This window comes from Plasticicumulans acidivorans, assembly GCF_003182095.1.
Taxonomy (GTDB): Bacteria; Pseudomonadota; Gammaproteobacteria; order Competibacterales; family Competibacteraceae; genus Plasticicumulans; species Plasticicumulans acidivorans.
The window spans coordinates 1-57671 of sequence record NZ_QGTJ01000007.1 but is presented as its reverse complement, the minus strand read 5'-3'; the positions used below and the strand labels follow the sequence as shown (position 1 = coordinate 57671).

At 57.2% G+C, this 57671-nt stretch carries 44 protein-coding genes and 12 tRNA genes (1 of these 56 running past the window's edge); 14 read left to right on the top strand and 42 right to left on the bottom strand.

Annotated features, from left to right (window positions below; all coding sequences use genetic code 11):
- The 9 genes from prsK to C7443_RS12580 form a co-directional block, all read right to left on the bottom strand.
- Window positions 1-1579, bottom strand: the 5' portion of a protein-coding gene (prsK, locus tag C7443_RS12620; protein ID WP_211346193.1) for an XrtA/PEP-CTERM system histidine kinase PrsK. It extends 590 nt beyond the left edge of the window; the window shows 1579 of its 2169 coding nt (coding positions 1-1579); its start codon is at window positions 1577-1579; its stop codon lies off the left edge, out of view.
- A 28-nt stretch (window positions 1580-1607) separates the two neighbouring features.
- A complete protein-coding gene (locus C7443_RS12615) occupies window positions 1608-3002 on the bottom strand; it encodes a TIGR03013 family XrtA/PEP-CTERM system glycosyltransferase (RefSeq protein WP_110018973.1) in 1395 nt (464 codons plus the stop codon).
- A 208-nt stretch (window positions 3003-3210) separates the two neighbouring features.
- Window positions 3211-3951 (bottom strand): DNA polymerase III subunit epsilon, encoded by a 741-nt coding sequence (gene dnaQ / locus C7443_RS12610; RefSeq protein ID WP_110018972.1) that lies wholly within the window; start codon window positions 3949-3951, stop codon window positions 3211-3213.
- 18 nt (window positions 3952-3969) lie between these two features.
- A complete protein-coding gene (rnhA, locus tag C7443_RS12605) occupies window positions 3970-4431 on the bottom strand; it encodes a ribonuclease HI (RefSeq protein ID WP_211346194.1) in 462 nt (153 codons plus the stop codon).
- On the bottom strand, window positions 4431-5084 hold the full coding sequence (locus tag C7443_RS20620; protein ID WP_110018970.1) for a methyltransferase domain-containing protein: 654 nt from the start codon (window positions 5082-5084) through the stop codon (window positions 4431-4433). The genes rnhA and C7443_RS20620 overlap by 1 nt, the downstream gene beginning before the upstream one ends.
- A 1376-nt stretch (window positions 5085-6460) precedes the next feature.
- Window positions 6461-8122: an ABC transporter ATP-binding protein gene (locus C7443_RS12595; RefSeq protein ID WP_110018969.1), complete on the bottom strand. Its 1662-nt coding sequence runs from the start codon at window positions 8120-8122 to the stop codon at window positions 6461-6463.
- Entirely contained in the window at window positions 8106-9134 is a 1029-nt protein-coding gene (locus tag C7443_RS12590; RefSeq protein WP_110018968.1) for an ABC transporter permease, read from the bottom strand. The genes C7443_RS12595 and C7443_RS12590 overlap by 17 nt, the downstream gene beginning before the upstream one ends.
- The gene (yejB, locus tag C7443_RS12585; protein ID WP_110018967.1) at window positions 9135-10184 is read right to left on the bottom strand and encodes a microcin C ABC transporter permease YejB; all 1050 of its coding nucleotides are present in this window, start codon (window positions 10182-10184) and stop codon (window positions 9135-9137) included.
- A 2-nt stretch (window positions 10185-10186) separates the two neighbouring features.
- The gene (locus C7443_RS12580) at window positions 10187-12079 is read right to left on the bottom strand and encodes an extracellular solute-binding protein (protein WP_246004649.1); all 1893 of its coding nucleotides are present in this window, start codon (window positions 12077-12079) and stop codon (window positions 10187-10189) included.
- A 2-nt stretch (window positions 12080-12081) separates the two neighbouring features.
- On the opposite strand from C7443_RS12580, the gene C7443_RS12575 reads away from it, so the two are divergent.
- Entirely contained in the window at window positions 12082-12864 is a 783-nt protein-coding gene (locus C7443_RS12575; protein ID WP_110018965.1) for an enoyl-ACP reductase FabI, read from the top strand.
- Window positions 12865-12973: 109 nt separating this feature from the next.
- Here the strand turns inward: C7443_RS12575 and C7443_RS12570 are convergent, their stop codons facing one another.
- From C7443_RS12570 to C7443_RS12450, 25 genes are all read right to left on the bottom strand, one after another.
- Window positions 12974-14884: a SurA N-terminal domain-containing protein gene (locus C7443_RS12570; protein WP_110018964.1), complete on the bottom strand. Its 1911-nt coding sequence runs from the start codon at window positions 14882-14884 to the stop codon at window positions 12974-12976.
- A 302-nt stretch (window positions 14885-15186) separates the two neighbouring features.
- Window positions 15187-15263, bottom strand: a tRNA-Asp gene (locus C7443_RS12565).
- 42 nt (window positions 15264-15305) lie between these two features.
- A tRNA-Asp gene (locus tag C7443_RS12560) sits at window positions 15306-15382 on the bottom strand.
- Window positions 15383-15424: 42 nt separating this feature from the next.
- Window positions 15425-15501: transfer RNA gene (locus C7443_RS12555), tRNA-Asp, on the bottom strand.
- 42 nt (window positions 15502-15543) lie between these two features.
- Window positions 15544-15620: transfer RNA gene (locus C7443_RS12550), tRNA-Asp, on the bottom strand.
- A 4-nt stretch (window positions 15621-15624) separates the two neighbouring features.
- Window positions 15625-15700, bottom strand: a tRNA-Val gene (locus C7443_RS12545).
- An 11-nt stretch (window positions 15701-15711) separates the two neighbouring features.
- Window positions 15712-15984 carry an HU family DNA-binding protein gene (locus tag C7443_RS12540; protein ID WP_110019172.1) on the bottom strand — a complete coding sequence of 91 codons (273 nt, stop codon included), beginning with the start codon at window positions 15982-15984 and terminating at the stop codon, window positions 15712-15714.
- Window positions 15985-16120: 136 nt separating this feature from the next.
- On the bottom strand, window positions 16121-18577 hold the full coding sequence (gene lon / locus C7443_RS12535) for an endopeptidase La (protein ID WP_110018963.1): 2457 nt from the start codon (window positions 18575-18577) through the stop codon (window positions 16121-16123).
- Window positions 18578-18716: 139 nt separating this feature from the next.
- Entirely contained in the window at window positions 18717-20000 is a 1284-nt protein-coding gene (gene clpX / locus C7443_RS12530; RefSeq protein ID WP_110018962.1) for an ATP-dependent Clp protease ATP-binding subunit ClpX, read from the bottom strand.
- A 217-nt stretch (window positions 20001-20217) separates the two neighbouring features.
- Window positions 20218-20841 carry an ATP-dependent Clp endopeptidase proteolytic subunit ClpP gene (gene clpP / locus C7443_RS12525; protein ID WP_110018961.1) on the bottom strand — a complete coding sequence of 208 codons (624 nt, stop codon included), beginning with the start codon at window positions 20839-20841 and terminating at the stop codon, window positions 20218-20220.
- A gap of 30 nt (window positions 20842-20871) precedes the next feature.
- Window positions 20872-22185 (bottom strand): trigger factor, encoded by a 1314-nt coding sequence (gene tig, locus C7443_RS12520; RefSeq protein ID WP_110018960.1) that lies wholly within the window; start codon window positions 22183-22185, stop codon window positions 20872-20874.
- Window positions 22186-22276: 91 nt separating this feature from the next.
- Window positions 22277-22360, bottom strand: a tRNA-Leu gene (locus tag C7443_RS12515).
- A gap of 329 nt (window positions 22361-22689) precedes the next feature.
- Window positions 22690-22765, bottom strand: a tRNA-Lys gene (locus tag C7443_RS12510).
- Between the two features lie 14 nt (window positions 22766-22779).
- Window positions 22780-22855, bottom strand: a tRNA-His gene (locus C7443_RS12505).
- Window positions 22856-22888: 33 nt separating this feature from the next.
- Window positions 22889-22965 (bottom strand) — tRNA-Arg (locus C7443_RS12500).
- Between the two features lie 27 nt (window positions 22966-22992).
- Window positions 22993-23069, bottom strand: a tRNA-Pro gene (locus C7443_RS12495).
- Between the two features lie 189 nt (window positions 23070-23258).
- Window positions 23259-23741, bottom strand: a complete 483-nt coding sequence (locus tag C7443_RS12490) for an FKBP-type peptidyl-prolyl cis-trans isomerase (protein WP_110019171.1) — start codon at window positions 23739-23741, stop codon at window positions 23259-23261.
- A gap of 159 nt (window positions 23742-23900) precedes the next feature.
- A tRNA-Val gene (locus C7443_RS12485) sits at window positions 23901-23975 on the bottom strand.
- 58 nt (window positions 23976-24033) lie between these two features.
- On the bottom strand, window positions 24034-24810 hold the full coding sequence (locus C7443_RS12480; RefSeq protein ID WP_110018959.1) for a S1C family serine protease: 777 nt from the start codon (window positions 24808-24810) through the stop codon (window positions 24034-24036).
- An 81-nt stretch (window positions 24811-24891) separates the two neighbouring features.
- A complete protein-coding gene (gene greA, locus C7443_RS12475) occupies window positions 24892-25371 on the bottom strand; it encodes a transcription elongation factor GreA (RefSeq protein WP_110018958.1) in 480 nt (159 codons plus the stop codon).
- Complete coding sequence (gene carB / locus C7443_RS12470; RefSeq protein ID WP_110018957.1) at window positions 25368-28595, bottom strand: carbamoyl-phosphate synthase large subunit; 3228 nt, start codon at window positions 28593-28595, stop codon at window positions 25368-25370. Before carB ends, greA begins: the two co-directional genes overlap by 4 nt.
- Before the next feature lie 54 nt (window positions 28596-28649).
- Entirely contained in the window at window positions 28650-29783 is a 1134-nt protein-coding gene (carA, locus tag C7443_RS12465) for a glutamine-hydrolyzing carbamoyl-phosphate synthase small subunit (protein WP_425467088.1), read from the bottom strand.
- Window positions 29784-29949: 166 nt separating this feature from the next.
- Window positions 29950-30753, bottom strand: coding sequence for a 4-hydroxy-tetrahydrodipicolinate reductase (gene dapB / locus C7443_RS12460; protein WP_110018956.1), 804 nt, complete (start codon window positions 30751-30753; stop codon window positions 29950-29952).
- 129 nt (window positions 30754-30882) lie between these two features.
- A tRNA-Gly gene (locus tag C7443_RS12455) sits at window positions 30883-30956 on the bottom strand.
- A gap of 64 nt (window positions 30957-31020) precedes the next feature.
- Complete coding sequence (locus C7443_RS12450) at window positions 31021-31383, bottom strand: H-NS histone family protein (protein ID WP_110018955.1); 363 nt, start codon at window positions 31381-31383, stop codon at window positions 31021-31023.
- 393 nt (window positions 31384-31776) lie between these two features.
- On the opposite strand from C7443_RS12450, the gene thiS reads away from it, so the two are divergent.
- The 6 genes from thiS (at window position 31777) to C7443_RS12425 (ending at window position 38100) form a co-directional block, all read left to right on the top strand.
- Window positions 31777-31977 carry a sulfur carrier protein ThiS gene (gene thiS / locus C7443_RS20410; protein WP_246004648.1) on the top strand — a complete coding sequence of 67 codons (201 nt, stop codon included), beginning with the start codon at window positions 31777-31779 and terminating at the stop codon, window positions 31975-31977.
- A gap of 48 nt (window positions 31978-32025) precedes the next feature.
- Entirely contained in the window at window positions 32026-32823 is a 798-nt protein-coding gene (locus C7443_RS12445) for a thiazole synthase (RefSeq protein ID WP_246004647.1), read from the top strand.
- A 96-nt stretch (window positions 32824-32919) separates the two neighbouring features.
- Entirely contained in the window at window positions 32920-33609 is a 690-nt protein-coding gene (trmB, locus tag C7443_RS12440) for a tRNA (guanosine(46)-N7)-methyltransferase TrmB (RefSeq protein WP_110018954.1), read from the top strand.
- Between the two features lie 48 nt (window positions 33610-33657).
- A complete protein-coding gene (locus C7443_RS12435; protein ID WP_110018953.1) occupies window positions 33658-34695 on the top strand; it encodes an NADP(H)-dependent aldo-keto reductase in 1038 nt (345 codons plus the stop codon).
- 49 nt (window positions 34696-34744) lie between these two features.
- Window positions 34745-35878 (top strand): FIST signal transduction protein, encoded by a 1134-nt coding sequence (locus C7443_RS12430; protein WP_110018952.1) that lies wholly within the window; start codon window positions 34745-34747, stop codon window positions 35876-35878.
- On the top strand, window positions 35875-38100 hold the full coding sequence (locus C7443_RS12425) for a putative bifunctional diguanylate cyclase/phosphodiesterase (RefSeq protein WP_110018951.1): 2226 nt from the start codon (window positions 35875-35877) through the stop codon (window positions 38098-38100). Before C7443_RS12430 ends, C7443_RS12425 begins: the two co-directional genes overlap by 4 nt.
- Before the next feature lie 24 nt (window positions 38101-38124).
- Here C7443_RS12425 and C7443_RS12420 read toward each other — a convergent pair whose 3' ends face one another.
- From C7443_RS12420 to radA, 3 genes are all read right to left on the bottom strand, one after another.
- A complete protein-coding gene (locus tag C7443_RS12420) occupies window positions 38125-40497 on the bottom strand; it encodes a Lon protease family protein (RefSeq protein ID WP_170123605.1) in 2373 nt (790 codons plus the stop codon).
- An 82-nt stretch (window positions 40498-40579) separates the two neighbouring features.
- Window positions 40580-42478: a potassium transporter Kup gene (locus C7443_RS12415; protein WP_110018949.1), complete on the bottom strand. Its 1899-nt coding sequence runs from the start codon at window positions 42476-42478 to the stop codon at window positions 40580-40582.
- A 62-nt stretch (window positions 42479-42540) separates the two neighbouring features.
- A complete protein-coding gene (gene radA, locus C7443_RS12410) occupies window positions 42541-43926 on the bottom strand; it encodes a DNA repair protein RadA (RefSeq protein ID WP_110018948.1) in 1386 nt (461 codons plus the stop codon).
- 202 nt (window positions 43927-44128) lie between these two features.
- On the opposite strand from radA, the gene C7443_RS12405 reads away from it, so the two are divergent.
- Both C7443_RS12405 and C7443_RS12400 read left to right on the top strand, forming a co-directional pair.
- Window positions 44129-46384 carry an EAL domain-containing protein gene (locus C7443_RS12405; protein WP_110018947.1) on the top strand — a complete coding sequence of 752 codons (2256 nt, stop codon included), beginning with the start codon at window positions 44129-44131 and terminating at the stop codon, window positions 46382-46384.
- Window positions 46365-48296 carry a sensor histidine kinase gene (locus C7443_RS12400; RefSeq protein WP_110018946.1) on the top strand — a complete coding sequence of 644 codons (1932 nt, stop codon included), beginning with the start codon at window positions 46365-46367 and terminating at the stop codon, window positions 48294-48296. The genes C7443_RS12405 and C7443_RS12400 overlap by 20 nt, the downstream gene beginning before the upstream one ends.
- An 83-nt stretch (window positions 48297-48379) precedes the next feature.
- Here the strand turns inward: C7443_RS12400 and ilvD are convergent, their stop codons facing one another.
- Window positions 48380-50233 carry a dihydroxy-acid dehydratase gene (ilvD, locus tag C7443_RS12395; protein WP_110018945.1) on the bottom strand — a complete coding sequence of 618 codons (1854 nt, stop codon included), beginning with the start codon at window positions 50231-50233 and terminating at the stop codon, window positions 48380-48382.
- Window positions 50234-50420: 187 nt separating this feature from the next.
- Between ilvD and C7443_RS12390 the strand changes: the two genes are divergently transcribed.
- Entirely contained in the window at window positions 50421-51014 is a 594-nt protein-coding gene (locus C7443_RS12390) for a c-type cytochrome (RefSeq protein ID WP_110018944.1), read from the top strand.
- 4 nt (window positions 51015-51018) lie between these two features.
- Here C7443_RS12390 and C7443_RS12385 read toward each other — a convergent pair whose 3' ends face one another.
- The 3 genes from C7443_RS12385 to hemP form a co-directional block, all read right to left on the bottom strand.
- Window positions 51019-51927 (bottom strand): DUF72 domain-containing protein, encoded by a 909-nt coding sequence (locus C7443_RS12385; protein WP_110018943.1) that lies wholly within the window; start codon window positions 51925-51927, stop codon window positions 51019-51021.
- Window positions 51924-52685 (bottom strand): hypothetical protein, encoded by a 762-nt coding sequence (locus C7443_RS12380; protein WP_110018942.1) that lies wholly within the window; start codon window positions 52683-52685, stop codon window positions 51924-51926. The genes C7443_RS12385 and C7443_RS12380 overlap by 4 nt, the downstream gene beginning before the upstream one ends.
- A 76-nt stretch (window positions 52686-52761) precedes the next feature.
- On the bottom strand, window positions 52762-52935 hold the full coding sequence (gene hemP, locus C7443_RS12375) for a hemin uptake protein HemP (protein ID WP_110018941.1): 174 nt from the start codon (window positions 52933-52935) through the stop codon (window positions 52762-52764).
- 169 nt (window positions 52936-53104) lie between these two features.
- Here hemP and C7443_RS20140 point away from each other — a divergent pair, with 169 nt between their 5' ends.
- The 3 genes from C7443_RS20140 to C7443_RS12365 are packed head-to-tail and all read left to right on the top strand — an operon-like array spanning window position 53105 to window position 55738.
- Entirely contained in the window at window positions 53105-53248 is a 144-nt protein-coding gene (locus tag C7443_RS20140; protein WP_170123604.1) for a hypothetical protein, read from the top strand.
- Between the two features lies 1 nt (window position 53249).
- On the top strand, window positions 53250-54269 hold the full coding sequence (locus C7443_RS12370; RefSeq protein WP_170123603.1) for a ChuX/HutX family heme-like substrate-binding protein: 1020 nt from the start codon (window positions 53250-53252) through the stop codon (window positions 54267-54269).
- 59 nt (window positions 54270-54328) lie between these two features.
- Window positions 54329-55738 carry an FAD-binding oxidoreductase gene (locus C7443_RS12365; protein ID WP_110018939.1) on the top strand — a complete coding sequence of 470 codons (1410 nt, stop codon included), beginning with the start codon at window positions 54329-54331 and terminating at the stop codon, window positions 55736-55738.
- A 7-nt stretch (window positions 55739-55745) separates the two neighbouring features.
- Here the strand turns inward: C7443_RS12365 and C7443_RS12360 are convergent, their stop codons facing one another.
- Window positions 55746-56228 (bottom strand): hypothetical protein, encoded by a 483-nt coding sequence (locus C7443_RS12360; RefSeq protein ID WP_110018938.1) that lies wholly within the window; start codon window positions 56226-56228, stop codon window positions 55746-55748.
- A 211-nt stretch (window positions 56229-56439) separates the two neighbouring features.
- Between C7443_RS12360 and C7443_RS12355 the strand changes: the two genes are divergently transcribed.
- Window positions 56440-57671 (top strand): cache domain-containing protein (locus C7443_RS12355; protein WP_146213299.1); only part of this gene is annotated, 1232 nt, incomplete at its 3' end.

Here is a 57671-nt window from a genome sequence, read left to right as displayed (position 1 = left end):
TTTTAAAAGCATCATCGACAAAAGCGGGGTTATTACGATGCTTTTCAGCATTTTTAACAACGAGTGACAATTGCGCTGCGACATTTTTCAAATCGTGAACAATAAAAGCAGATAAACGGTTAAATGCGTCGAATTGCTTGGTGTTCATCAAGGCTTCTGTTGCATCCAGCAGCGCAACAAACCCCGCAACTTGTCGACCGGCTGTTTTAAGTAAATCACGATCTTCCCAATTGATAGCTCGAGAAATACTTGGCTTCGTCAAAATAACGAATCCCTGCAATTGCTCAATTTGCATCAGCGGCACAATAAGCCATACACGCTGAAGCCCCGTCAGCCAACTAGGCAAATCCAGTCCTTCATAAAGGTCCGGCTCAGCTAAATATTCACCTATTTCTATAACCCATTGCCGCGCCGAAAGAAACTGACACAGACTACTATCTGTCGCTATACTGCGTTGCTCGGAATCACGTGCATTCCTAGTTGCAGATAAAACAAACATCCCTGACTCATCTCTCTGCCACAACCAGCCTCCAGAGCTGTCGACCAACTCTGCAATGGCTCGTATTGCCCTCTCGCGAACAGGCTCTCCTACACCTTCTGCCGATAACGTTTCTGTAAATTTTAACCATTCATCACGATAATCGTATTTATAGTGATAAAAATGTTTACTAAGAAACACGCGTGCATACGCACGAAGCTGTCCAGAAAACATCAAAATAATTAATAAAATTAACGCACTAACGATAAAAACAGATTGAATCGCAGTTCCCCAAGTCCCCCCAAAAGATCTAATATAATACCCTACACCAGCCATAATTATAAGATATAACCCAGCCCCTAATACTGAGGCTGTATGCAAAGCCATTCTCTGAGATACGAACAAGCCAATAGACCATTCAGAGTTACGTTTCACCGACATGAATAAAAGCGGCAATGCTAACGAATCAACGAACCCTCTGGATGCCCACATTTGCAAATCGAGACGCCTAAACAATAAAGCATCAGCATAAACAAAAAAATCATATGAAAATAAAACACCAACACCAAAATAAAGAAATTTTATTCCCCACCGATGCTCTGTTTTAGTATTGCGAAATAGTTGTTCAATTATCCCCAACCCCGCAAGAGCCAACATCAAATGAGCAAAAATATGCACATCAGGCCATAGTGATTTCGAAAAATATGGGGTACCATTCGAAAAAAACTCGAATAAATACAAGCAAATACCAAATATAATAAGCATGGCACGCAAACGACCGAACCACACCTCACCTAACTTTACATCACGAACAATAAGCGGGCTCAATAACCCCAATAAAAACAAAACCCAAAATATAGTACGAATTATCTCCAACCCAGGAAACAAAACCACAAAAATAGCATTAGAATATTCAGCCAAAAAAAATATAGCCAACGCCCAAATCGATGTGGCCATAGTCGCAGCAATAAAAATACCAGATATCCGCCAGGTTCTCCATTTATATAGCAGTACTAAACTAAAAGTAGCATAGAGAAAGGCACATGTTCCGTAGCTGGCATTTATAAGCTGATAAAGATACTGATCTCCGCTCCACAGCATTCCCATCTGCTCCGTCTGTCATCCCAATTTAACGAGCACCTTTACCCCAAAGAATCACGTGGGCTGTTTGCAATAACACCATTAAGTCCAAGAACACGCTGTAATTTTTAATATAATAAAGGTCGTATTGCAGCTTTTCTTTAGCATCTTCTTCTGATGCGCCATAAGGATAACAAATCTGTGCCCAACCAGTAATTCCCGGATTAACTCTGTGCCGCACTGAATAATATGGGATTATACGCTCTAACTCCTCTACAAACTGCGGCCGCTCTGGACGAGGTCCTACAAAACTCATTTCCCCTCGTAACACATTAAAAAGCTGCGGCAACTCGTCTATACGAGTTTTACGAATAAATGCACCAACCTTAGTGACACGTGAATCATTCTTTGCCGCCCATTGAGCAACGCCATTACGCTCCGCATCGACGCGCATACTCCTGAATTTAATGACTCTGAATACCCTATCATTGCGCCCAACACGTTCTTGACAATAGAATACAGGCGCCTTTCCTCCCGCTTCGATACAAATAGCTAAAGCTGCCAGTAACATTATTGGCCATGTCAAAAGTAATAACAAACAGCTAGCACCAACGTCGAACAACCGCTTACTAACAGACGTCAAAGCCGCTTGATGAAATCCGTCCGAAAAAATCATTGAACTTGGGTGCAACGCATCCAAGCGGATTTTTCCAGTTTCTCTCTCGAAAAAATTGGATAAATCACTAATAAGCACACCACTCATCTTGCAATCGAGAATTGCATCTATAGGGAATCCTCTACGTCTATCATCCATAGCCACAACGATTTCATCCACTTGATGTGAATCTACAATATCGCGTAAAGGCACACCTGTTTTAATTAATGATAACGGATCAATTTGAATATCATCAATTTCATTCAACTGCACATATCCAACAATTGCAAAGCCATTCCCTGCCCACCCAGACTCCAGCTCTTCAATCTGCCTTGCGCGCTTCCCGCACCCTAGAACTAAAACTCGCCGCCGCAAAGACTCATGATCTGACCATCTAAAAAAACCGAACCGCGCAAATGCAACAAGAGCAAAAGCGGTAGCAAACCCAATACCAAACTCACCGCGCCCGAGATATAAATCTGGTGCAATATAATAAAGAAGAGTGATAACAAACAGCCCAAGGAGGAATCCCACCGCGACACGGAGCATCATGTCCGCTTTGCCATCCCAGAAGTTTCTCTCGTAAAGCCCCATAGCCGTCATAATCGAAACCATTACAATCGCAAACACGGCGGCTTTAAGCAACAGTCCTTCTGTCGTAAAAGCCCACCCTTCCAATGCAGAGCGAATAAACTTACCAAAGGGAATTGCTGCTAAAAAAATAAGACATTCAATCAGCGCAAGCGTTAGTAACGGCAGCGGCACATAGTGCCTGAACAGGCGAATCATCCTTACTACCCCGATTTTAAAAGATATATCTGTTACTGTAATACCAGAATGGCACCACAACCACTTTACTTTTCCAGCCTAACCAGCGATAAATTCAGCCATGCGTTGATTTATAAATTGAGCTAAGTAGAGAATACATCAATCGACTATGCCTCCCGATCAGTAAGCTGCAAAACATCGTGGAAAATGCTTACCCCAGAGTTGTCAGCTAGCCCTCAACTGCCCTCCTTCCCCTCCAAAAACAGCTGTTTGAGCGAACAGAGCGTTCGACCATGTCGAGCATCGCTTCATGTGCGATCAAGCTCCCCTCATCAGCGGCCACTACGCGGAGGGCGGGACGGTCAGCAGGAAGTACAAATTCAGTCATTTCCACCTGCACGACTTGCGCGGTAACCTCTGATACTTGCTCGACTTCGAGAGTCATAGCAACTTGGCCACCGGTCATTGCAAGATAAACATCAGCCAAAATGCGGGCGTCCAACAAAGCCCCGTGCAGATTTCGCTTAGAATTATCAACTCCATAGCGCCTGCATAGTGCATCCAAAGTATTCCGCTGCCCTGGATGCTTATCACGCGCAAGCTGAAGCGTATCTAACACATTCCAGCTATCGGCGATGTTCCTTTCTGAGAATGGAAGTCTGGAAAACTCATGGTTTATAAAGCCAATATCAAACGCAGCATTATGAATAATAAGCTGAGCGTCATCGATAAAATGTAAAAAACCCTGAGCAATATCGGCAAATACAGGCTTATCTGCCAAAAATGCGTTCGTAAGACCATGCACTTCGACAGCCCCCGCATCCACTCCTCGCTGCGGATTAATGTAACAATGAAAAGTGCGCCCCGTTGGCCGCCGACCATCGATTTCGACACAACCGATCTCAATAATACGATGCCCAAGCGCTGGATCTAAACCTGTAGTTTCTGTATCAAGTACAACCTGGCGCATATCAGTCCTCTCCTTTATTTAAATTAAGACATGAAGTTTTTTCGAAATACCGATACTAATCGCTGCCCTAGCGGCTCGATCAACACGCTCATTGTAAGGATCCCCTGCGTGTCCTTTGACCCAGTGCCAGGTAATTCGATGCTGCGCCGCCAATGATTCAAGACGAAGCCACAACTCAACGTTTTTTACAGGTTGTTTTGTTGATGTTTTCCAACCATTACGCCGCCAGCCAGTAATCCATTTTGTTATACCGTCAAGTACATATCGGCTATCCGTGTATAAATCAACCGAGCAAGGGCGCTTCAGCGCCTCCAGTGCAGAAATGACAGCTATCAGCTCCATAACATTATTGGTGGTATGGGCAGCCCAACCAGAAAGTTCTTTTTCACGATCATTCCACCTCATTAACGCAGCCCATCCGCCTGGCCCAGGATTGCCCGAACATGCACCATCTGTATGAATCTCTACGCCCCCCTCGATCACACCTCAGCCCCCCGCATTTTCATATATTCCTGCCCCTCCCCGACGATACCCCCATATCCAATACGTGGCGCTCCTACTACACCAACCGCAGCCAATCGACGTGAACGCCACCGTGGACGCACCGGGGTAAAAGTAGAAAGGCGCTTTTTGGCTACGAGTAGGTATCCTTTCGCTCCGAGCGCTACAGGCCAACACGCTAACTGGCGCCACCACTCCGATTTTCTTCCGTGAAAGAACACTCGCTCTACATCAAGCCCTGCGCGCTTAATATCCATCGAGGCAGCCGCCGCTCCGTGCAACCTCAGACCCGACGACAGGTTGCCCGATCTCCCCCCTAGCAGCCGCCACAAGCCGCCTTCGGCAAGGGGATTGAAACCCAGTAAGAGCAGACACCCTTCTGGGATCAAGCAACGTTCAATCTCATGAAACAAAGGGGGCACATAATCGAGACATTCATGCATATGGACTACGACAAATACGTCGACACTGTCTGGACCAAATGGCATTGCACACGGATCAGCTACCAGACTAGAGTCCTGCCCACAGCCTTCAACAGGGTGAAGCAGGCAACGATGGCTTATACGACTAGCCGCCAACCAGTCGCCACTGACTATCGGGCAGCTAATGCAGACAGCATGATACCCAAACATTGTCGACAGCACATGATCGAGGATTTCGTGCTCAGAAAGCGCAAAGCGACGTCCAAAATCATCCGCGTACCAGCGCGCGAGCAAGGAAACTTCGCTGACACGTAAGGAGCTTTTTTGCAAAATAGCGCACCCATATTTCACAATAGAAATTGTGACAATTTTAATAAAAATTATTGAAGAAAATTAACTGTTTAAATTTTTTTACTTCGACGTCAGCCCAACGGCTCTTCATTAAATAAACCTATCAAATAGGTCATAAATTCTGCTTCAATAGCTTTGCCACTATTTATAAAAATGCTTTTTTACTAAACCTTCGCGCGAAATAAAACATAAAAATCATTGTTTATAGAGAGCAATACATTCATGACCTGGATCACCTAAAAGCTATATTTACTAGTGCAGTTTGCTTCGCCGGATGTACATAACCGCTTATTATCTTAACGGCTGATGGTAGCAATCACATTTGTTCTGATAATAATCAAAAATTATGACGCCATTCGGCATGGAAAAAATTGAGAATGTAGCATAATTTGAAAGTAGTTACCGACCCTACGCCATACCACCTAAAAAACAGCAGGACTATGATGGCAGCTAATGCCAAATATCGCACCCACCCCGATCTGACACTGGAAGAGCGAGCTGATGCTCAGATCTCGACCGAGGCTGCACTTGATTATATCAAAAGCCTCAATCGAGACTTCGATGGCAACTAGCTACCAACGTTAGCTGCTTATAATGTCGGAGCCGTACGATTCAAAATGCAGCTCAACGCAATCTCGATGCCGGCCGCCCCATAAAATTTTGTAAGCTGAACTTGCCGTAACGAACTCCAGAATATATAAATATATGCTTCGCATTTTTACGCCACCACATATTATTGCAGAAGCTGAATGATTCAAGCGACCTAAACATAGACTAACAATACTGAAACCCATCGGACAAATATCTAATAAAATCAATTATTTATTAGTCAAATAATTTTCGCGCATAATTCAAAACACTCAACACAAAAACCTATTTTTATTAAATGCCAAATAAATTTTTCGCCAAATTCATCAACGCCAAACGAGAAATTATCGCTTAATTTTGCAATACTTCACTTACACACTCTTGTGTGTGCTGCACTCATTTTGCCATCGCGAACCCTATGTCAAATCAGCTTCTTTTCTGTAGTATAGAAAAAATACATCAGTTATAAAAAATTCAACTAAAGATAAAGCTCAGCAATCATCAAAAATCAGCTATTCTACACATATCAGTAAGCCCTTAAAAAAGGCATCCGCGAAGTTTAATTCGAGAACCGAATTTTTACTAAAAAGGCACACCAAACAAGCCTTATTAATTTTTAATCAATAAACAAACCGCACGGCGGTTGCTTATTTCGACACTGAATTTTCATACCTACAATGCTGGCCTAAATCGATGTTTAAAGAAGCTCGCAGTAACTCACGGGTATAAGGATGCTTGGGCGAGGTAAAAAGCATCTCCGTCTCTCCTTCTTCTACGACCTCACCATGACGCATCACCATCACGCGGTGTGCTACTGATCTGACCACCGCTAGATCATGACTAACAAACAAATAGCTAATACCTCGGCGCCGTTGAAGCTGCCAAAGCAACTCTAGAACTTGACGCTGTACTGTCGCATCGAGTGCGCTAGTAGGCTCATCCAGCAAAATCAAATCAGGCTCAACGACTAAAGCACGAGCAATCGCAATACGCTGACGCTGCCCACCGGAGAATTCATGCGGATATCGCCAAAGCACGTCATCATCCAATCCTACCTCGCACAGCGCTGCAACGATACGTTCGCGCCTTGCTTTAGCATCCAAGTGCGGGTGATGAATAACGACCCCTTCCCCTATAATGTCCTCCACGCACATACGCGGTGACAAGGATGCAAATGGGTCTTGAAATACTACTTGAAAATGACGGCGCAATGGCCTTAACGCCCTTCGACTCAAACTGCTCCATTCATGACCGTTGACACTTACACTCCCACTAGCCGTAATCAATTGTAGCAATGCCAACCCTAAAGTAGTTTTGCCTGAACCAGATTCACCAACAATTCCTAATGTTTCACCAGAAAAAACTTTAAAACTAACATCACGAACAGCCCAAAAAAAATTCTTTTTTTTACGCTTCCACCACCTGCCGTTTTGCTGAAAACGCACCGAGACATTTTTCACCTCCAATCTAGGAGCCCCCCTCTCCTCCCATCGAAGATAACTCTGCTCACTAACAAAGCGCTGCGGCATACTTGAAATTAGGGCTCGTGTGTACGAAGCTTTTGGATTATGAAAAACATCTTCGACATAGCCTTTCTCAACAAGTCTTCCCCGCTGCATAACACAGACACGCTCAGCGAAACACCGCACAAGGTTTAAGTTATGGCTGATAAAAAGAATCGCCATATCCGACTTGTGTTGTAATTGCATCAGCAAATTTAGAATCTGCACCTGCAAGCTAACATCCAAAGCCGTCGTCGGCTCGTCCGCTATCAAGAGACGAGGCTGACACGCTAAAACCATTGCAATCATCGCCCGCTGGCGCTGCCCACCTGATAGCATATGTGGGAACGCATGTGCTTGGCGAACTGGCTCTGTTAAGCCTGTGCGTACCAGCCAATCCACGGCCTGTGACCACGAATCGGCAGCGTTCAACCCGAAATGCAGCTGTATCCCTTCGGCTATCTGACTTCCTATCGACTTTAGAGGATTCAGCGCATTCATCGGCTCCTGAAAAATCATCCCAATATCCCGACCGCGCCGTCGCCGCATCTGGGACTCTTGGATCGCCAGTAAATCTTCACCAGCAAACCGTATCCGCCCTGACACTTTGACCAACCTCGTGTCTAGCAGACGCAGACATGCTAGTGCTGTAACCGATTTACCTGAACCACTTTCTCCAACCAATGCAACGCGTTCCCCAGGATTAATAGAAAAATTCACATCATCGACAACCGGAACAGCATTACCGAAACGAACCTGCAAATGCTCAACATCAAGTAAAGCCCCGCACTCAGCCACGACGTGCATCCACCGCTTCACGTAAAGCTTCGCCAATAAATATTAAAAGCATTAAAGTTCCTACAAGCACCATAAATGTTGATGCAGACAGCCACCACGCAGTTAAATTCTCCTTACCTTGAGCCAACAACTCTCCGAGACTCGGTGTCTGAGGAGAGACACCTAGCCCTAAGAAATCTAAACTTGTGAGTGCGACAATCGCGCCACTAATTCGAAAGGGAAGGAATGTAAGGACAGGTGTCATCGAATTCGGCAATAAGTGTCTAAACATAACACCCGCATCACTAACGCCCAAAGCTCGCGCAGAACGCACATAGTCAAGGCTACGTCCGCGAAGAAACTCAGCGCGAACATAATCAGAAAGCCCCATCCAACCAAAAGCCGCCAACAATGCCAGTAACAAAAAAATGCTCGGCTGAAACAAAGAAGCAAAAATAATCAAAAGATACAGCTCGGGTAACGACGACCAAATTTCGATTATCCGCTGACAAGTAAGATCGACACGCCCTCCAATATAGCCTTGCACAGCCCCCATAAAAACACCAAGTACTGTACCGATGAATGTCAAAGCAAACGCAAAAAGCACCGAAAGGCGAAACCCATAAATCAAACGAGCGAGAACATCTCTCCCTCGGTCGTCAGTCCCTAGCAAATGCTTTTCCGAAGGGGGAGCCGGATTTGGACGATCATCATCAAACACTATAGTATCAAAGCGGTATGGATTAGGCGGCTCTAGCATCCAATTCCCATTGCCTGTCAAGCGCGAGCGCAAGTACGGATCGTGATAATCAGCTTCGCTAATAAAATCCCCGCCAAACGCCGTCTCCGGATAAGCCTGAACGATTGGGAAATATAATTTCCCTTCGTAAAGAACGACTATCGGACGGTCGTTTGATAAAACTTCAGCTCCCAAACTAAGTGTGAATACTAAAGAAAAAAAACCAAGACTCCAGTAGCCCAATCTATTTGATCGGAATCGAATCCACGCACGCCGCGCTGGAGAAATACTGTATGACCTCATCTATGATACCGTTTCAAAACCAATACGCGGATCAACTAACACGTAAGAAAGATCCGATAATAGTTTGGCAAACAGACCAAGCAATGTGTATAAATACAAAGTACCAAGCACTACCGGATAATCTCTCCGCAACACTGACTCATAAGACAATAAGCCAAGTCCATCAAGCGAAAAAGTAGTCTCAATTAATAAACTTCCAGTAAAAAACATACCAATAAAAGCTGCAGGAAACCCTGTCACCAAAGGGATCATCGCATTCCGAAGTACATGCTTCAAAAGCACCGTCCGACCATCTAGCCCTTTAGCCCGCGCGGTCAAAACATATTGTTTACGGATTTCCTCGATAAAACTATTTTTTGTCAGAAAGGTTATCACAGCGAATCCACTGACAGAGGACGCCACTACCGGCAATACCAAATGCCACAGGTAGTCGATTACCTGCCCATTCCATGACAAACTCCCCCAATCGTCAGAGGTCAGGCCACGCATTGGGAAAACGTTCAAAAAACTGCCACCACCGAACAAAACAAGCAACAACAAACCAAGCACAAACCCAGGAATTGCATACCCGATTAACAAAACAATGCTGCTAATAGCATCGAAGCGTGAGCCATCGCGCACTGCTTTGCAAATACCTAAAGGGATGGATACTGTATAAATAAGAAGAAAGCTCCACCCCCCTAAACTGATTGAAACTGGCAGCTTGGAGACAAGCAAGCTAAATACTGAGCGATGGTGAAAAAAGCTTTCCCCGAAATCAAATCGCGCATATTTCCACAACATATCAAAAAAACGCTCAGCAGCAGGCTTATCAAAACCATACAGGGTACGTATTTCAGCGAGTCGTTGTGCATCCAGCCCAGTCGCTCCCCGGTATGCAAACTTCCCAAAGCTTCCTGCCTCACCTGCCATACCTTTATGAGCAAGCTCATTGATCAGCTGTTCTACCGGTCCTCCTGGCACGAACTGAATAATGATAAAGCTAACCAATAGCACTCCTACCAATGTAGGAATCATCAGCAATAATCTTTTAAATAAATAAGCAGTCACTACTATTTAGCCCACCACGTGCTCAACGCCCACTCTACCGGCTGATAGTACAAGGGAAGTTTATCTGGATAGTCAAAACGGTCCCTCCAAGCAACACGAAATACCGGAGAATACCAATTCGGAATAACGTACTCTCCTGCTAATAACACTCTATCAAGCGCATGCGCTGCGGAAACAAGTTGTTGCCGGCTTTGTGCATAAACAAGATTTTCAACCAAAGCATCAACTATAGGATTTTTCAAACCAATTAGATTATTCGAGCCAGGCAAATCTGCTGTTGAAGAGTGCCAATACGTTATCTGCTCGTTTCCAGGAGACTGGGACTGACTAAAAACATGCACCAACATGTCAAAATCAAAATGATCTACGCGTTGCTGATACAGAGAAGCATCAACCGTCCGGTAACTCATATGGATGCCAAGACGCTCTAGATTCTTTGCAAATGGAGCCATTACACGCTCAAAAGTTCGGCTAGCCAGCAGCATTTCAAACTCTAGCTGCGTGCCTTCTTTCATCAGCACACCATCCTGCATGGTCCAGCCTGCATCCATTAAAAGGGTTTGAGCCTCACGCAAATGGGTGCGCAATGCAGCAGCATCTATATTAACTGGTGCTTCCCAGCGCCCAGTGAGTACGAATTCTGGCAGACTGTCACGAAAATACGTCAACATCTCCCGTTCCTCCCCGCGAGGAGCTTCTGAGTCTGCAGCTAGCTCACTGTTAGCAAAATAACTATTAGTTCGACGATAAAGTCCAAAAAATAAATTTTGATTAGACCATTCGTAGTCAAAAGCCAACGCGATAGCCTTTCGCACCCGAAGATCTTGAAAGAGCGGCTTTCGAAGATTAAAGACAAATGCTTGCATACCTGCATCATTATGATGCTCGAGCTCACGTTTGCGGAGCTCTCCGCTATCAAATTTTGGACCCGTAAAATCGCGCACCCATTGCTTAGCAATATTGACCTGTATGTAATCAAACTCTCCCGCTTTAAATGCTTCAAGCGCCACATCTGGATCTCGATAGTATTCAAAACGAATATTATCGAAATTATACTGCCCTCGCCTAACAGGTAAATCCTGTGCCCAGTATTGTTTATTACGTCGAAAATTTATACTACGCCCAAGACTATATGCATCCACAATATATGGACCGCTGCATAAAGGTGGTTCTAAGATAAGCTCATCAAAATTTCGGCCTAAAATCCAATTTTTAGAAAACACTGGCATTTGACCAATAATCAAATGTAGCTCAGGATTAACACGCGCAAATCTAAAGCGAACGCGCTGTGCATCAATTACCTCCGCCGCCACAATATCGGCCCAATAAACTCGATACTGGGGATGAGCCCGAGTGCTCATAAGTGCATCGAAAGTCGCTTTGACGTCTGCAGCTGTCACATGAGTTCCGTCATTAAAGCGCGCTTCAGGACGAATAGTAAATACCGCAGACAAACGATCTGCCTCCACTGCAATATCGGAAGCCAGCAGACCATACGCACTAAACGGTTCATCGCGACTCTGCTCCGTCAGGGTATCACACGTCAATTCAGTCACCCCATCTGCAACCGTTCCTTTAAGAAGGAATGGATTCAGGCGGTCAAAGCTTCCAATGGCTGGCAACACGAATGTTCCGCCCTTTGGGGCCTGCGGATTGACATATTCGAAATGTGTGTAATCCGTTGGGTACTTAGGCGTATAGCCAAGGGCTACCGCTGACGCAGCAACGGCAGCGGAACCGTGGGTTAACTCAAGAGAAAGTGTCAAGAGAATCAGATATAGGCGGCCTGTAGTCATCTGCGATCCTTTGTAGGTCGGCGCCAGCAGGTTATGCTTAGTTGCGTCCGGTCGCAGTTGCAAATAGCCGGAACAATAGCAAGAGATGATAGGAGTCAACTATGGGTTTTCTCGCCGGCAAGCGTGCACTGATCGTCGGTCTCGCCAGTAATCGTTCGATCGCGTGGGGGATTGCACAGGCCATGCACCGTGAAGGGGCAGAACTCGCGTTCACGTACCAAAACGACAAATTAAAACCGCGCGTAGAAAAATTTGCTGCTGAGCTTGATAGCCAAATTGCTCTGCCTTGCGATGTATCTATTGATTCGGAAATTGATGGCGCGTTCAGAAAATTAAAGGAGATCTGGGGCTGCCTCGACATACTGGTGCACTCTGTCGCTTTTGCGCCCGGAGATGCACTTGAAGGAAATTTCGTAGACGCAATCAGTCGTGACAATTTCCGTATCGCGCATGACATCAGCTCATATAGCTTCGCTGCGTTAGCCAAAGCAGCTCGACCGTTAATGCAAGGTCGGAACGGCGCTCTCATTACAATGACTTATCTTGGAGCAGTACGCAGCGTACCAAATTACAACGTCATGGGGCTCGCAAAAGCAAGCCTCGAAGCAAATGTACGCTACCTCGCCGCCGCACTCGGACCAGAAGGTATTCGTGTCAACGCAATATCAGCAGGTCCAATCCGCACATTAGCGGCATCGGGGATTTCCGGTTTCCGAAAGATGCTTGAAACATTCGAGGCTGCCGCACCTACACGCCGCTGTGTCACCATTGAGGAGGTTGGAAATACAGCAGCATTTATGTGTTCTGACTTAGCGTCAGGAATAACTGGAGAAATAACTTATGTTGATGGCGGGTTCAATAATGTTGCAATGGGCAACATTTAATACAGTTTTTTAAAAACAGTTCTTGATAGTCAAGGCACTCAGCGTAAAATTGCTCCGGGCGGCTGTATTACAATAGCAGCCGCCCAGTCATTAAAAACAACAATTATTATTACAAACGATCAATGTTATTAATAATTTTAGCCGCGCCTCGCAATTCATTAATAAATCCAGTCATCTGTACGTCACTTATTTGCTTAGTAAGCGTATCAGTCCAAGCTTTTCGATCGTTTGCTGATAAATTTTCGGCATTTCCATTGGTCACTTTCAATAGCTTAATCACAACCCAATTCCCATTTGCCAGCTCGATACTTTTAATGGCCACGTTTTTTTCATTAGACACCGGCATTTTAAAAATTGATTCAACAATGCTATTGTCAAGTCCAGTAAAGTTTCTCGCTATCTCATCCAGCCTTTGATGCTCTACAGTTTTACCATAAGCTTCTATGATGGACGTGACATCCTCCCCATCAAAGAGCATTTTTTCTAAATTTCCCGCCTCCTTTTTCAAATAATTTTTCGCCATTTCATTTTTAACGGAACTAATTAACTCCAACCTAGCCTCATCAAATGTTTTAGGGGTTTGTTTTTTATGATTAACCACACGCAACACTAAAACATGACGGTCTCCAATTTGGATTGGCTCGCTATTCTTTCCATTCAAAAGGACATCGTCACTAAAGGCGGCATTTATCACTTTTTGATTAGAGAAAACCCCTCCATTATTGCCATTAATTGAAAACCAATCTGAATGCTCGATCGGAACACCTATTTTCGTTGCCACGGCATCAAGATCATCAGGATTTTCAAACACCAAGGTAGCCAACCGATCTGTTACATCAAAGAATTGCGTCTCCGCTTTTTGATAAGCAAGCTGTTTTTCCAAAGTGCTTCTTACATTTTCAAAATCAGGTATCACTTTTGGATAAATTTTATCCAACTTAATAAGTTGAAATCCAAAACTAGTATGCACTGGAGCACTGATATCCCCCACCTTAGCCAAGCTAAAAAGCGCTTGATCGAAAGCGGGCTCCATCACGCCTGGTCGTAGCGACTCTAAAGTACCAAACTCAATCGTTTTATCAGCACTGTGCTGTAACTCATCTCCTAATTTATCAAAACTACTTTTCCCTGATTTCAGTCGTTCATATAGCGCGGTAGCTTGCTGTTCCGCTTTCTTTAATTCATTTTCATTTGCGTTCTCTGGCACCCTGACAAGGATGTACGACGCCACTCGTTGCTCAGGAGTTCCTATAATCGATAGCTGTTGTTTATAGGCATCAAGTAGCTCTTGTTCGGAAACACTCTGTTTATCTAATAAAGCATTCAAATCAAGATTTATATAATCAATCTTAACCATTTCAGGATTATTAAAACGCGATTTGTTTTTTTCAAAAAAAACATTCAAATCAGCATCATTTGCATGCTGCAAATTAAACACAGGAGAATGCAGAAAATTAAAAATTTCGACGCTCCTTTTTTGTGCCAACAGTCTAACCGCGCCACCTAAATCCTCTCGCGTGAACAAGGCTGTTGCATCAAAGGCATTAGCAAATTGTTCTACTGGCAATGATTTTTTAAGCATTTCCATAAAATATGATTGCGTATATCCTTGTCTTTGCAAGGCAAGGTCAAATAAATGAACGTCAAAGTTTCCGTTGTCTGAGCGGAATGCATCAATTGATTTTATTCGATTTAACAATTGTTCATCAGTTACAAAAATATTTTCTTTTTTTGAATACTGTCTCAACAACCGTTCATTTATAAGCTGCTCCATCGTTTTTAACTTCAAACTAGCATCGTCAACTTCTTTATTTAAATTCAGTAAAAATGATCTTTGCTGCTGCAAAGAGTTTTGAAAATCCCGCAAAGAAATTTCATCACCATTTACTTGAGCTGCGTATACGCCGCTACCCTGATGTATATAATGATCGATTCCCCACAGCCCAAATGGTATTATCAACATACCAAAAATAATATATGCAAACCAACCTGAAGCATGGTCTCTTATTTTCTGCAACATAAACGACCTCTTTTTATCTTCTCAAAAATTCAGTCAAAAACCATCACTTAAAATCAAGTTGATTTTACAAAAACGCCACTCATAAACACCATAGCTTATGCAAAGAATCATAGATGATACGGTTGAAATTATACGCAAGTCAAAGGCATCATCATTACGCGCAAAGCACAATATAAAAAACGCAAACCTGTAACTCTATTGTATTTTTACATAATCTATCTCAATCCAAAATTTTCATAACGCTAAAATATGAAAAACCCCGGGGTTTATTAAAGCCCGGGGTTAAAAATTAAACCAACATATGGCGGAGCGGACGGGGCTCGAACCCGCGACCCCCGGCGTGACAGGCCGGTATTCTGACCAACTGAACTACCGCTCCATAAACTTCTTGGATTTTACTGCCTTTTTTTCTTTCATTTCTTGGCGGAGCGGACGGGGCTCGAACCCGCGACCCCCGGCGTGACAGGCCGGTATTCTGACCAACTGAACTACCGCTCCATAAACTTCTTGGATTTTACTGCCTTTTTTTCTTTCATTTCTTGGCGGAGCGGACGGGGCTCGAACCCGCGACCCCCGGCGTGACAGGCCGGTATTCTGACCAACTGAACTACCGCTCCATAAACTTCTTGGATTTTACTGCCTTTTTTTCTTTCATTTCTTGGCGGAGCGGACGGGGCTCGAACCCGCGACCCCCGGCGTGACAGGCCGGTATTCTGACCAACTGAACTACCGCTCCAATATGGTGGGTGCTGAGGGGTTCGAACCCCCGACCCTCGCCTTGTAAGGGCGATGCTCTCCCAACTGAGCTAAGCACCCTAAAGGGACCGCTACTTTACAGCATCCTTTAGCCCCTTGCCAGCCTTAAACACGGGATTTTTTGAAGCTTTGATTTCAATACTTTGTCCAGAGCGCGGATCTCTCCCCGTACGCGCAGCGCGCTCTTTTACAGAAAAAGAACCAAACCCAATCAAGGATACAGTTTCGCCAGATACTAAAGCATTAGTAATCGTATCTAGAACCGCTTCCACCACAAGACCTGCTTGTCCCTTCCCCATCTCCGTAGCATCGGCCACGGCATCAATCAACTCAGACTTATTCATCATGCATACCTATCGTCACACGGAGATGCATCGCCGTATCATCAAGCATCAAGCGACGGTGACACTCAGCCGCCTCAACATCGTCTCGAAGTCCACAACAAACATTATCTTCAAATAACAAAAGCATTGGCCGTCTTCAGTGCGCGTGTCTAGAAGTCTCTGTTGAATTCAATGTCTTGCTTCCGTTATCGACCGAGGTCTGAGAGGACATATTACTTCTAATCTTGACAGCAGCCTCTTGAGGTTTTTCTGTCAAAGCAATTTCAAAAACCTCATCAATCCATCTAACTGGCCGTACATTCAACCGCTCAAGCACACTCGAAGGCATTTCCGCAAGATCTTTCCGGTTATCATCCGGTATTATGACGATCGAGATACCACCCCTATGAGCAGCTAAAAGCTTTTCCTTTAACCCGCCAATCGGCAAAACCTCACCTCGAAGAGTTATTTCTCCAGTCATAGCGACAGCACTTCGCACCGGAATGCCTGTCAGCGCTGAGACTAAGGCTGTACACATAGCTATCCCCGCGCTTGGTCCATCTTTAGGAGTAGCCCCTTCTGGAACATGAATATGTATATCACAACGCTCGTAGAAATCGGCATCTAAACCAAGCTCCACGGCCCTACTTCGTACCACGGTCATTGCTGCCTGGATCGACTCCCGCATGACATCACCTAGCTGGCCGGTATGACTGAGCTTCCCTTTCCCTGGCATCAAGGCCACTTCGATTCTAAGCAGCTCTCCACCGACCTCAGTCCATGCAAGCCCTGTTACTTGTCCAATTTGATCACTTTGCTCAGCAGTACTAAAACGGAAACGTTGCACGCCCAAATAATCACCAAGTATATTGGGTGTAATCTCAATTAAGATTGGAGTTTTTTTATCTTCTAAGACAGCTGATTTAACAACCTTTCGACAAATCTTCGAAATTTCTCGCTCTAAATTTCGTACGCCCGCTTCACGGGTATAATAGCAAACAATATCTTTAATTGACGATTCATCAATTTTAATCTCTTCAACCCTCAATCCATTTGCAGCCACTTGTTTTGGAACAAGATACCGCATAGCTATATTAATTTTCTCGTTTTCTGTATAGCCTGGAATACGAATGACTTCCATTCTATCCAATAACGGACTAGGGATATCGAGAGAATTCGCAGTTGCAACAAACATAATGTCAGACAAGTCGAGATCAACTTCTAAATAATGATCTACAAACGCATTATTTTGCTCTGGATCTAAAACCTCCAATAATGCAGAACTCGGATCTCCACGAAAATCCATAGACATTTTGTCTATTTCATCAAGCAAAAAAAGCGGGTTACGAACACCTATTTTACATAAATTTTGTGCAATTTTCCCTGGCATCGAACCAATATAAGTACGTCGGTGCCCACGTATTTCCGCTTCATCACGCACGCCCCCTAAGCTCATACGGACGAACTTACGATTTGTAGCTCGCGCAATAGAGCGCCCTAGTGACGTCTTTCCCACCCCCGGTGGGCCAACAAGACAAAGAATAGGTCCTTTAAGCTTTTTAACACGATGCTGAACAGCGAGATATTCGAGAATACGCTCTTTCACACGATCTAAGCCATAATGATCTGATTCCAACACTTCTTCTGCGTCAAACAAGCTATTTTTAATCTTAGTCTTCTTTTTCCAAGGAAAACCAACCAGCCAATCGATATAATTTCTTACAACAGTTGCTTCAGCGGACATTGGCGACATGCTTTTAAGCTTACTTAGCTCACCCAATGCTTTAGCACGAACATCTTTCGGCATTTTAGCCAATTCTATTCGCTGTCCTAAATCTTCTAATTCGTTCGGTGCATCTTCTAAGTCTCCCAACTCTTTTTGAATTGCCTTTATTTGCTCATTTAGATAATACTCTCGTTGACTTTTCTCCATTTGCTGTTTTACACGAGAGCGAATTCTTTTTTCTACCTGAAGAATATCAATCTCACCTTCAACAAGCCTCAGCAACCGCTCTAAACGATCAGTAACACTTTCCAGCTCTAAAAGTTTTTGTTTCTCCTCAAGCTTGAGCGCCATATGCGCCGCTACAGTATCAGCTAAACGTCCTGGATCTTCTATATTATTTAACGAAGCCAACACTTCGGGAGGGATTTTTTTATTAAGCTTTACATACTGCTCAACCCCAGCCAAAAGCGAGCGCACGAGAACAGCGGCTTCCCCAACTTCACCCGATTGGGAGCATGCTATAGGTGCAACCATAGCAGAAATATAATTTTCCGTGACATCAAACCGTTCAATACGCGCCCGATCAATACCCTCTACTAAGACTTTTACTGTACCGTCAGGAAGCTTCAATAACTGTAAAATTATAGCTAAAGTTCCAACTCGATAGATATCATCAACCGTCGGGTCATCGACATCCGCATTTAGCTGAGCTGTCAATAATATTTTCTTGTCCGACTGTACAGCCGCTTCCAATGCGTTAATCGATTTATCTCGACCAACAAACAATGGAATGACCATATGCGGATACACAACAACATCTCTTAACGGCAAAACAGCCAATTTGCGAATTGGCACTGACAACTCATCAGAAAACGCTTTTTGCTCCATTTTTGTCTCTCAAAAAAAAATTCCTGTACACTTTCACGGAACTGTATACAGGATTTAAAAATATAAAAAGCACCCAAAATCTCGAATCTTTTTCCGAGATGAGACAGCACTAATGAAGCAATTTATCAAAAAACATAAATTAAGAATCTCCTCCACTCACCCGTTTTTGTTTATCAATATTTTCATAGATAATTAATGGCTTACAATCGCCACGCACTACGCTTTCATCGACGACTATTTTACAAACACCCTCTAAACTCGGCAAATCATACATTGTGTCCAATAATATATGCTCAATAATCGTTCGTAGGCCGCGCGCACCAGTTTTACGCTCCATAGCTTTGCGTGCCACGGCACTCAATGCGTCATCGCGAAACTCTAACTCACACCCTTCCATATCAAACAACTTAGAAAACTGTTTCGTAATAGCATTCTTAGGCTCAGTTAAAATACTGACCAATGCTTTTTCATCCAGTTCTTCTAAAGTTGCAATTACCGGCAATCTACCGATAAACTCTGGAATTAAACCATACTTAATCAAATCTTCTGGCTCTACCTCTTTTAAAACTTCCCCTGTATTTTTATCAGGATTAACGCTTTTCACTTCAGCAGAGAATCCAATCCCGCCTTTCTCTGAGCGACTTCTAATAACTTTATCAAGACCCGCAAAAGCACCCCCACAAATAAAAAGAATATTCGATGTATCAACCTGTAAAAACTCCTGCTGTGGATGCTTTCTTCCGCCTTGAGGTGGAACGGATGCAACAGTACCTTCAATAAGCTTTAAAAGCGCCTGCTGCACACCCTCACCAGATACATCTCTAGTAATCGATGGATTATCAGATTTTCTAGAAATCTTATCAATTTCATCAATATACACTATTCCTGTTTGAGCTTTATCTACATCATAATCACATTTTTGCAAAAGCTTTTGAATAATATTTTCTACATCCTCGCCAACATAGCCTGCTTCTGTCAGAGTTGTTGCATCCGCAATAGTAAAAGGCACATTTAATAAACGGGCTAAAGTTTCTGCAAGCAGCGTTTTGCCAGAACCTGTAGGACCAATCAGCAAAATATTAGATTTTGATACTTCTATTTCGTCTTTGCCGCGTCGAAGTTCAAGGCGTTTATAGTGATTATAAACTGCGACAGCAAGTACTTTTTTTGCCCTGTTTTGTCCAATCACGTACTCATCAAGTACATGTTTAATTTCATGAGGCTTTGGTAATTTACTGCCGGCTACAGGAGCTTTATCCTCCATCTCTTCACGAATAATGTCATTGCAGAGCTCTACGCACTCATCACAAATAAACACATTCGGACCCGCAATCAGCTTACGCACCTCATGCTGACTCTTGCCACAGAACGAGCAGTACAAGAGCTTGCCATCTTCGCTCTTGTCGTTTCGGTCTTTGCTCATAGGTGCATCCTCGACACAAAATAACTATCAGCGCCTGCTACTGCGCTCCCACGACCAAAAAACAACAGAATGCAACGCGCCAACGAAACCGGCCTCGTTGGACACCAGATATTCCGGTGCCATTGAGGCCTATTCAACTACGCGAGGACTTGAATATCAAGGCTGTCCCCCAGCCTTTTCTTAACAGAGACCCATCTCTGGAACTTTGTCAACCTCTTCAAGCTCCTCGCTGAGCAAGCACTGCATCAATTAGCCCGTACGCTACAGCGGCATCCCCGCCCATAAAATTATCGCGGTCGGTATCTTGCGCAATACGCTCAAGCGGCTGTCCCGTATGTTTCGAAAGCACTCGATTCAATCGATCACGGATTAAAAGTATCTCTTTCGCGTGAATATCGATATCCGATGCCTGCCCCTGAAACCCCCCGAGAGGCTGGTGAATCATAACTCTAGAATGCGGAAGACAATAACGCTTACCTTTCGCTCCTCCGGCCAGAAGTAACGCCCCCATGCTCGCCGCTTGCCCGATACACATCGTGCTGACTTCTGGTTTAATAAACTGCATTGTGTCATAAATTGCCATCCCGGCAGTTACTGAACCACCGGGGGAATTAATATAAAGATGGATATCCTTATCCGGGTTTTCCGCTTCAAGGAATAAAAGCTGCGCAACAACCAGATTAGCCATGTAATCTTCTACTTGGCCAACCAAAAAGATGACACGCTCTTTAAGCAAGCGCGAATAGATGTCATAAGCGCGCTCACCGCGCGCAGACTGCTCAACAACCATCGGAACCAAGTTCAGAGCCTGAACATCAATAGCACTCTTGCTAGGAGTCATCCCACCCTCTCATTGCTGCCATTCAAGCAGCTACGCAACTGTCCGCACGACGCCACCATTAGCTGGTCGCATTACATCATCAAAAGTACTTGGCAACTCCTTCACCACTACCTTGCCAAGCAGCCATTCAACTACCGATTCCTCCATCGCCAGCGCCCGCACACCTTCAAGGGCTTGCGGATTTTGCAAATACCACTGAATAACTTCCTCAGGGTCAGCGTAGGTTTCCGCTAACATTTGAAGCTGTTTCATAAGCTTCGCTTCGTCAAGCTTGATGCCTTCAGCACTAACGATCCGCGATACAATCAACCCTAACGCCACTCGTCTACGAGCTTCTTCTTCAAACACTGCTGATTGTTCAATTTCGCTGCCCGTTGACTCTGGAAACCCAGCCTGGCGGGCCATACGAACAGTTTCTTCCGAAACCAAAACTTCTGGTAGTTCAAGGGGGTTTGACATAATCAAACCATCCATTATTTGTTTCTTGACAACAGCCCCTATCCCTTTATGCAATTCCCGCACCATATTCTCACGAAGCGCCTGCTTAAGCGATTCAACATCCCCATCGTCGATGCCGAAAGACTTCACAAACTCTGCATCAAGCTCCGGGAGTTTAGGCTCGGCAACAGACTTAACGGACAAGCTGAACTGCACTGTTTTTCCAGAGAGCGTAGCTGAATGATAATCCTCTGGAAAATCAACATCTGCCTGCTTCTGCTCTCCTGCTACAACCCCCTGCAACGCATCTTCAAAGGGCTTAATCATCCCCCCTGCACCAAGCACGACCGGCACTGCAGAACCGGTATTGCCGGGGAAACTTTCACCATCAAGCTTTCCCTCAAAGTCAATAACAACCTTATCTCCCAAGATTGCAGGACGAGCAACATCCAGCCACTGGGTACGTTGCTTACGTAGGGTTTCCAACATACGGTCAATGTCGGCGTCCGTGACCTCGGCAACAGGCCTCTCCACCACAATCGACTCCAGCCCCTGCACATCGAAGTCCGGAACTACTTCAAATGTGGCAGTGTAAATAAAGCTACCATTGTCATCGTCAGCCTTGGGCTCTATCTTGGGCCCTGCAGCAGGCCGAAGATTCGCCTCAGCAACAGCGTCTCGAAAACTCGATTCGACAGCACCGGTAAGAACTTCCTGTCGCACTTGTGCGCCATACATCCTTTGCACGACATTAAAGGGAATCTTGCCAGGCCTAAACCCATCCAATTTCGCATGGCGAGCAAGAGACCGCAAACGCGCGGTCACTTCCTGATCGATCGTGGAGGATGGAATCTGGATTGTAAGGCGACGCTCAAGACCACCCAGCTCTTCAATAGAAACCTGCATCTACACAACCCCTACTTCAGGACCTCAAATACCCTTTCATCACGAGAGGACGACCAAAATCCATCAAGTCAGACTTGGGCAATGAATAATTTGGTGCGAAAGGAGAGACTCGAACTCTCACGGGTTACCCCACTGGAACCTAAATCCAGCGCGTCTACCATTTCGCCACTTTCGCTTAAAATCTCTTAAAACGCGAAAACGCCACTACAGCACATCTAAAAAATATTAATCAATACAACACTAGCAAAAATATATTTTTAAAATTTTTATACTAAGCAAAGTGTCAATATTTTCCCTTACACCAAACTCATGCTGTAAGCTGTAACAAGCAGCTTTCAAATAAAGCACATTGCATTTTAAATGATAGCATAGAACCCACAATAAAAATAGGCACCACACCAGCCACAGAAAACCCTATCTGCGAGAGACTGGTACAAGGTGCCTTTTAGATATATCACTAACCAAATAACTCTTTACAAGAACAAACCTATTCCAATGATATAATGGTGGGCCGTGTAGGACTCGAACCTACAACCAATTGATTAAGAGTCAACTGCTCTACCAATTGAGCTAACGGCCCTATACAAACGGATTTGGGGTGGACGATGGGACTCGAACCCACGACAACCGGAATCACAATCCGGGGCTCTACCAACTGAGCTACGCCCACCATAATGCTGCCTTTCTAAAATACCACCGGGAGTGGTGCGCCCGGCAGGATTCGAACCTGCTACCCTCGGCTTAGAAGGCCGATGCTCTATCCGCATGAGCTACGAGCGCAATAATGCCAACAATATGCTCGCGATATGGTCGGGGTAGAGGGATTTGAACCCCCGACACCCTGCTCCCAAAGCAGGTGCGCTACCAGACTGCGCTATACCCCGCCGCAGATAAACATAACAATTGCGACATAGCTCTCCTCAGAGGGGGATAAATATACACACTGCCTTTGCGCCAGTCAAGAAGCACCTTTGCACACACAAGGCATCAAGGACGAGCGAGCAATGCAACAAGCCATCCCCCTTTTTTCTGCACGACCAAGCCCCCGCCGGATACACAACACCCGCTATCAGTTAGTGGTGATGGCCGGCAGGCCCGTGCACGTGCCCATGAGCAACTTCCTCCTCACTCGCCTCCCGCACGCCAAGAATTTCCACATCAAAATGCAATGTTTTTCCAGCCAACGGGTGGTTTCCATCTAAACGCACACTGTCGTCACCCACATCCACAACAGTAAACGTCAACACACCTTGCGGTCCTTCTCCATGAACCTGCATGCCAACCTGAATATCCTCATTCGGCGGAAACTGGTCCCGCGGCACATCAAACACAGCGCGCTCATTGCGCACACCATAAGCATCTTCTGCAGAGACCGTTACCCTGGACTTGAAGCCAACATCAGCCCCCTCCAAAGCACGCTCCAAGCCGGGAATAATATTTGCGTGGCCATGCAAATAATCGAAAGGACCACGACCTTCGCTGCTGTCAATAACCTCACCAGAATCATCGGTAAGAGTGTAATGCATAGAGACAACCATACCTGAGGTCGCTTTCATTGACTGTGCCCTATTTAAAAGCAGTGAATGGCAGTCCACCATAGCACACTATTTTATCCTCCACCCGACCCTCAACAGCCAAGGACAAACAGGAGAGATATCAAATACACACAAACCACCAATAAAAAAGGCCTAGGCTTTTGCCTAGGCCTTTTTTATTGGTGGGCGATAGTGGGATCGAACCACTGACCCCTTCCGTGTGAAGGAAGTGCTCTCCCGCTGAGCTAATCGCCCTTGTAGGCTGATAATCATATGGCTTTCCAAAAATTCCGTCAAGCACCAAATTCATGCATCAAGGACCGTTAAGACCACGCCCACGCAACAAGGCACGTACGTAATCTATGGGAATCGCATAGCTGATACCGCTTGGTTTTTGGATCACACTTTCCTTAGTTTCTTTGACAAACACAGAATTGATGACACCAATCACTCGCCCGCTTGCAGGATCGTAGACAGGACTACCGCTATTGCCTGGATACGCTGTTGCATCAAGCTGCAGCACCTCGAATGGGTCATTGAGACGCCGAATTGCTTCGGCATCAAGTTGACTGGAATTGGGAGCGGGAATGGCTATCGGGCTAATCGCGGAAACGATACCGCGATGAGTAACGGGATAGAGCCCAAGAACTACGCCTAGCGGGAACCCTGTGAAAGCGATTTCCTGACCTTCACGCGGCAGACCGCTGCCAAGCCGCAGCGCAGGTAATGGACTGGCCTTGATCTGTAGCAGTGCCAAGTCATGCTGCAGATCGACTTTTATCTTTATAGCTTCACGCGTTTGAAAATTATTTCCCCGCCCGGCGAAAACAGCCAAAAACTCTCGATTACCACTGTCAAGTGCTCGCTCAACAACATGCGCATTGGTAACAACGTAGCTCCCATCACCGACGACGAAACCTGTACCAAGAAATGCAGCAGGAGGACGCCGCGTCGCTTGAAACGTACCGACAGCAACAACACTGCCCCGTACGGCTGCAACTGTTTCAGGTAAACCAACCGCGCATGTCGGCTGCAATGCCATCAGAATGAACATAAGACCTGCAAGCAGGACACTGGACGTTCCAAGCATGATCTATCTCCCGAAACAGTAACGGGCAACATCTAGTTGCCCGTCACAGAAACACGGTAAACACGACTTATCACGACTGGCTCAGAGATGCTGTACCTCAACAATATCCCATTCACGCAAGCCACCCGGGGTCTGCACAGCTACCGAATCCCCTTCTTCCTTTCCGATCAGGGCTCGGGCGATCGGCGAGTTCACAGAGATACGCCCCGCGGGCACATCCGACTCATCCTCACCAACAATTTGATAGGAAACTTCCTCTCCGCTGCCCTCATCACACAAAGTAACCGTAACCCCGAAAATGACCTTTCCGGTCTTCGCAATCTTGGTTACATCAATGACGTGCGCGTTTGAAAGCTTGTATTCGATATCCTTAATACGACCTTCTATAAAACCTTGCTGTTCACGCGCTGCCGCATACTCGGCATTCTCTTTGAGATCACCATGCGCGCGGGCCTCAGCAATCGCCGCGATGACATTCGGGCGAGCTACTGACTTGAGTTCCTGAAGTTCATTTCTGAGTTTTTCCGCACCGGCAGCGGTCATCGGCACCTTCTGGGTCATGCCTGGAGCTCCTTGTGCAGATCCTGGAGGCGATTGACGTGGTCGTTATCAATAGCATCGAGTGCCATCACGGTCGCACGGGCCGCAGCGATGGTTGTCGTGTAGCTAACTTTGTTCATCAAAGCACTGCGGCGAATGGAGAACGAATCGGCGATTGCCTTCTTCCCTTCCGTCGTATTGACGATAAAAGAAATCTCGCCATTTTTTATCATATCGACGACATGCGGCCGCCCCTCGCCGACTTTATTAACTATTTCGCATTCGAGTCCAGCCGAGGCAATCCCGCGAGCCGTTCCACGCGTCGCGCAAAGCGCAAAACCATGCCGCACCAGCTCACGACCGATCTCAACGATTTTAGCCTTATCTGCGTCACGCACCGACAAGAAAGCCTTCCCGGACTCCGGCAGACTGTTGCCGGCCCCAAGCTGGGCCTTGCCATAGGCTTCCCCAAACGTACGCCCGACGCCCATCACCTCGCCGGTGGACTTCATCTCCGGCCCCAGCAGGGGGTCAACACCCGGAAACTTGATAAAGGGAAACACAGCCTCTTTCACTGAATAGTATCCAGGGCGGATCTCGCCGGCGATGCCCTGGGCGGGCAGCGTACGCCCAGCCATGCAGCGCGCAGCAATCATCGCCAAAGCACGCCCTGTCGCTTTGGAAACAAATGGAACCGTACGCGAGGCCCGAGGATTGACCTCCAGCACGTAGATATCCTCACCCTGGATAGCGAACTGCGTGTTCATTAGTCCAACCACGCCCAGTTCGCGCGCCATCAACGCTACTTGAGTGCGCAAGCGATCGAGTGTCAGCGGCGACAGAGAATACGGGGGCAGCGAACACGCTGAATCGCCGGAGTGCACACCCGCCTCTTCAATATGTTCCATGATGCCGCCAATAACAACGTTACCCTCGGCATCGCAAACTGCGTCGACATCAACCTCGACCGCGTCATTGAGGAAGCGGTCCAGCAGTACCGGACTATCGTTGCTGACCTGCACGGCCTCACGCATGTAGCGACGCAGATCTTCCTCGTTGTAGACGATTTCCATTGCCCGACCGCCCAGCACGTAAGACGGGCGCACGACCAGCGGATAGTCGATCTCTGCAGCCAGGCGCACGGCGGTTTCCGGATCCCGGGCAGTGCGGTTGGGCGGCTGGCGCAGCGCCAGTTCGTCGATCATTTTCTGGAAACGTTCACGATCCTCGGCACGATCGATCGCATCCGGACTGGTGCCGATGATCGGCACGCCGGCCGCCTCCAGCGGACGAGCCAACTTCAGCGGTGTCTGCCCGCCGTACTGCACAATCACCCCCTTGGGCGATTCGATGCGCACGATTTCCAACACGTCTTCCAATGTCAGCGGTTCGAAATACAGCCGGTCAGACGTATCGTAATCGGTCGAAACGGTCTCCGGGTTGCAGTTGACCATGATCGTCTCGAACCCATCGTCGCGCAGCGCGAACGCAGCGTGGACGCAGCAATAGTCGAATTCGATACCCTGACCAATGCGGTTCGGACCACCGCCAAGGATCATGATCTTATCGCGCCCGCTCGGCTGCGCCTCGCACTCTTCCTCATAGGTCGAGTACAGATAAGCCGTGCTGGTCGCAAACTCCGCGGCGCAGGAATCGACCCGCTTATAGACCGGGTGCACGCCGAACTGCGTACGCAACGCCCGTACCTCGTGCTCCGTCGTACCGGTAATCGCAGCCAAGCGCCGATCCGAGAACCCCTTGCGCTTGAGGGCATGCAGCTTTGCTCTGTCCCGCAAGCCTTCCACACCGTGTGCCGCGACACCCACGGCAATCTCATACAGCTCATGGATCTGATCGAGGAACCACGGATCGATCTTGGTCAGCTCGAAAACATCCTCGACCGTGTACCCCATGCGGTAAGCATCGGCAACGAACCAGATACGCTGCGCGCCCGGCACCCCAAGCTCCTGCTTGAGCCGCGAACGCGCATCCGGATCATTCGGATCAAGAATCGGATTGAAACCATCCGTACCAATCTCAAGGCCGCGCAGAGCTTTATGCAGTGATTCCTGAAAAGTGCGGCCGATCGCCATGATTTCGCCGACGGACTTCATCTGCGTGGTCAGACGGGCATCAGCCTGCGGAAACTTCTCGAAATTGAAGCGCGGCACCTTGGTAACGACGTAGTCGATCGAGGGCTCGAACGAAGCCGGCGTCTTGCCGCCAGTGATTTCGTTGCGCAGCTCGTCGAGCGTGTAACCGACGGCCAGCTTGGCCGCCACCTTGGCGATAGGGAAGCCAGTGGCTTTCGAGGCCAGCGCCGAAGAGCGCGACACGCGCGGATTCATCTCGATGACGACCATGCGGCCATCAGCCGGATTGACGCCGAACTGCACATTCGACCCACCAGTATCGACGCCGATTTTGCGCAGTACGGCCAGCGAGGCATCGCGCATGATCTGGTATTCACGATCGGTCAGCGTCTGTGCCGGGGCAACGGTGATCGAGTCACCGGTGTGCACACCCATCGGGTCGAAGTTCTCGATCGAGCAGACGATGATGCAGTTATCATGGCGATCGCGCACCACCTCCATCTCGTACTCTTTCCAGCCGAGCACGGATTCTTCGAGAAGCACCTCGGTGGTCGGCGACAGATCCAGACCGCGCTCGACGATTTCAATGAACTCCTCACGGTTATAGGCAATACCGCCACCAGAACCGCCCATCGTGAAGGAGGGACGAATGATCGTCGGGAAGCCGATCTGCACCTGCGCAACAACAGCTTCTTCCATCGAATGTGCAATGAAAGCACGCGGCGTTGCCAGACCGATCTCAGTCATCGCATCGCGAAAGCGTTCACGATCCTCAGCCATGTCGATCGAGTCTTCGTTGGCGCCGATCATTTCGACGCCGAACTGCTCAAGCACGCCGTGGCGAGCCAGGTCCAGCGCGCAATTGAGTGCCGTCTGTCCGCCCATCGTCGGCAGGATCGCGTCAGGGCGCTCTTTTTCGATGATGCGCGCCAGCGTCTGCCAATGAATCGGCTCGATGTAGGTCGCATCGGCCATGCCCGGATCGGTCATGATCGTCGCCGGATTCGAGTTGACCAGAATGACTCGATACCCTTCCTCGCGCAGCGCCTTGCAGGCCTGTGCGCCGGAGTAGTCAAACTCACAAGCCTGACCGATGACGATCGGGCCGGCACCGATGATCAGAATGCTCTGTATGTCGATACGTTTCGGCATGACGGATATCCATAGAGGGCGACCGGAGCAAATCCCTCCGGCCGCCGCGCAAATCTACTGATGGCGCTGCGCCAGCAGCCCGACGAATCGATCAAACAGTCCCGCAACATCGTGCGGTCCTGGACTCGCTTCGGGGTGACCCTGAAAACTGAATGCCGGACAGTCGGTGCGCGCAATGCCCTGCAAAGTGCCATCGAACAAAGAACGATGTGTCGCCCGCAGAGTCGTCGGCAGGCTCTGCTCGTCGACGGCAAAGCCGTGATTCTGGCTGGAAATCATCACCTGCCCGGAATTAAGGTCTTGAACAGGATGATTGCCACCATGGTGACCGAACTTCATTTTCAGAGTACGCGCGCCGCTGGCAAGCCCGAGCAACTGATGCCCCAGGCAGATACCGAAGATAGGCAAACCGCTCGCAAGCAGCTCGCGAATCGCCGCAATCGCGTAATCGCACGGCTCCGGATCACCGGGGCCGTTGGAGAGAAATACTCCATCCGGCTCCAGCGCGAGCACCTCGCTCGCCGGCGTTTGCGCCGGCACGACGGTAACGCGGCAACCGCGCGAAACCAGCATGCGCAGAATGTTGCGCTTGATGCCGAAGTCATAGGCGACCACGTGGTACGGCAGCGACGCCGGATGCGGAAATCCGTCATCGGACAGCTGCCAGCAACCTTCGTCCCAGACATATCGCTCATGCGTACTGACGACTTTCGCCAGATCCATGCCCTTGAGACCAGGGAACTCACGCGCCGCAGCCAACGCAGCTTCGGCGTCGATATGATCCCCGGCCACGATGCAGCCTGCCTGAGCGCCGCCTTCGCGCAGCAGGCGCGTCAACTTGCGCGTATCGATGCCGGCGATAGCCACAACGCCCCGCTCCGCGAGATAGGCGTCGAACGGTTGCCGATTGCGCCAATTGCTGGCGATACGTGGACAGTCACGGACGACCAGCCCGGACGACCAGATACGGCCCGCTTCCTCGTCTCCCGGGTTGCTGCCGACATTACCGATATGCGGATAGGTCAACGTGACAATCTGACGGCAGTACGACGGATCCGTCAGGATTTCCTGATATCCGGTGATCGAGGTATTGAAGACGACCTCGCCGATGGTTTGCCCGTCGGCACCGATGGACTCGCCATGAAAGAGGCTGCCATCTTCCAAGGCGAGGAGCGCTGGTTTCCTCAAGATTTCCTCCATTCAGACGTGCGAAACGGGAAGGCAAGCCTCGCTGCCCTCCCGCCCCGAGTCCGACGATGCATATAGGCCGATCATTAATGCATTGGATTTTACGGCAGTGCCGCAAGCGCTGTCCACGAAGGTGCAAGCCGCCCGTCAACGGTGCGTCACGCGATCAGCGCAGGCCCAGCACGTCCTGCATGTCGTAGAGGCCCTGTTCGCGTGCACCAATCCAGCTTGCCGCACGCACAGCACCCTTCGCGAACGTCATGCGACTCGATGCCTTGTGTGTGATCTCGACCCGCTCACCCACATCGGCGAACAACACGGTGTGATCACCGACGATGTCTCCGGCCCTCAGTGTCGCGAAACCGATCGTCTTGCGATCGCGCTCCCCGGTCACACCTTCACGACCGTAGACCGCCACCTCGGCCAGATCACGCCCCAGCGCCTGGGCAACCACTTCCCCCATACGCAGCGCCGTACCCGATGGCGCATCGACCTTATGCCGGTGATGGGCCTCGATGATTTCGATATCGACATCATCACCAAGTACACGCGCGGCAAGATCGAGCAGTTTGAAGCACAGATTGACACCGACGCTGAAATTCGGCGCCGCGACGATGCCGATCTCCTGCGCCGCCGCTTGAATCGCCGATTTCTGCTCCGCGCTGAAGCCGGTAGTGCCAATAATCATGCGCTTGCCGGAACGCCGGCAGAGTTCGACATGCACCATCGTCGGCTCCGGCCGCGTGAAATCAATCAGCACGTCGAATGCATCGAGCTGGGCAGCCAAATCAGCGCTCACAACCACCCCGAGGCCCCCCAGCCCTGCCAGCTCGCCGGCATCAACACCGATGAAAGCACTGTCTGCGCGCTCAACAGCCACGCAAAGTTCCGTGTCGGCCGCCTGCTGACAGGCTTCAATCAGATGCCGCCCCATGCGGCCGGCCGCTCCGGCGATTGCAATTCTGACCATGCTGATGAATCCCCGCTGCGCAACACGCCACTTCGCCGCTCTTCCTTGTCAAGAGACGATCAGGCTGCAAACTTGCGGCGCTTGAGACAAGAAAAAGGCCGCGACGATTGCGCGGCCTTGCGAAAAATCTGGAGCGGGTGATGGGAATCGAACCCACGCCATCAGCTTGGGAAGCTGAGGTTCTACCATTGAACTACACCCGCGAAGGGCCCCTATTATGCCGTCCGAATTGGCGCTGGCAAGCCCGCAGGCGAAACTCGAAAGGACTCAGGCCGAAACCGCGAAATCACTGAGCTGAGCACCCTGCTCAAGCGCTTCCTGCAACCAGCGCGGCCGCTTACCACGACCACTCCAAGTCTGCTCGAAGTTTTCGGTATTACGAAACTTGACGATCTTTTCGCCGGTAGTATTCGGCTTCGGCCCGCGCTTGCGCTTGCCTTCCGGAGCAAGCTGCAGAAGTTCTTCAACGCTGCGACCGACGCTGCTGGCAAGGTTTTCAATCTGGGCACGCACTTCCACCAGGCGCGACTGCTCCTTCTGATCAATTTCCTTACGTGCCATTTCCATCAATGCCTGCAACTGTTCAAGCGAGAAGGTGGAAACATCGATGTCTTCGAAACGTGCGCTCATTTGGGCTCTCTTGACTACCAGTCCAATCAATTGTTTATCAATCTTTCGATCCGATCCGGCTTTGCGGATTCGCAATCATATTAATCGAGCATTTAAACGGTTTCCAGCCCTTCAAGCGATAAAACATTAACGCCTGCTTACAGCGATGCCGCGCTGCTTGAAACACGTTGGAGACATTTACTCAGCACACCATATCCTCGTCACCTGGCGACGACAGAAGCATATCGCCACCTTCCGGAGGTGGGCGATTGGGTAAGGATGAGCGGAGCAATTGCTCACGGAATTACCGCAAGACCGGACAGGGCAATAAGGTCTCGGAAAGGGGCACGGGTCACGCTTTGGTTTGGTGTATCATCACCGTCCCGCGACCCAGTCATCGGACGCACATTAGCTATGCAGATCAAGATCAACGGTCGAGCCGAAGAAGTCGCAGAACAGCTCAGTGCCGCGCAATTGCTTGAGCAGATGGGACTTGGCGGCAAGCGACTGGCACTGGAGATCAATCGCGATATCGTTCCGCGCAGTCAGTGGCACGAGCACCGACTCAATCCTGGCGATGAAGTCGAAATCGTTCATGCGATCGGTGGCGGTTGAATACGGCACGTCCCGCCATTCCATCCGACTATTAAGGAATTTGCTGCCATGACCGTTTCGTCTACTCCGTCCACGCCACTGGTCATTGCCGGGCGCGAATATCGCTCACGCCTGCTGGTCGGTACCGGCAAGTATCGCGATCTCGAAGAAACCCGACTCGCCACCGAGGCCAGCGGCGCCGAAATCGTCACCGTCGCCATCCGCCGCACCAACATCGGTCAAAACCCGGGCGAAGCGAATCTGCTCGATGTGCTGCCCCCGTCGCGCTACACGATTCTGCCCAACACCGCCGGCTGCTTTGATGCCGATTCCGCCATTCGCACCTGTCGGCTGGCCCGCGAACTGCTGGACGGTCATCGTCTGGTAAAACTTGAAGTTCTCGGCGATCAGCAGACCCTGTTCCCGGACATCGTTGAAACCCTGAAAGCGGCTGAGATCCTCATTCGCGAGGATTTTCAGGTGATGGTCTACACCAATGACGACCCGCTGATCGCCAAGCGGCTTGAGGAAATCGGCTGTGTGGCGGTCATGCCGCTGGCCGCCCCGATCGGCTCCGGCCTCGGTATCCGCAACCCCTACAACATCCGCACCATCATCGAAAATGCCCGGGTGCCGGTGCTCGTCGACGCCGGCGTCGGTACCGCCTCCGACGCCGCCATTGCGATGGAGCTCGGCTGCGACGGCGTTTTGATGAATACCGCCATTGCCGGAGCGCGCGATCCGGTGCTGATGGCCAGCGCAATGAAAAAGGCTATCGAGGCCGGACGCGAGGCCTATCTCGCCGGACGCATCCCCAGAAAACGTTTTGCCAGTGCCTCCTCCCCACTGGATGGCCTGTTTTTCTAAAGTTTCACTGCATTAGCGCGAGCGCGAACTGTCGCGCCCGCGCTTTTTTATTTTTATCCGCAACCATTTATCAGGCGTTCCGCAAACGAGCCGCGCATGAACATCGATACCGACAATTTCCGCCACATTCGCAGTTTCGTGCGACGCGAAGGCCGGCTGACCCTTGCTCAGCAGCGCGCGCTTAACGAGCTCTGGCCGCGTTTCGGTATTGCTTCCGGGCCGGAACCGATCGACCTCGATTCAGTGTTCGGACGTCAGGCGATGCGCGTGCTGGAAATCGGTTTCGGCAACGGGGAATCGCTTGCAGCAATGGCGGCGGCGGCGCCGTACACGGATTTCATCGGCATTGAAGTTCACCGTCCGGGCGTCGGGCATTTGCTGCTGCAAATCGAACAGCACGAGCTGAGCAACGTGCGTGTGCTCTGCGAAGATGCCGTGGAAGTTCTGGAAACACGTATTAACGATGCCAGCCTCGATCGCGTGCAGATCTTTTTTCCAGACCCATGGCACAAGGCCCGTCACCATAAACGCCGGCTGATCCAGCCGGCGTTTGTTTCGCTGCTGGCCCGCAAGCTGCGCAGCGGCGGGCATCTGCATCTGGCAACCGACTGGGAACATTACGCACAACACATGCTCGATACGCTGCGTGCCAGCACGGCATTCAGTAATACATCGCCCTGCGGTGATTACTGCCCGCGACCGGAATATCGGCCGTTGACCAAATTCGAACGCAGGGGACAGCGGCTGGGCCACGGCGTCTGGGACCTGATTTTCGAACGCCGCTGAAACGCCGTATTACATCCCGCAATTAAACCACTGCAGGAGATGCCAGCCATGCGCCATACCCGCCTCCCCCACACTGATCTGGACGTCAGCTGCATATGTCTCGGCACGATGACCTGGGGTGAGCAGAACACCGAGGCCGACGCGCACGCACAACTTGATTACGCCATCGCTCACGGCATCAATTTCATCGACACGGCGGAGATGTATGCCGTACCGCCGCGGGCAGCGACGCAGGGACTGACCGAGCGCTACATCGGCAACTGGCTGGCACGCCGCGGCAAGCGCGACGATCTGGTCATTGCGACCAAAGTCGCGGGGGCCGCCCGCAACATGGACTACCTGCGCGAGCCGCCAATCCGCCTTGACCGGCGCAACATCCGCGCCGCCTGTGATGCCAGCCTGCGCCGTCTGCAGACCGACTACATCGATCTGTACCAGGTGCACTGGCCCGATCGTGAAGCAAACTTCTTCGGCCCCCTCGGCTACACGCCGAGCGAGCGGCCGGCGGTCGCTATCGAGGAAACCCTGGCCGCCCTCGCCGAGCTGGTTCAGGAAGGCAAGGTCCGCCATCTCGGTGTTTCCAACGAAACGCCATGGGGACTGATGCGTTATCTGCGCGCCACCGAACGCGACAACCTGCCACCCATCGCCACCATCCAGAATCCCTACAACCTGCTCAACCGCACCTTCGAAATCGGCCTGGCGGAAATGTGCTTCCGCGAACAGGTCGCACTGCTCGCCTACTCGCCGCTGGCGATGGGACTGCTGAGCGGCAAATACCTCGACGGTGCGCGCCCGGCGGCGGCGCGCCTGACGCTGTTCGAACGTTTCAGCCGCTACGCCAGCCCGCAGTCGATCGAGCCGGTGCGCGCCTATGTCGCACTGGCACACGATCACGGCCTCGATCCGGCGCAGATGGCGCTTGCCTGGGTCAACGCCCAGCCCTGGCTCGGCGCCAACATCATCGGCGCGACCTCGATGGCCCAGCTCGCCAGTGACATCGCCAGCATCGACATCGAGCTGCCCGCCGAAGTCCTCACCGAAATCGACGCCATCCATCTGCGCCAGCCAAACCCCTGTCCCTGAGTGGGATTTTGAGGGAGCATGCACGCATATTCCGACGGCGGATCTGCGCATGCGCTCCCATGTACTGCACCATCTGACCGACACCTCGGCCAACGCGCTGCAAACGCTGATTGCAGCCCGCCGCCGCGCAGCGCCGCAGGCCGGACTGCTGGCCCTGGTCGCTGAATCCGAGCAGGACTGCGTTGCGCCGCTGCAGGCGGCATGCCGACAGCTTGGCATGCCGCTGCTCGGTGCTATCTTCCCGGCGCTGATCGTCGATGACGAGCTGCGTGACTGCGGTGTCTGGCTGATCGAACTCGATCCGATGCCGGCCTACGGCCTGCTCGCTGCCCTGCACACAGCCGAAACCGATGCCGCACGACTGAGCGCGGCGGTCAATCCGGCACTCGGTGACGACCGGCCCACGCTGTTCATGCTGCTCGATGCCCAGTTGCGCCACACCGCCAGTCTGCTCGATGCGCTCTACCTGAAGCTCGCCGACCGTGTGCACTACCTCGGTGTCAACGCCGGCAGCGAGAGCTTCCGCCCCCTCGCCTGCCTGTTCGACGCCACCCGGCGGGTGGACGACGGTGCCGGCTGGCTGCTGCTGCCGCCTGGCATCCCCACCGCACTGGAACATGGCTACCCGGCACCGAGCCAGGTAATGACGGCGACCTCGACCGTCGGCAACCGCATCGTTGCCATCGACTGGGAACCGGCGTTCGAGGCCTACCGCCGGCTGATCGGCAGCAGCTACGGCATCGAGCTCAATCGCGACAACTTCTACCGCTACGCGACGCATTTCCCGGTCGGCATCCTGCGCGCCTGCAATGAGGTACTGGTGCGCATTCCGGTCGTGCTGGAAGACGACGGCTCACTGTTCTGCATCGGCGAAGTGCCGGCGAACTCGGTGCTGACGGTACTTGCCGCACCGCCAGCCGGCGCCGACTGCGGACTGAACCGCCTGCTCGAACATCTCGGGCCGCCGGCGCCGAACGACGAACTCCTGCTGTTCTACTGCGCCGGCCGGCGACTGCACTTTGACGCCTATGCCCAGAACGAACTCGCCGGTCTACGTGCCGCCAGCGGCTCGCGGCGCCTGGCCGGTGCGCTGTCGCTCGGTGAAATCGGCGGTGCCGGCAGCGATACGTATCCGCTGTTTCACAACGCCGCGCTGGTGTGCGCCCGCCTGCCCTCGCCATGAATCGCGACCAAGTCCTGACGGTTCTTTATGACCTTGCGCTGGCCATCGGCAGCGAGGTCCGAGTCGTCCCGCTGCTGACGCGGACCCTGCAGCGCCTGCTCTACCACACCGGCTTTCCGGCCGGTATCGCCGCACTGAGCGACAGCGACGGCAGTCCGCCGCGACTGCGTGCCGCCGTCGGTGACCACGTACTCGCCGAGCGGCTCGAAGAAAACATCGCGCTGCCCGCCGAACTGCTGCATGGCGAGGTACGCCTGCTCGACGCCCCTCCTGTGCTGCCTGGCGCACCCCGCTACCGCGCCTGCCTGTGCCTGCCGCTCGACGGCGCCGGCGTGCTGCTGTTGCTCGCTGCGCAACGGCCACCCTCCGAACTGCCGCTGACGGCGATCTTTCCGCCACTGGTCGCCAATCTGGCGCGCGCCGTGCTGCTGTGCCGCAGCCACGAGGCGATGACCGCCGCCCTGCGCAACGCGCATGACGCCACACGACTGCTGCTGCACGAACGCGAGCGCCGCTTCCAGTCGCTGTTCGCCAACATGCTCGAAGGCGTGGCACTGCACGAACTGATCTGCGATGCCGGCGGCCGGCCGCTCGATTACCGCATCGTCGACTGCAATCCGCGCTGCAGTGAAATTCTCGGCCTGCCGTTCGTCGACATCATCGGCCGCCTGGCCAGCGAGGTCTTTGCCACGCAACCGGCGCCGGGCCTCGAAGCCTTCGCCGCCGTTGCCCGCGGAGCACCACCGCAGCGCCTGGAACTGCGCCTCAGTGCCCTGCGGCGCATCCTCGAAATCTCGGTCGTGCCCTGGGGCAAGCACGGCTTTGCCACGGTGTTCACCGACCTGACCGAACGCCGCCGGCTGGAACAACGTCTGGCTCGCGCGGCGTACTACGACGAACTCACCCGTCTGCCGAACCGGGCACTGCTCAGTGACCGCCTGCAGCGCGCGGTTGCCTCCGCCCGCCACGACAACTCGCTGATTGCGGTCTGCTCGCTCGATCTCGATGGCTTCGGACCGTTCAACGCCCGCCACGGCCACACCGCCGGCAACGAACTGCTGATCGCCATCGCCCGGCGGCTGGCGACGTGGATCGGCCCGGAGGATACGCTCGCCCGCCTCGGCGGCGACGAGTTCGCACTGCTGCTGACGGACCTCGACGATCTCGATGCCTGCCGGCGACGCCTCGACGCGCTGCTCACCACCGTCGCCGGGCCGGCAATGCTCAGCGACGGACGCCCGGCCCAGACACACGTCAGCATCGGTGTGACCCTGTTTCCAGCCGACGACAACGACGCCGACACGCTGCTGCGGCATGCCGACCAGGCCATGTACCGCGCCAAGCAGGAAGGCGGTCACCGCTTCGTGCTGTTCGACGCTGACCAGGAGCGCACCATCCGCGAACAGCGCGAGGCGCTCGCCCGCGGTCTGGAAGCGCTGCGCAACGGTGAATTCGCGCTCTACTACCAGCCGAAGGTCGATATGCGCGCTGGTCGGGTGATCGGTGCCGAAGCGCTGATCCGCTGGCTGCACCCCGAGCTCGGCGTGCTGTCCCCGGCGCATTTCCTGCCGCTGTTCGAGGGCAGCGAACACGCCGTCGAACTCGGCGAGTGGGTCATTGCCACGGCACTGAGCCAGCTCGACGTCTGGCGTCAGGCGGATCTGGCACTGGAGCTGAGCATCAACATCTCGGCCAGCCACTTCCAGCAGGACGATTTCGCCACGCGCCTGGCCGGCCAGCTCAGCGCGCATCCCGGGGTCACCCCCTCGCAGCTGCAGATCGAAGTCCTCGAAACCACGGCTCTCGCCGACCTGATCGGCGCCTGCCGCACGATGGAGCAGTGCCGGCAGTTCGGCGTCAGTTTCGCGCTCGATGACTTCGGCACCGGCTATTCCTCGCTGACTTACCTCAAGCGCCTGCCGGCCGACGTGCTGAAGATCGACCAGTCCTTCGTGCGTGACATCCTGCGCGACCCGGAAGATCTGGCGATCGTCGCCGGCGTCATCGGTCTGGCACAGACCTTCGGCCGCACGGCGATCGCCGAGGGCGTGGAAACCGCCGAGCATGGCTGCCGCCTGCTCGAACTCGGCTGCGAGCTGGCGCAGGGTTACGGCATCGCCCGGCCGATGCCGGCAGCCGAGCTGCCGGTCTGGACCGCCGCCTGGCAGCCGCCGCAGGCATGGGCGCTGGCTCCGGCGCAGCACTACGCGCTGCGCGGCTGAAGCGCCGCCAGACCGGCTCCCGCCTCAGCCGCCCGATTTGCGCGCGGCGACGGCGAAGGCTTCCAGCCGCGCTTCGACGCGACCGTTGATCGACGCCGGCGGAAAGCGGCCATCGCTGCCGCGCGCCCCGGCCTCGGCACCGCACAGCAGCGACAGGGCCTCATCGAGCTCGGCGACGGCGTAGATGTGGAACTGGCCGCGCTCGACGGCAGCGATGATCTCCGGATCGAGCATCAGATGCTGCACGTTCGCCGCCGGCACGATCACGCCCTGCTCGCCGTTGAGCCCGGCTTCGCGACAGACCGCATAGAACCCCTCGATCTTCTCGTTGACACCGCCGATCGCCTGCACCCGGCCGTACTGGTTGAGTGAGCCGGTGATCGCCAGCGACTGCTTGAGCGGCTGCGCGGACAGCGCCGAGAGCAGCGCACAGCATTCGGCGACCGACGCGCTGTCGCCGTCGACCGGACCGTAGGACTGCTCGAACACCAGGCTGGCGCGCAGGCTCAGCGGCTGGTCGGGCACGTAACGGGCGCCGAGCAGACTGGTCAGGATCAGCACGCCTTTGGCGTGGATCGCGCCGCCGAGCTCGGACTCGCGCTCGATGTCGAGCACCTCGCCGCTGCCCAGCCGCACCGTTGCCGACAGCCGCACCGGCTTGGCGAAGCGCACGTCGCCGAGATCGAGCACGGCCAGACCGTTGACCTGGCCGACGCTGGCGCCGCAGGTGTCGATCAGCACCGTACCGCGGCGGATCGCTTCGAGCATGCGCTCCTCGATGCCGCCGCGACGGCGGCGGCGGCGCGCCAGCGCCTCGGCGACACACCCGGCGCTGACGCACTCGAACTCCAGCTCGCGGGCGACGAAATCGGTCTCGCGCAGCAGATCGTGCAGCGCGCCCAGATGCAGGGACAAACGCTCGGCGTCCTCGGCCAGCCGCGCCGCCTCCTCGATGACGCGGGCCACCGCCGTGGCATCGAAGGGCAGCAGCTGCGACTCATTGACCAGCGTCGCCACCAGCTGCGCATACAGCCGCTCGCTCGCCGCATCGCGCGGCACGTCGGGTTCGAGATCAGCAACGACCTTGAACAGCGCCGGGAAATCCGGGTCGAGCGCCGAGAGCATTTCGTAGACCTCGGCATCGCCGAGCAGCAGCACCTTGGTGGCCAGCGGGATCGGCTCCGGGTCGAGCGAAACCGTGGTCACCTGGCCGTACTGCTCGCCGGGCGCGACGATGCGGATCACCCGCGACAGCAGCACGCGCTTGAGTCCTTCCCAGGCAAAGGGTTGCGACAGCAGCTGGCGGGCTTCGAGGATCAGGTAACCGCCGTTGGCCTCATGCAGCGAGCCACTGCGGATCAGCGTGAAATCGGTGATCAGATTGCCGGTCTCGGCGGCGTATTCGAGGCGGCCGAGCAGGTTCTGGTGCAGCGGATGGTCTTCGTCGATCACCGGCGCGCCGCTGTCCGGCGAGCGGCTGACGACGACGTTGACGCGGTAGCGCTTGAGCTCGCGCGCCGGCGGTTTCTCATCGTCATCGGCATCGTCGGGCAGGAATTCATCGGCATGGCTGACGACGTCCGCCGCCAGCGCGTCGAGGTAGGCGGCGACGCTGTCACTGTCGCGATAGCGCTCATGCAGTTCGTGGATGCGCGGCTCGGACTCGCGGCGCATCAGCCCCTCGCGCAGATCGCGCACGCGCTCGCGGTAGTCGCGCTGCGCGCGCGGGGCGGCGTCGAGCAGGTCTTCGAGGGCGCTGCGCAGCTCGCTCATCGCCGCTTCCAGACGCTCGCGATCGGCCACCGGCAGCAGCTCGAAGGCCTCGTCGCTGATCGGCTCACCGTCGACCACCGGCGTCAGCGTGAAGCCGTCGCTGGTCTGCATCAGCGCCAGATCCTTGGCCTTGGCCTGCTCGCGCAGGCGCTTGAGGTTTTCCTCGTCGCGGGCGACGAATTCGGCCTTCAGTGCCTGGCGCCGGGCGCGGCACTCCTCGCCTTCGTAGATCGCCGGCATGGCTTCGGCGAGATCGGCGATCAGCCGGCGCAGGTCACGGGCGAAAGCCGGTCCCTGGCCAGCCGGCAGGCCGATCGCCCGCGGCTTCAGCGGCTCGCTGAAGTTGTGCACATACGCCCAGTCACCGGGCGTGGATTCGCTGGCGGCGCGCGCACCGAGCACGCGTTTGGCCAGCCGGCGCTTGCCGATGCCGGCCTCGCCGAGCAGGAACAGGTTGTAGCCATCGCCCCCCATGCGCACCCCGAAGTCGATCGCGGCGAGCGCCCGCTCCTGACCGAACAACAGCGGCAGCGGCGCCAGTTCGGTGGTCACGGTGAACCCCAGGGTGGCGGGATCGGTGGCGCGGCGCAGGCGCGCCGGTGGCAAGGCAAGCGAAGCAGTCATCGGCATTCTCGAAGTGGATACGACACCCGCCAAGGCTCACGAGCCATGGCGGCCGCGCAGGATAACGCGGTGCGGCACCCGGCTACATCTCGACCTGCGTGCCGAGCTCGACGACGCGGTTGGTCGGCAGGCGAAACACGTCCATCGCCCGCGCGGCATTGCGCGACATCGCCACGAACAGCCGCTCGCGCCAGCGCGCCATGCCCGGGCGCGAGGTGGCGATGACGGTTTCGCGACCGAGGAAGAAGGTCGTGTCCTGCAACTCGAACTCCAGACCGAAGCGCTCGCACAGCGCCAGCACATCCGGCACGTCCGGGTCTTCCATGAAGCCGTAACGGGCGACGACCCGGTGAAAGCCGTAACCGAGCGGCTCGACGCTGACGCGCAGATCGTCGCCGACGCGCGGCTGCTCGACCGATTCCACGGTGAGGAAGATCACCCGCTGGTGCACGATCTTGTTGTGCTTGAGGTTGTGCAGCAGCGCATGCGGCAGGTCGCAGGCGCGGCTGGTGAGGAACACCGCGGTGCCGGGCACGCGCGGTGTGTTGGCGGCGATGTCGTTGATGAACAGATCGAGCGGAATCGTTTCCTCGGCCAGACGCAGCGCCAGCAGTTCACGGCCGCGCTTCCAGGTGGTCATCATCACCAGCAGGCTGCCGCCCATCACCAGCGGCAGCCAGCCGCCCTGCATGATCTTCAGCGCGTTGGCACCGAGGAAGGCCAGGTCGACGGCGAGAAACAGCGCACCGAGCGCCACGCACTGCCACCAGCGCCAGTGCCAGTGACTGAAGGCGAGGAACACCATCAGCAGGCCGGTGACCAGCATGGTGATCGTCACCGAAATGCCGTAGGCCGCCGCCAGGTTCGACGAGGAGCCGAAGCCGAGCACCACCAGCAGCACCGCCGCCAGCAGCAGCCAGTTGGCGACCGGCACGTAGATCTGCCCGGAATGATCGCTGGAGGTGTGCACCACCTCGACGCGCGGCGAATAACCGAGCTGCACCGCCTGCCGGGTCAGCGAGAACACGCCGGAGATCACCGCCTGCGCCGCAATCACTGTCGCCACCGTCGCCAGACCGACCATCGGCAGCAGCAGCGGCTCCGGCACCATGCGGTAGAACGGGTTGGCCGACGCCGCCGGCTCGCGCAGCATCAGCGCGGTCTGGCCGAGGTAGTTCAGCAGCAGCGCCGGCAGCACCAGGCAGAACCAGGCCAGACGGATCGGCCGGCGGCCGAAATGCCCCATGTCGGCGTACAGCGCCTCGCCGCCGGTCACGCACAGGAACACCGCGCCGAGCACGACGAAGCCGTGCGCGCCGTTGTCGGCGAAAAACGCGATCGCATAGCGCGGATCGAAGGCGGCGAACACCCGCGGCTCGCTCAGCGCGTGCCAGATGCCGAGCACCGCCAGCACCAGGAACCAGACCAGCATCACCGGGCCGAAGGCGCCGCCGATGCGCGCCGTACCGTGGCGCTGCACCAGGAACAGCACGACCAGGATCACCAGTGTCAGCGGTACGATGTAGGGATCGAAGCCGTAAGCGAATACGCCCAGCCCTTCGACCGCCGACAGCACCGAAATCGCCGGCGTGATCACACCGTCACCATAGAACAAGGCCGCACCGCACAGACCGAGGCCGATCAGCACGCCACGCCGGCGCGAACTGGCCGGCAGCCCTTCCAGCGTCAGCGCCAGTAGCGCGAGGATGCCGCCCTCGCCGCGGTTGTCGGCGCGCATGACGAAGGTCACGTACTTCAGTGAAATCACCAGCATCAGCGCCCAGAAGAACAGGCTGACGATGCCGAGCAGATTCTCCGGCGTGGCCACCACGGCGTGCGGGCCGCTGAAGCACTCACGCAGGGCGTAGAGCGGGCTGGTACCGATGTCGCCATAGACCACACCGATGGCGGCCAGCATCAGCGTGTAGGTCGACGGCGACCGCTCGGGGGCAGCGGCGACGGCGGGAGCGAGCGTGCTCATGCGGCAGAAACCTCGGCAGGAAAACACGTTGTGCGGTGCGACAATAACGCACGCAACGCGGATCAGACGAACGCCAGTGCCTCGGCCAGGCGTTCCACGCCGGTGACACTGAAGCCTTCCGGCAGCCCGCCGCGCGGTAAATTCGCTTTTGGCACAATGGCTTGGCGAAAACCATGCTTGGCGGCCTCACGCAGGCGCTCCTCGCCATTCGGCACCGGACGGATCTCTCCGGCCAGGCCGACCTCCCCGAATACCACCAGCTCGTGCGGCAGCGCCCGGTCACGGAAGCTCGACAGCGCCGCCATCAGCACGGCGAGATCCGAGGCCGTCTCCTGCACGCGCACACCGCCGACCACGTTGACGTAGACATCCTGGTCGAACATGGCGACGCCGGCGTGGCGATGCAGCACCGCCAGCAGCATCGCCAGGCGGTTCTGCTCCAGTCCCAGCGTGACCCGGCGCGGATTGCCGCCGTGGCATTCGTCGACCAGCGCCTGCACCTCGACCAGCAGCGGCCGCGTGCCCTCGCGGGTAACCATTACCACGCTGCCGGCTACCGGCGCGCCGTGGCGGGACAGAAAGATCGCCGAGGGGTTGGAGACTTCCTTGAGGCCGCGCTCGGTCATCGCGAACACCCCAAGCTCGTTGACCGCGCCGAAGCGGTTCTTCACCGCCCGCAGCACGCGAAAGCGTGAGCCGGAATCACCCTCGAAGTACAGCACCGTGTCGACCATGTGTTCGAGCACGCGCGGCCCGGCCAGCGTGCCCTCCTTGGTGACATGGCCGACCAGAAACACCGCCGCGCCGCTGCGCTTGGCGTGGCGCACCAGCTGCGCGGCGCTCTCGCGCACCTGCGCCACCGAACCGGGCGCCGACTGCAGCTGCTCGGTGAAGATGGTCTGGATCGAGTCGATCACCAGCACCTGCGGCTGCTCCTGCGCAGCGACGGCAAGGATGCGCTCGACGCAGGTCTCGGCGAGCAGGCGCAGGCGCTCGCGTGGCAGGCCGAGGCGCTGGGCGCGCAGGCTGACCTGCTGCGGCGATTCCTCACCGGTGATGTAGAGCGCGCGATGCTGTTCGGCGAGGTGCGCCAGGGTCTGGATCAGCAGCGTCGACTTGCCAATGCCCGGATCACCGCCGATCAGCACTACCGAGCCGACGGTCAAGCCGCCGCCGAGCGTGCGGTCGAGCTCGCCGATGCCGGTGTTCAGGCGCGCCGCCTCGTCGGTACCGACATCGGCCAGGGTGTGCACGACGCTGGCCGTCGCCGCACCGGCATAGCCGGCACGTCCGCCGCGTCCGCCGGCCGGCGGCTGCGGAGCGACGACGACTTCCTGCAGGGAGTTCCAGGCTCCGCATTCACCGCATTGCCCCGCCCACTTCGACGCCGCAGCGCCACAGGCACTGCAGACGTAGGCGATCCGCGTCTTGCTGCTCATTCGCGACATTCTCCGCAAGCCGGCTGGCATGCCGGCAGTATGCTGGCCGTCACAGCCAGGCCGAAAGCACTGGCACTGTCGCGGCGTTGCGCCAAGCTGACAGGTACAGTTGCATCAAGCAGATATCTTGACGCTGGCCTGCGAACGGCCTTTTCTTGCGGCAGCGTCCGCCACGGTAAGGGACCGCGTGCGACTTTTTCAGGAGCAGAAAATGGCCGCGCCGAACGACAGCGGTGAAATGGACTTCCTGCCGGAGGATTCCGCCCCGCCGGAAAACTCTGCAGGGATAGGAGTGCCGGAGCAAACCGTATGGCGTGTCCTGGCCGTCGACGACGATGCCGGCTTTCGTCAGTCGACCGCCTTCGCTCTGAGCGGGCTGGAGGTGCAGGGCCGCCCGCTCGAACTGCTGCAGGCCACCAGCTACACCGAGGCCTGTGCCATCCTCGGTCGCGAGCACGACATCGCGGTGATCCTGCTCGACGTGATGATGGAAACCGACGATGCCGGCCTGCGCCTGGCGCGGGCGGTGCGCGAAGTGCTCGGCAACGCCGAGGTCCGCATCGTGCTGGTCACCGGCCAGCCGGGGCTGGCGCCGATGCAGTCGGTGATGCGCGACTACGACATCAACGACTACTGGACCAAGACCGAACTGAGCGTGGCGCGGCTGCATTCGCTGCTCACCGCCAACGTGCGTGCCTACCAGCAGCTGGTGACCATCGCCCGCGCCCGCCGCGGCCTGCAGCTGATCGTCGAGTCGAGCAATCTGCTGTCGACCTCGCGTACGCTGCAGGAATTCTCGACGCGCACGCTCGATGAGATCGCCACGCTGCTCGAAGTCGACCCCGACGGCCTGATCTGCGTGCGGCAGGCCCATGCGCCGCAGAGCGAGGTGCGCATCATCGGCGCCGCCGGCCGCTTCGCCCGGCTGGCCGATCACCCGCTGAGCGACCTGCCGGCCCCCGAGATCTGCGCAGCGCTGCAACAGGCGATCAGCGAGCGGCGCACGCTGGTGCTGGAGCGGGCGACGGTGCCGTACTTCCCGGCCAGCGACGACGACACCGGCGCCTTCGCCGCCTGGGTCGCCACCGGCCGCCCGCTCGAACCGACCGAGATCGAACTGCTGCACGTGTTCGCCAGCAACATCGGCGCCGGCCTGCACAACGTCGCGCTGTTCAGCCGCCTCGACCGCGTCGCCTACCACGACGAGCTGGTCGACCTGCCCAATCGCCACGCGATGGTGCGCGCGATCGACCTGGCGCTGGAGCGCCAGCCGCGGCTGCTGAGCAGCCTGCTGCTGGTCGATCTGGACAATTTCGCCGGCACCAACCTGGCGCTCGGCCCGGAATTCGGCAACCGCCTGCTGCGCGCCGTCGCCCAGCGCCTGCGTCAGGCACTGATGCCGACGGTGCAGATCGCCCGCCTGGAAAACGACGTCTTCGCGCTGCTCGGCCCGCGCGAGCAAATCGATGCCGACCGCGTGCGCGGCCTGCTCGACGCGGCCGACGACAGTCTGCCCGGCATCACCGCCGGCATCGCCGAGCTCGACCTGCGCGACTGGCGCCAGGGCGGGCTGGAAGCGCTGACCGCCGCGCACATGACGCTGAAGCTGGCCAAGGCGCAGGGCTACGGCGGCCTCGCCCGCTACGATGCCCGCGATGAAGACGCCGCCGTCGAACGCTTCCAGCTCGCCAACGAACTGCGCAGCGCACTGGCCGAGGAGCTCATCTACATCGAGCTGCAGCCGCAGCTCGAACTGCGCGACAGCGGTGCACCCGGTTTCGAGGCGCTGGCGCGCTGGCGGCGCGAGGACGGCAGCATGGTGTCACCGGCGAGCTTCATCCCGATCGCCGAGGCCACCGGCGCGATCGTCGCGCTCGGCCAGCGGGTGTTCCAGCTGGCCTGTGAAGCGATTCTCGAACTGGCCGCCAGCGGCTTTCCGCAGGCGCGCATCGCCGTCAACGTCTCGGCGCTGCAACTGGCGCGCGAGGACTTCGTCGTGCAGCTGCTCAACACCCTGAGCACCTACAATCTGGAGCCTTGGCAGTTCGAGCTGGAAGTCACCGAATCGCTGGCGATGCACAGCTTCGAACATGCCGGCGGCAAGCTGGCACGCCTGCGCGAAGCCGGCTTCACCATTGCCATCGACGACTTCGGCACCGGCTTTTCCTCGCTCGCCTATCTGCGCCGGCTGCCGGTCGACGTGCTCAAGATCGACCGTGCCTTCGTCAGCGAGATCGGCGAAGTCGCCGATGCCCACGCCATCGCCGACGTGGTGCTGCGTCTCGGCCAGCGCTTCGGCCTGCGCATCGTCGCCGAAGGCGTCGAATCACGCGCGCAGGCCGACTGGCTGAGCGCGCGCGGCTGCGATCTCGGTCAGGGCTTCGGGCTGGCGCGGCCAATGCCGCTGGCACAACTGATCGACTGGCTGCGCGCAAGGACCGCGGGCGATGCGACGCCGCGGCGCTGAACCCGGCGCCGTCCGCCAGCGCGGCTTCGCCAGGCGCTTCGTCCCGACGCTGCTGGTCATCCTGCTGCTGTTCGTGCTCGGCTGGGAGCACATGGTGCAAAGCGAACTCGAACCGCTGGAGAACCGCCTCGAACGCCAGCTCGCCAGCGCCGTGGCGGTGATCAACCGGCGCGCCGGCAGCACCCCGCGCGATCTCGAACTGCTCGCCCGCCACCCGGTGCTGCTCGATGCCGTCGACAGTCAGGCACCGATTCCACTGCGGCGGCTCGAAGACCTGTTCGTCACCTTCGCCGAAGCCAGCCGCGACTACGACCAGCTGCGCTGGATCGACGAACACGGCCGCGAGCGCGTGCGCGTCGACTGGCGCGACAACCATGCCGTGCGCATTCCGGCCGACCAGCTGCAGGACAAGGCCGACCGCTACTACGTGCGCGATGCGCTCAAGCTGCCGCCAGGCGCGCTCTATGCGTCGCGCCTCGACCTCAACATCGAACACGGGGAAATCGAGCGCCCGCTGAAACCGATGCTGCGCTTCGCCTCGCCGGTCACGGCCAGTGACGGCACGCCGCGCGGTCTGGTGGTGCTCAACTACCGCGCCGGACGCATGCTCAGCGGCCTGGAGATCCTCGACGCCAGCCTCAACGTACTGCAGCTGCTCGACCACGACGGCTATCTGCTCGCCGGCGGTGACCCGCAGCGGCAGTGGGGCTTCATGCTCGGCCAGCCACAGGCGACGCTGGCGCAGACGGCGCCGCTGAGCTGGGCGCGCATCCAGTCCGGCGACAACGGTCACTTCGCCGACATCAACGGTCTGTGGCACTTCACGACGATACGTCTGATCGACGACAACGGCCTCGACCTCGGCAGCAACGGCCTCAAGCCGTGGAAGCTGATCGCTCACCTCGACGCGGCGGCGATCAACGCCATCCGGGCGCGCCAGGCCTGGGCGCTGGGCAGCATCGCGCTGATGATGACGCTGGCCGCGGCCTGGGTATCGAGCCATCTCGCCCGCCTCAGCCGCGAGCGCGAGGCCATGCTGCACGCGCTTGAGCAACGTACGCAGGCGCTGAGCGCGGCCAATCTGGCGCAGCAGCAGGCCTACGAGCGCCTGCAGCGCACACAGGCGGAGCTGGTGCGCGCCGAGAAGCTGTCGTCACTCGGGCTGATGGTCGCCGGCGTGGCGCACGAGCTGAACACGCCGATCGGCAGCTCGATGGTGGTGCTCTCCACGCTGCAGCAGCACGCCGAGCGCCTGCGCGAGCAGCTGCTCAGCGGTCTGCGCCGCTCCGATCTCGACAACTATCTCAAGCGCCACGCCGACGGCATGACGCTGGTCACCGCCAACCTCGAACGCGCGGCCGCCCTGGTGCGCAGCTTCAAGCAGCTCGCCGTCGACCGCAGCAGCGCCGAGCGTCGCCGCTTCCGCCTCGATGAGCTGCTCACCGACATCCTGCGCGCGCTGCAGCCACGCCTGAAACACGAGCGCTCGCGCCTGCTCAACCAGATCCCCGCCGGCATCGAACTCGACAGCTTCCCCGGCCCGCTCGGTCAGGTCCTGCAGAACCTGATCGACAACGCCTTCACCCACGCCTTCAGTGAACATGCCGGCACGCTCGAACTGCGCGCCGGGCCGGCCGACGAAGTGGGCTGGCTGCGCATCGAAGTCATCGACGACGGTATCGGCATCCCGCCACAGAACATCGAACAGGTGTTCGATCCGTTCTTCACCACCCGCCGCGGTCAGGGGGGCTGCGGCCTCGGCCTGCACCTCGCCCACCAGCTCGCCAGCGAAGTGCTCGGCGGCCACCTCAGCGTGCACAGCGAAACCGGCGCCGGGAGCTGTTTCACGCTGGAAATCCCGCTGAGCGCGCCCCCCTTCGTGGCCAGACCGGCGCCGCAGCTCGACGACTGACTGCTACTGCACGGGCACAAAAGAAAACCGCCGCCGGCCTGACGGCGGGCGGCGGTCGCGGCGCAGACCGGCGCTGCGAGGTTTCAGCGCTTGAGCTGGCTGACGTCGCGCACGGCGCCGCGGGCGGCCGAGGTGGTCATCGCTGCGTAGGCCTTGAGCGCGTTGGAGACGACGCGATCCCGCTTGGCCGGCTGCCAGGCCTGCGCCCCGCGCTCGGCCATGCGCGCACGACGCTCGGCGAGTTCTTCATCGCTGATGCGCACTTCGATGCGGCGGTTGGGGATATCGATATCGATGATGTCGCCTTCCTCGACCAGACCGATGTTGCCGCCCTCGGCCGCTTCCGGGCTGGCATGACCGATCGACAGCCCCGAGGTGCCGCCGGAGAAACGGCCGTCGGTGATCAGCGCGCAGGCTTTGCCGAGGCCCTTGGACTTCAGGTAGCTGGTCGGGTACAGCATCTCCTGCATGCCCGGCCCGCCCTTCGGCCCTTCGTAGCGGATCAGCACGACGTCGCCGGCCTTGATCTCGTCACCGAGGATCGCCGCCACCGCGGCTTCCTGGCTTTCGAGGACACGCGCCGGACCGGAGAAGGTGAGATTCGAGGCGTCGACGCCGGCGGTTTTGACGATGCAGCCATCCTCGGCGAGGTTGCCGAACAGCACGGCGAGGCCGCCATCCAGCGAATAGGCATGCGCCTTGTCGCGCACGCAGCCGTTGACGCGGTCAGTATCGAGCGTCGGCCAGCGCGTGTCCTGGCTGAAGGCGGTCTGCGTCGGGATGCCGGCCGGGCCGGCGGTGTAGCGCTTGCGCGCGGCATCGGAGCTGCTCGGACGCATGATGTCCCATTCATCGAGCGCCGCGGCGAGGGTTTCGCTGTGCACGGTGCGCACCCCGGTGTGCACCAGACCGGCCCGGTCCAGCTCGCCGAGGATCGCCATGATGCCGCCGGCGCGGTGCACGTCTTCCATGTGGTATTTCTGCGTCGCCGGCGCCACCTTGCACAGGTTCGGCACGCGGCGGCTGAGGCGGTCGATATCGCTCATCGTGAAGCCGACACTGCCCTCCTGCGCGGCGGCCAGCAGGTGCAGCACGGTGTTGGTCGAGCCGCCCATGGCGATGTCGAGGCTCATCGCATTCTCGAAGGCTTCGAAGCTGGCGATCGCACGCGGCAGCACCGAGGCATCACCCGCCTCGTAGTAGCGCTTGGCCAGCGCGACGATGCGCCGGCCGGCTTCGAGGAACAGCTCGCGGCGATCGGCGTGGGTGGCGAGCAGCGAACCGTTGCCGGGCAGGCTGAGGCCGAGCGCCTCGGTCAGGCAGTTCATCGAATTGGCCGTGAACATGCCCGAGCAGGAACCGCAGGTCGGGCAGGCCGAGCGCTCGACCTGGGTGACGTCGGCGTCGGTCTGGTGGCTGTCGGCGGCCATCACCATCGCATCGATCAGGTCGAGCTTGAGCTCGTTGCCGGCGAGGCGGGTCTTGCCGGCTTCCATCGGCCCGCCGGAGACGAACACCACCGGGATGTTCAGGCGCATCGCCGCCATCAGCATGCCGGGGGTGATCTTGTCGCAGTTGGAGATGCACACCAGCGCATCGGCGCAGTGGGCGTTGACCATGTACTCGACGGAATCGGCGATCAGCTCGCGCGAGGGCAGCGAATAGAGCATGCCGCCATGCCCCATCGCGATGCCGTCGTCGACGGCAATGGTGTTGAACTCCTTGGCGATGCCGCCGGCCGCTTCGACTTCGCGGGCGACCAGCTGGCCGAGGTCATGCAGGTGCACGTGGCCGGGCACGAACTGCGTGAACGAGTTGGCGATGGCGATGATCGGCTTGCCGAAATCGCCATCCTTCATGCCGGTCGCGCGCCACAGGGCGCGCGCGCCCGCCATGTTGCGGCCGTGGGTAGTGGTGCGGGAGCGGTATTCAGGCATCGGGGCGACTCCGGAAATCGGGCGAGGAACACCGGCTTGGACCGGCGGGGAGGCCGGGCATTTCAGCACAGCTCACCAGCCACGGCAAAAACCGTGGCCGCCTTGAAAGACGGCCGCCGCCCAATAGGCTTGGACGGGCACGGGGTCGACAGAAGCCCCGGCCATTCCCACCACCGGAGACCGCCCGATGAATGCCCGCCTCCTGTTGCTCGTCGCCGGCCTGTGCGCCGCCGGCGCCGTCCACGCCGGCGACCCCGCTGCCGGTAAATTCAAGTTCTCGACCTGCTCCGGCTGCCATGGCGTCCCCGGCTACACCAACGTGTATCCGAGCTATCACGTGCCCAAGCTCGGCGGCCAGCACGCCGACTACATCACCGCCGCCCTCGGCGAATACCGGGCCGGCAAGCGCCAGCACCCGACGATGACCGCCAACGCCAGCGTGCTGGGCGAGGCCGACATCGCCGACATCGCCGCCTATCTCAGCGGCATCGCCCCGGCCGCCGGGCAGACACCGGCGCGCGGCGACCCGGCCGCCGGCAAGCAGAAGGCCGCGGTCTGCGCTGCCTGCCACGGCGCCGACGGCCAGGCGCCGAGCCCGGCCTTCCCGCGCCTCGCCGGCCAGCACGCCGACTACCTGGTGCACGCGCTGCAGGCCTACAAAGACGGCACGCGGCAGAACCCGATCATGCAGGGCATGGCGGCGAATCTCTCGGCGCAGGATCAGCTCGACCTGGCCGCCTGGTTCACCTCGCAGCCACAGGGTCTGGCAGTGCCGCGCTGACGGCTCAGAACAGGCCGGCCTGTTGCGGCTCGCGCTGAGCCGGCCACGGCGCCAGCGCCGGCAGCTGTGGCAGGCGCTCGCGCAGCAGCCGGTGGAACAGCCGCGCCAGCGCCGGCGCCTCGCGGTTGTCGGCCATATGCGCGAAAAACCACGGCTCGCAGCCCTCGCCGATCCACTGCGCGAGCTTGTCCACCCACGGCGCCAGATAGCCGCGGTTGCGTTCGAGCTGCGGATGGCCGACGAAGCGCACGCAGGGTCGCGGACCGAGCGCGACGGCATGCACCGGCAGCCGCGGCTTCTTGCGCTGCGCCTCGGCGGCCGCCGCATCCGGCGGCGGCGTCGAGAACAGCGCGCGGGTGTCCATCATCACCCGGTCGACGCCGCGCTCGTGCAGACCGCGGTTGAGCGCCCGCTCCGCCGCCCCCTTGGCGAAGAACTCGGCGTGGCGCACCTCGACCACCACCGCACGCCCGGCGAGGCGCCGGTCGAGGAACTCGAACAGATCGGCGAGCGCCGGCGGCCCGAAGCTTGCCGGCAGCTGCAGCAGCAGCGGCCCGAGCCGCCCGGCCTGCGCCAGCGGCGCCAGGCGGTCGAGAAATTCCGCCAGTTCCGCCTCACCGCCCTGCAAGGCGCGCTCATGCGTCAGCGTGCGCGGCACCTTGAAGCAGAAGCGCAGCGTTGCCGGCGCTTCGTGCGTCCAGCGTTCGACGGTGGCCGCCGTCGGCAGGCCGTAGAAGGTGCTGTTGCCTTCGACGCAGCCGAACACGCTGGCGTACTGCGCGAGGAAGTCCTCGACGCGGGCATCGCTACGGTAGAACTCGCCGACCCAGCGCCGCTCGCTCCACACCGGGCAGCCCAGCCGGTACGGCCAGGCGGCGGCCTCGCCCCCGCCGCCGGGCAATGCACCGCTCATGGCACTTTCGGCAGATTTTCGGCGAAGCCGCGATAAGCCGCTTCGAGCAGACCGGCGGCCTGCGGCGGTGGCGGAAAGACGCCGACACCGGGAAAGCCCGGCGACCAGGCCGGCCCGACGCCGCGCGAGAAGTCATTGCTGTGTGAACCGCTCTTTTCGATGCGCCCGCTCCACACCACGCGGGCATCGTGCAGGTCGAGCACTTCGAAATAGACGACCAGCCGGCGCACGGTCTCGAACACGTCGATCACTTCGACGCGGTCGTACAGCGGCACCCAGATGCGATGGCCGTCACGATCGCGCGCTTCATAGACCGGGTCCGGCAGATCGAGCACCCGCGTGCCCTGGCGCTGGAACACCTCGTCGCGCTCCAGCCGCGCATAGACCACGTAGCGGGCCAGCGCGCCAAGCGGCGCGAGCTGGCTGAAAACGTCGCCCGGCAGCGGGCCGCCGCCGAAGGCGTCCTGCAGCCGGGTCTGTCGCGGCACGCCGAGCGCGCGGCCGACCGCCTCGCTGCCGACGATGCGCAGCGCCGGGCGCTCGGCGGCGACCGCCTGCGCCAGCACCTGTGCTTCCTGCGTCGCCACCGCCGGCGACAGGGGTTCGAGTTGTGCGGCGACCCCGCCGATCGCCAGTCCGCCGGCGAGCAGCGGCGCATAGGTAAACCCCGGATCGCTGCGCAGGTCATAAACCGGCGTGGTGCAGGCGGTCAGGGCAAACAGCAGACAGGCTATGCCGACATGCAGGAGCGGACGCATTCGACGGCTACCGACGCAGAAACGGGGACGCGAGCATAGGCCATGCGTCCCGCCGCCGTCGCCGGCGCACTGCACGCTACTTGGTCAGGATCAGCCGGCCGTGGCGCGTGCGCCGCAGCTGGTAGACCTCACCCTCATGCTCGATCAGCACGACGCTACCGGCGGTGAACAGGGTGCGCGTGCTCAGTCGCGGCTGTGCCGGGCGCGCATGGCTGACGACGTTGAAGGAGGTAACGGATTTTTCCTGCATGGCGGGGACCTCGGTGAAAAAATGGCTTGCGCAGTTAATAGGAATAATTATCATTTGCCAAGACCCAGCCAGCCGCCGAGTGTCGCGTCGCTCTCTCCGCCGCGCTTCGCCGCCAGCCACGGCCCCGTTTCCCGCCCCTACCGGCCCGGCCCCTGTCTGGAGGTGTCCCATGCTGCTTCGCGGTCCCGTTCTCTATCTCGTCGATGGTCGTCCGGTGCGCGTGGCGCCGGCACCGAGCGGCAGTCGCGCGCCGTCGCCACTGCTGCACGCCTATCCCCTGCCACCGGCCGCGGCGCGGCGCGAGGAGCGCTGAGATGGCCTCACGCGTTTTTCATCACCCGGCGCTGCTGCGCGCGCGCTGGCGTACCGCGCTCGACATCGGCGGCGGCGGCAGCGGAGCCTCCTCGCTCGATGAGCTGGTGCCGGCCAGCGCGCCGGCCGCCCTGCTCGCCAGCGGCTGCGGCGGGCCGGTACTGCGCCTCGACGGTCGCTGGAACGAACTGCTGCAAGGCCTGATCGGCATCGGCAACATCCAGGTCAGCGTGCATCACGGCGAAGCGCGACAGACCGCCTACGGCCTGCTCAGCACCGCGCAGCTGACGGCCGGCGGCGGCTGGCTGTACGGCCCGGGGCTGGACCTGCGCGTGTTCTTCGATCGCTGGGCACACGGTTTCGCCGGCCTGCACGACACCGACGAGGGCGTGCAGGCGACGCTGGCTTTCTTCGACCGCAGCGGCCAGGCGGTGCTCGGCATCCGCCTCGGCCCGCACGCCAATACCGACGCCTTCAGCCGGCTGATCTACCGCCATCGTCACGCCGACCAGCGCAGCTGCCTGCTGGCGACGCAGGCGAGCCCGCTCAGCGCCGGCTGCGACCAGCGCGCGATGGCGGCCAGCGACGCCGTGCTGCACCCGCTGCTGCGCGGCGAGCAGCCGCGGCGGCTGGAGGCGTTGCGCAGCGCCGGACCGCTGGCACGCGCCGTCGATCCGCAGGCAACCGTCAACCTGCTGCGGGTGATCGCCGAGCGCCGCGATCCGCTGTGCTGGCTCGGCGGCAATCACGGCGCCGCGCTGGCTTTTCGCGGTCGCGCCTGCCGCTGCCTGGTCGAAGACGACAGCGTCTGCCTCGCCGGTTTCGGCTTCATCGGCCAATTGCAAGCGCAGCAGATCGCCAGCGCCTGGGTGGTACAGCGCCAGCTCGACGAGCACCACCGTCCGCTGCTCGAACTCTACGATGCCGGCGAGCGGCTGATCGCCGCGCTCGGCGGCCCACAGAACGAATGCCCGGTGTGGAACGCGCTGCTGCTCGGCCTGCCGGCACCCGGCGGCCACTGAGCTTGACGGCGGACTGACGGCCGGCGGCGCAGGCGCGGCGGCGGCGATATGCTCGGCGCATGGATACCGCCACCGCCCTCACCCAGTTACGCGCCGCGGTCGACGCCGCCGGTTTTCTGGTCGCGCCGGACACGATCGAGCCCTACCTGAACGAATCCCGCGGCCGCCTGCACGGCCAGGCGCTCGCCGTGCTGCGCCCGCGCTGCACCGATGAAGTCGCCGCGATCCTGCGCATCTGCCACACCCACGGCATCGGCGTGGTCGCCCAGGGCGGCAACACCGGGCGCTGCGGCGGCGGTGTGCCGGCTGCCGGGCAGATCGTGCTGGCGCTGGAGCGCATGCACGCGATCCGTGCCGTCGATGCGCTCGACGACACCATCACCGTCGAGGCCGGCTGCATCCTCGCCGAGGTGCAGGCCGCGGCGGCCGCGGTCGACCGGCTGTTTCCGCTGTCGCTCGGTGCCGAAGGTTCCTGCCGCATCGGCGGCAACCTTGCCAGCAACGCCGGCGGCCTCAACGTGCTGCGCTACGGCATGGCGCGCGAGCTGTGCCTCGGGCTGGAAGTGGTGCTGGCCGACGGCCGCGTCTGGCACGGTCTGCGCCGGCTGCGCAAGGACAACAGCGGCTACGACCTGCGCGATCTGTTCATCGGCAGCGAGGGCACGCTCGGCATCATCACCGCCGCGGTACTGCGCCTGCTGCCGCGGCCGCGGCATACGGCGACGGCGCTGCTGGCGCCGAGCTCGCTCACCGCGGTGCTGGCGCTGCTCGCCCGCGCCCGCGCCGCCGGAGCCGGCGGCCCGCACAGCTTCGAGCTGCTGCCGCGCATCGCGCTGCAGGCCGCGGCCGAGCACGTCCACGGCTGCCGGGCGCCGTTCGCCGAGCTGCCGCCGTGGAGCGTGCTGATCGAATTCGGCGCGCGTGGCGTCTGGATCGAGGCGGAACTCGAAGCACTGCTCGCCGAGGCCTTCGAGGCCGGCGAGCTCGACGATGCCGTCATCGCCCAGAGTGAGGCGCAGAAGGCCGCGCTGTGGCGGCTGCGCGAGGGCATCGTCGAGGCACAGAAAGCGCTCGGTGCCAGCCTCAAGCACGATCTGGCAGTGCCGGTGTCACGCGTGCCGGCTTTCATCGAGCAGGCCTGCAGCGCGCTCGCGCAACAGCTGCCGGGCGTGCGGCCCTATGTGTTCGGCCACGTCGGCGACGGCAATCTGCATTTCAACCTCAGCCCGCCGCCGGGCATGGACGACGCGAGCTTCCTCGCCGCTGCGGCGCCACTGACGCGCACGCTGCACGATCTGGCGGCGGCCTTCGAGGGCAGCATCAGCGCCGAGCACGGCATCGGCCTGCTGAAGACCGCCGAGCTGGCGCGCCTGCGCCCGCCGCTCGAACTCGAACTGATGCGCCGGATCAAGGATGCGCTCGATCCGCAGGGCATCCTCAATCCGGGCAAGGTGCTGCCGCCGCGCTGAGCGACCGTCAGTCGGCTGCGACCTGGCCGTCGCAGGCGACCAGCTTGCGGCTTTCCTGCTCCAGTACGGCGCGCCAGGCCGCCTCGTGGGCATCTTTATCGACGTCGTCCCAGACCAGCCCACAGCAGTTCATCGCGCTGACGAAGTCACTGGCGTAGGCCTCGACCTTGAAGTCCTCGTCTTTCCCGCTCGGGGCGGCGACGTAGCGATCGAAGAAGGTTGCGGCCGACGTACGCGCCAGCCGCGCCAGCACCTCATCGAAGCCGCTCCGCTGCACCGCCAGCGCCGCCAGACGCTGCCCGTCCTCACCTGTCTGCCAGGCACCGACCGTGACCTCAAGACCGCTGTCGGTCTGCACGCGGGCCGCGAGGGTGTCGTCGGCTTCCACCTCGTCACCCTCGCAGGCCAGCTGGCGCGGCACACCGTGCTCGTAGAGCAGTTCGCATGTCGCAGACAGGGGATACCAACCGTTTCTGACGCTCTCCAGCATGGTGAGTCCTCCCTTGCACTGGCGCCGGCGCGATCGCCGGCCCCACAAGTTAAGCAGCCGCGGCAGCCTGGCGCGACGCGCGGCCGGCAGCGATATGCAGCGAGCCGGCTGGCACGGCCTCGCCTACAACTTTCCACGATCTTCAGTCTTTGAACACGTCATTCTTTACAGTCGTTAAAACAAGATTGCGGGTAATGGGAGACACGGAATCGTGAACACCGCGTTCAAGCTCAAACTGCAGCCGCAGTTCGCCCTGCTGCTGCTGGTCATCGTCGCTGCCATGGCGACAGTCGCGTCCCTGATGCTGAGCGATATGCATCAGCAGCTCGAATCCGAACGCAAACTGCGCGTCCGGGAACTGACCGAAGTCGCCAACAGCGTGCTGGTGCGTTTTCACAAGGAGCAGCTGAGCGGGCGCCTGAGTCAGGAGGAAGCCCAGCAGCGCGCCGCCGAGGCGCTGAGCGGCATGGTGTTCGAGGACACCTATCCGACCATCCGCACGCTGGCCGGTATCTACGTGATGCACCCGACCAAGCCGGAACTGGTCGGCAAACGGCCGACCTCCAAGGATTACGCGGGCCGCAATCTGTCCGACGCCTACGTCGAGGAGGCGCGCAAAGGCGGCGGCAGCGGTTACGTCAGCTACCCCTTCCCGCGGCCGGGTTCCGACGTGGCCGAACCCAAGCTCTCCTACGGTCGCGTGTTCGAGCCCTGGGGCTGGGTGGTCGCCGTCGGTCTCTACGTCGCCGATATCGACACCACCTACGCCAAGCAGCGCAGTGCGGTGCTGATGGCCTTCGGTCTGGTCACGCTGCTGGTCGGTGCGGCGCTGTGGTGGCAGGCCCGGCGCATCGTCGGCCAGGTGCGCGCGGTGCTCGCCTTCGCCCGCCGGCTCGCCGCCAATGATCTGTCCACCGAGCTCGCCATCACCGCCCGTGATGAATTCGGCGACATGGCGCTGGCGCTCAATCAGGCTCAGGCCGGCATGCGCGAAGCCTTCACCCATGTCGAGGCCGCCGCCGCCAGCGACCGCGAGAAGATGGCCCGGCTGCAGGCCGCCGAAGCCCAGCAGCAGGCGCAGGCGCGCGAGATCGCCGAACAGGCCGAGCAGATCCGCGCTGATGCCGAGCAGCAACAGCAGCATGCGCGGGATGTACAGGCCAAGGTCGAACGCCTGCTCGCCGCCACCGAGAACGCGGCGCAGGGGGACCTGACACGCGAGTCCGGCGTCAGCGGCGACGACAACGTCGGTCAGGTCGGCCGTGCCGTCACCCATCTGCTGCGCGACCTGCGCGCCAGCATCAGCGGCATCGCCCGCAACGCCGAATCGCTGAGCGCCGCCGCCAGCGAAGCCTCCGGCCTGAGCTCACGCATGGACGGCATCGCCGAGGACACCGCCGCCCGCGCCGAGCAGCTCGCCAAGGCCACCGGCAACGTCGACGC

What these genes read in the sequence shown, in the direction of transcription:
- hemP (WP_110018941.1), bottom strand. Translation starts at nt 52,935, where the DNA reads ATGCAGGAAAAATCCGTTACCTCCTTCAACGTCGTCAGCCATGCGCGC.
- radA (WP_110018948.1), bottom strand. Translation starts at nt 43,926, where the DNA reads ATGTCGCGAATGAGCAGCAAGACGCGGATCGCCTACGTCTGCAGTGCC.
- C7443_RS12435 (WP_110018953.1), top strand. Translation starts at nt 33,658, where the DNA reads ATGCGCCATACCCGCCTCCCCCACACTGATCTGGACGTCAGCTGCATA.
- trmB (WP_110018954.1), top strand. Translation starts at nt 32,920, where the DNA reads ATGAACATCGATACCGACAATTTCCGCCACATTCGCAGTTTCGTGCGA.
- C7443_RS12385 (WP_110018943.1), bottom strand. Translation starts at nt 51,927, where the DNA reads ATGAGCGGTGCATTGCCCGGCGGCGGGGGCGAGGCCGCCGCCTGGCCG.
- tig (WP_110018960.1), bottom strand. Translation starts at nt 22,185, where the DNA reads ATGCAGGTTTCTATTGAAGAGCTGGGTGGTCTTGAGCGTCGCCTTACA.
- C7443_RS12425 (WP_110018951.1), top strand. Translation starts at nt 35,875, where the DNA reads ATGAATCGCGACCAAGTCCTGACGGTTCTTTATGACCTTGCGCTGGCC.
- greA (WP_110018958.1), bottom strand. Translation starts at nt 25,371, where the DNA reads ATGACCCAGAAGGTGCCGATGACCGCTGCCGGTGCGGAAAAACTCAGA.
- C7443_RS12380 (WP_110018942.1), bottom strand. Translation starts at nt 52,685, where the DNA reads ATGCGTCCGCTCCTGCATGTCGGCATAGCCTGTCTGCTGTTTGCCCTG.
- thiS (WP_246004648.1), top strand. Translation starts at nt 31,777, where the DNA reads ATGCAGATCAAGATCAACGGTCGAGCCGAAGAAGTCGCAGAACAGCTC.
- C7443_RS12415 (WP_110018949.1), bottom strand. Translation starts at nt 42,478, where the DNA reads ATGAGCACGCTCGCTCCCGCCGTCGCCGCTGCCCCCGAGCGGTCGCCG.
- C7443_RS12365 (WP_110018939.1), top strand. Translation starts at nt 54,329, where the DNA reads ATGGATACCGCCACCGCCCTCACCCAGTTACGCGCCGCGGTCGACGCC.
- C7443_RS12570 (WP_110018964.1), bottom strand. Translation starts at nt 14,884, where the DNA reads ATGTTGCAGAAAATAAGAGACCATGCTTCAGGTTGGTTTGCATATATT.
- C7443_RS20140 (WP_170123604.1), top strand. Translation starts at nt 53,105, where the DNA reads ATGCTGCTTCGCGGTCCCGTTCTCTATCTCGTCGATGGTCGTCCGGTG.
- C7443_RS12445 (WP_246004647.1), top strand. Translation starts at nt 32,026, where the DNA reads ATGACCGTTTCGTCTACTCCGTCCACGCCACTGGTCATTGCCGGGCGC.
- C7443_RS20620 (WP_110018970.1), bottom strand. Translation starts at nt 5,084, where the DNA reads ATGTTTGGGTATCATGCTGTCTGCATTAGCTGCCCGATAGTCAGTGGC.
- C7443_RS12480 (WP_110018959.1), bottom strand. Translation starts at nt 24,810, where the DNA reads ATGCTTGGAACGTCCAGTGTCCTGCTTGCAGGTCTTATGTTCATTCTG.
- C7443_RS12615 (WP_110018973.1), bottom strand. Translation starts at nt 3,002, where the DNA reads ATGATTCGCCTGTTCAGGCACTATGTGCCGCTGCCGTTACTAACGCTT.
- C7443_RS12360 (WP_110018938.1), bottom strand. Translation starts at nt 56,228, where the DNA reads ATGCTGGAGAGCGTCAGAAACGGTTGGTATCCCCTGTCTGCGACATGC.
- dnaQ (WP_110018972.1), bottom strand. Translation starts at nt 3,951, where the DNA reads ATGCGCCAGGTTGTACTTGATACAGAAACTACAGGTTTAGATCCAGCG.
- C7443_RS12575 (WP_110018965.1), top strand. Translation starts at nt 12,082, where the DNA reads ATGGGTTTTCTCGCCGGCAAGCGTGCACTGATCGTCGGTCTCGCCAGT.
- dapB (WP_110018956.1), bottom strand. Translation starts at nt 30,753, where the DNA reads ATGGTCAGAATTGCAATCGCCGGAGCGGCCGGCCGCATGGGGCGGCAT.
- C7443_RS12420 (WP_170123605.1), bottom strand. Translation starts at nt 40,497, where the DNA reads ATGACTGCTTCGCTTGCCTTGCCACCGGCGCGCCTGCGCCGCGCCACC.
- C7443_RS12390 (WP_110018944.1), top strand. Translation starts at nt 50,421, where the DNA reads ATGAATGCCCGCCTCCTGTTGCTCGTCGCCGGCCTGTGCGCCGCCGGC.
- C7443_RS12370 (WP_170123603.1), top strand. Translation starts at nt 53,250, where the DNA reads ATGGCCTCACGCGTTTTTCATCACCCGGCGCTGCTGCGCGCGCGCTGG.
- C7443_RS12405 (WP_110018947.1), top strand. Translation starts at nt 44,129, where the DNA reads ATGGCCGCGCCGAACGACAGCGGTGAAATGGACTTCCTGCCGGAGGAT.
- C7443_RS12450 (WP_110018955.1), bottom strand. Translation starts at nt 31,383, where the DNA reads ATGAGCGCACGTTTCGAAGACATCGATGTTTCCACCTTCTCGCTTGAA.
- C7443_RS12400 (WP_110018946.1), top strand. Translation starts at nt 46,365, where the DNA reads ATGCGACGCCGCGGCGCTGAACCCGGCGCCGTCCGCCAGCGCGGCTTC.
- C7443_RS12590 (WP_110018968.1), bottom strand. Translation starts at nt 9,134, where the DNA reads ATGAGGTCATACAGTATTTCTCCAGCGCGGCGTGCGTGGATTCGATTC.
- C7443_RS12430 (WP_110018952.1), top strand. Translation starts at nt 34,745, where the DNA reads ATGCGCTCCCATGTACTGCACCATCTGACCGACACCTCGGCCAACGCG.
- clpX (WP_110018962.1), bottom strand. Translation starts at nt 20,000, where the DNA reads ATGAGCAAAGACCGAAACGACAAGAGCGAAGATGGCAAGCTCTTGTAC.
- C7443_RS12540 (WP_110019172.1), bottom strand. Translation starts at nt 15,984, where the DNA reads ATGAATAAGTCTGAGTTGATTGATGCCGTGGCCGATGCTACGGAGATG.
- C7443_RS12595 (WP_110018969.1), bottom strand. Translation starts at nt 8,122, where the DNA reads ATGCACGTCGTGGCTGAGTGCGGGGCTTTACTTGATGTTGAGCATTTG.
- clpP (WP_110018961.1), bottom strand. Translation starts at nt 20,841, where the DNA reads ATGACTCCTAGCAAGAGTGCTATTGATGTTCAGGCTCTGAACTTGGTT.
- carB (WP_110018957.1), bottom strand. Translation starts at nt 28,595, where the DNA reads ATGCCGAAACGTATCGACATACAGAGCATTCTGATCATCGGTGCCGGC.
- ilvD (WP_110018945.1), bottom strand. Translation starts at nt 50,233, where the DNA reads ATGCCTGAATACCGCTCCCGCACCACTACCCACGGCCGCAACATGGCG.
- lon (WP_110018963.1), bottom strand. Translation starts at nt 18,577, where the DNA reads ATGGAGCAAAAAGCGTTTTCTGATGAGTTGTCAGTGCCAATTCGCAAA.
- C7443_RS12490 (WP_110019171.1), bottom strand. Translation starts at nt 23,741, where the DNA reads ATGAAAGCGACCTCAGGTATGGTTGTCTCTATGCATTACACTCTTACC.